The sequence below is a fragment of the Nocardiopsis sp. NPDC006832 genome, assembly GCF_040635885.1.
Classification (GTDB): Bacteria; Actinomycetota; Actinomycetes; order Streptosporangiales; family Streptosporangiaceae; genus Nocardiopsis.
The window spans coordinates 1-57,671 of record NZ_JBEYLC010000010.1 but is presented as its reverse complement, the minus strand read 5'-3'; the positions used below and the strand labels follow the sequence as shown (position 1 = coordinate 57,671).

The following is a 57,671-nucleotide window of genomic DNA, read 5'->3' as shown; positions in this document are numbered from 1 at the left end:
GCGACGGCGGGCACCACGGATGGCCCCGAGCATGTCCTCGAACAGGTCGGCGCCATAGGTGTAGACGGTGGTGGTGTTGCCCCCGAGCGGCAGGGACGTGGGTTCGGTACGGGGGAAGTTCACCCGGTGCGGGCGCACCTTCTTTCGCCAGTGGTCGATCCCGACAAGGGTCGCCACCACGGCGATCTGAGTGGCGAGGAGCCCCAAGAGCCCTCGCCGAACCCAGGTCATGACGGTCGAACGTCTCAGCATACGGTCGCCTCCCCGGAACAGGCCGTCTGCCGTGGGTCGCCCTGGGGCGCGGCCCGGCACGGTTTGTGTCCCAACCGTATCCGGCCGTGCACGGTGGACCTCGGACGAACCGCCTCGCCGCGGGCCGGGTCAGTCCCGTTCGCGCCTGCGCAGCACGAGCAGTTCGGTGGTGGGTCCTTCCCATCGGCCACGGACCAGCCGACGGTCCACCCGGTAGAGGAGGGCGCCGGCCAGCCGACCGGTGAACGAGGTGACGGTGACCGCCCGCAGGAACCCGCCCCAGAGCTTGCGCCAGGGCAGTGCGGCGTCGACCTGGGCGTTCATCAGCACGAGCATGGGCACCCGCCGGACCACGTCGAACCCGGCCTTGTCGGCGAGTGAGGTGATGGTCTCCAGGGTGCGATTGACCTGGTGTTCCCCACGTTGTTCGGGCCGTTGCAGGCAGTTCTCGGAGATGACGAGCGCTCCGCCGGGACGTACCACCCGGCCCAGGCCCTCCAGGGCCGCCGCGTAGCGATCGTCGTCGGTGATGTGGAAGAGCACGTCCATGCACGAGGCGGCGTCGAAGCTCGCGTCCTCGAAGGCGTCCAGGGCGGACACGTCCTGGCGGACGAAACGGTGTTGGGGGAAGCGTCCGCGCAGACGTTCCACCGCTGCGTGGGCCATGTCGCAACCGGTGACCACGTCGGCCCCGAGTCGATCCCATAGGTCCACGTAGAAGCCGGTTCCGCTGCCCGCGTCGAGAACGCGCGCCCCGCGCGGCTCCAGTCGGCCCACCTCACGGAGGAAGACCTCCTCCCGCACCCGGTACATCCACCTGTTGAAGGGCCGCCCGAGCGCTCGGTATCCCACCCCGCTCTCGGTCCAGTCCTCTTCCAGGCGGTGCTCCCAGAAGTCCCGGAGTTCACTGTGAGTAGCCATTGCCCCACTCTCACACCGGCCCGTGGAGTTGTCCCGCCGCAGCGCCGCGCCCGGAGGCGGTTCGACCGGCCCCGGCCGCCATCACCGGGCCACGGCACAGCCTCGATCGTCTCCGGCCACTGCTAGAAATAGCGCATCCCCTGACAGCGGCTCCGGACCTGAGAAGAAGGCGAACCGATGAACAGCGAACACCTCACCGAGTACGCGGGACTGCCCGTGGTGGACTTCCTGTCGGAGGGCGCCGAGGATCAGCTGCTACGCCAAGCCGCCCGGCAGGCCCGCAGGAACGACGAGGAGGCGCCGACGTCCGTTCCGCAACGGGAGCGGATGGACAAGGCCATGACCGCCCCCGGCGACGTGGCCTGGCGACTGCGGGTCGCCGAGGACGGTGAGGAGCTCGCCGATTACCTGACCCGGTTCGTCCGCGACGTGGACACCACCCGGGTCGTCGCCCTGGTCATCGGTGACTGGGGCTTGTACGACGACCCCGAGGTCTCCTCCGCCGGGGTGCGGGACCTGCTCGTCGAACACGCCGCCGCCTTTCCGGCGTTGCGCTCGCTGTTCTTCGGTGACATCACGTTCGAGGAGACCGAGATCTCCTGGATCCAGCAGTCCGATCTGGCGCCGCTCCTGGCCGCCTACCCTCGCCTGGCGGAACTGACGGTCCGTGGCACGGGCGACGGCGGCGGTCTCCCGGACGCGAGCACGCTGGCCCTGCGGGTGGACGAGCACGCCGGGCTGCGCTCCCTGACCTTGCAGAGCGGCGGCCTTCCCGGCACCGTCGTACGCCAGGTCCTCTCCTGCGGACTACCGAACCTGGAGCACCTGGAGCTGTGGCTGGGCGTCGACCAGTACGGGGGTGACGCCATCCCCGAGGACCTGGCCCCGGTCCTGTCCGGCGACGCCCTCCCGAACCTGCGCCACCTGGGCCTGCGCAACGCCCAGGACACCGGCCTGTGGCTGCGCGCCCTGGTCGAGGCGCCCGTGCTCGCCCGGCTGACCTCCGTGGACCTCTCCGAGGGTTCGTTGCGCGGCCGGGACGTGGACCACCTGCTCGCCTCGGTGCCGGCGCTGGCCCACCTGGAGAGCCTGGACCTGCGTCACCACTACCTGTCGGAGGAGGACACGGAGCGGGTGCGCGCCGCCTTCGCGTCCGCGGGCCTGGAGGTGGATCTCTCCGAGCGGGAGGTTCCCGACAGCGACGACCCCGACGACGAGTACGCCTACTACCCCTCCGTCACCGAGTGAGCACTCCCCTGGCCGGGCGGCCACTGGTCGTGGTGTGCGTGCCCGGAAACCGGCGCCGCGCGCTGTTCGTGGCGGCCGCGCGGGAGGCGGGGTGGCCCGAGCCGATGGTGCTGCCCTGGCACGAGCTGGCCGACCCGACCGGGTCGCCGTCGCTGCCTCCCGGTGCGTTGGTACGGGTGGACTCACCCGGCGAGGACGTCACCACTGCCCGTCTGCTTCGCGGATGGGCGGCGGACCCCGACCCGTACCGGGCCGAGGGCACGGCCGACCAGCACCGTGGGTTCGTCCGCGCGTTGGACCGCCTGTCCGCCCTGGTGGCCGCGACCCCCGGCGCACACCTGGTGCAGGACCTCACCGACCTGGTCGACATGTGCGACAAACGCCGCGCTCACGCGCGTCTGGCGTCGGCCGGGGTCGCGGTGGCGGACGCTCTGCCCGGACCGATCACCGACTACGCGGCCCTGCGCGAACGCATGGACGAGCACCACGCGCGTCGGGTGTTCGTCAAACCCGCGCACGGTTCCTCGGCCTCCGGGGTGATCGCGCTGGCCACCGGTGGGGCGGGCAGGGTCAAGGCGGTCACCTCCGCCGACCTCACCCGGGCGCGGGACGGATCGGTGGCGCTGTTCAACTCGCTACGACTGCGCACCTACACCACCGAGGCGGAGGTGGCGGCCGTGGTGGACGCCCTGGCCCCGGACGGCCTGCACGTGGAACGTTGGCTGCCCAAGGCCGGCTTCGACGGCCGTGTGGTGGACCTGCGGGTCCTGGTGGTCGCCGGACGCGCCACCCACGTCGTGGTGCGCTCCTCACGCTCCCCGTTGACCAACCTGCACCTGGGCAACGCTCGTGGTGACGTGGACGCGCTCCGCGAGGCCATGGGACCGCACGCGTGGCGGGAAGCCATGGCCACCGCCGAGGCGGCCGCCGAGGTGTTCGATTCGACTCTGCACGTGGGAGTGGACCTGATGCTCTCCCCGGGATGGCACCGTTTCACGATCTGCGAGGTGAACGCCTTCGGCGACCTGCTCCCGCGGGTACTGCACGAGGGCCGCGGCACCCACGCCGAGCAGTTGCACGCGCTCACGACCGGCCGGTTCCCGGTGCCGCCCCTTCACCCCGACCCGTCATCCTCGACACCCACCTTGGAACACCGTTGAACACCAGTACCCCCGGGCCGCCCCTGCCGGGAGCCACCCCGGACATGAACACCGTGGTGGGCACGCACGACCTCCTGCTGCTCACCCTGGACACGCTGCGATACGACGTGGCGGTCGAACTCGCCGCAGCCGGGCGCACGCCCCACCTGGCCCGGTTGCTGCCCGCGGGCGGTTGGCAGGAGCGGCACGCGCCGGGGAGCTTCACCTACGCCTCCCACCTGGCGATGCTGTCCGGGTTCCTGCCCACCCCCGCCTCGCCCGGGCCCCATCCGCGCCTGTTCGCGGCGTCGTTCCCCGGCAGCGTGTCCACCGCCCCCGGCACCTGGACGTTCGAGACCGCCGATCTGGCCTCCGGGCTGGCGGCCGAGGGCTATCACACCGCTTGCGTGGGCGGCACGGGCTTCTTCAACCGTCGGTCGGCGCTGGGGTCGGTGCTGCCGGACCTGTTCGCCGAGAGCCACTGGGAGGAGTCGTTCGGGGTCGCCGACCCCCACTCCTTCGAGAACCAGGTCGAACGCGCCGTGCGGATCAGCGAGGACGTCCCCGCCGACCGCCCCCTGTTCCTGCTGTTGAACGTGGCCGCCCTGCACCAGCCCAACTGGTTCCACCTGCCCGGTGCGACCCGGGAGGCCGGGGACACCCGCGCCAGCCACGCGGCCGCGCTGGAGTACGTGGACCGGCACCTGCCACCGTTGTTGGCGGCCATGAGTGCCCGGCGCCCCTGCTTCGCGATCGTGTGCTCCGACCACGGCACCGCCTACGGCGAGGACGGCCATAACGGGCACCGGATCGGTCACGAGGTCGTGTGGACCGTTCCCTACACCCACGCGGTCCTGCCGCACGGCTACCGTTCCGAGGCCCCGGCACCCGACGAGAAGAAGGAGAAGGCGTGAGCCTCGTCCCCATGACCGAACCCGTGCGCGCGGACTCCCCGTACCGCTCGTACGTGTACGCCTACCCGCACAAGACCGCCTACCGCCCCTTCGACGACCGGCCCCACCTGGCCGACCTGTGGCGGGGCGAGGACGTGAGCGCGCTGTCGCTGTACGCGCACATCCCGTTCTGCGAGATGCGGTGCGGGTTCTGCAACCTGTTCACCCGCTCCACTCCCCCGGCCGAGCAGGTGACCGCCTTCCTCGACGCCCTTGAGCGGCAGGCCGACGTGGTCGCCTCCTGTCTGCCCGAGGACGCGTCGTTCGCCCGCGCGGCCCTGGGCGGAGGCACCCCCACCTACCTGACCGCCACGGAACTGGTCCGCGTCTACGACCTGCTCGAACGCACCCTGGGCGTGGATCTGACCGCGATCCCCACCTCGGTGGAGACCTCGCCCGCCACCGCGACCCCGGATCGGCTGGCGGTGTTGGCCGAGCGCGGCGCCACCCGGATCAGCATGGGGGTGCAGAGCTTCATCGACAGTGAGGCGCACGCCGCCGGACGGCCGCAAAAACGCGCGGAGGTGGACCGCGCCCTGGCCGACATCCGGGCGTGCACCGACGCCGACCTCAACGTCGACCTTATCTACGGCATCGAGCGGCAGACCCCGGACACCTGGCGGTACTCGTTGGACACGGCGCTGTCCTGGTCGCCGGAGGAGGTCTACCTGTACCCGCTGTACGTGCGGCCGCTGACCGGGTTGGGCCGTCGTGCCCGAGAGTGGGACGACCACCGGCTGTCCCTGTATCGGCGGGGCCGCGACCACCTGCGCGAGCACGGCTACGAGCAGGTGTCTATGCGCATGTTCCGACGGGCCGACGCCGCCGAGACGACCGCCCCCGACCACTGCTGCCAGACCGACGGCATGGTGGGGCTGGGCTGCGGGGCGCGCTCCTACACCTCGGGCACCCATTACTCGTTCGACTACGCGGTGGGCGTGGGCAAGGTGCGGTCGATCATCGAGGACTACGTGGGGCGCGACGCCGGGGACTTCGCCCGTGCCGAGGTGGGATTCCACCTGGACGAGGAGGAACGTCGGCGCCGCCACGTCCTGCAGTCGCTGTTGCGGGTGGAGGGCCTGGACGCGCGGGCCTACGCCGAACGGTTCGGCGGCCACCCGGTGGCGGATCTCGCCGAGGAATTCGGCGCGCTGGCCGCGCGCGGGTGGCTGGTCGCCGGGGAGGACTCCGTCGACGCCGCGACGATCCGGCTCACCGAGGAGGGGCTGGCCCACTCCGACTCGATCGGACCGGACCTGTTCTCGGCACGGGTGAACCGGCTCATGGCCGAGTACGAGGCGGGGTGAGGCCGGTGCCGTCCGACTCCGCCGTGCCGCTCCCGGACCCGACCATGGGTCCCCCCGCGCGCGCCGCCCTGCCCGCTCACCTGACCCTGCTCTACCGGGGCCCGCTGGCCAGCTGCGACTACGACTGCCCGTACTGCCCGTTCGCCAAGCGTCGGGACTCCCCCGACACCCTGCGAGTGGACCGGGCGGCGCTGGAGCGTTTCACCGACTGGGTGGCCGAACGCGCCGAGCACGATCCCGGGACCCGGATCTCGGTGCTGTTCACCCCGTGGGGCGAGGGTCTGGTCCGGTCCTGGTACCGGCGGGCGATCGTCCGGCTCAGCCGACTGCCGCACGTGGACCGGGTCGCGATCCAGACCAACCTGGGCGGACGCCTGGGCTGGCTCGCCGACTGCGACCTCGACTCGGCGGCGCTGTGGACCACCTACCACCCCGGTGAGGTCGCCCACGAGCGGTTCCTGGCCAAGGCTCGCGAGCTCATCGACCTCGGGGTGCGGTTCAGCGTCGGCGTGGTGGGGCTGCCCGAGCACGTGGAGGCGGCCACTCGGATGCGCGCCGCCCTGCCCGACGAGGTGTACCTGTGGGTGAACGCGGCCGAGGGACGTTCCTACACCGACGCCGAAGCCGCGACCTGGCAGCGGATCGACCCGCACTTCCACTACAGTCGGCTGCCCCATCCCAGCCGTGACCTTCCCTGTCGCACCGGTGAGAGTGTGCTGTCCGTTGACGGGGACGGAAACGTGCGGCGCTGTCACTTCGTGGACCTCCCCCTGGGCAACCTCTACGACGGGTCCTTCCGCGAACGACTCGGGCCCTCGGGTTGCCCGCTGACCACCTGCGACTGCCACATCGGCTACGTCCACCTGGAGTCCCTGGACCTGTACGACGTGTTCCGGGGCGGGGTGGTCGAGCGGATCCCGGCGATCCGCGGCTCCTGACACATCCACGTGAGAAGTACCGACGCCCCCTTCGAAACCGTCACCGGGGACGACCATAATTCGTCCCATGGTCCTTCCCCGTGTCATCGCCACCGACCTCGACGGCACCCTCCTGGGCCGATCAGGTGAGGTCTCCGAACGCAACCTCAGGGCTCTGAACGACGCCGTCGACGCCGGAATCCGGGTGGTCATCGTGACCGCCCGACCACCCCGCGACACCGCCGCCATCGCCGAACTGTTCGAGTGCGCCGCGGTGGTCTGCGGCAATGGTGCCCACGCCCAGGTGCCCGGCCGCGAACCACTGGTCAGGGCGATCGACCGCGACACCTCCGGAACCCTCGTGGACAAGCTCCGGGGCGCTCTGCCCGAGGTCGGGTTCGCGGTGGAGACCGGCGTCGGCTTCTACCACGACGCCGACTACACGCTGGAGTCCTGGATGCCCCGGGACTGGGTGACCGAGGTGTTGGAGGACACCGACGCCCTGCTGGCGGCCGCGAACCCCGTCACCAAACTCCTCGCCCGGTCCACCGCCATGCCCGTGCACCTGATGCTCGACGCCGCCTCCGAGTCCATCGGCCCCCTGGCGGAGGTGACCTACTCCGGTTCGTCCGGGTTGGTCGAGGTGAGCGCGACCGGGGTGAACAAGGGCAGCACTTTGGCACTGCTCTGCGAGGAATGGGGGGTCTCCCGCGAGGAGGTCGTGGCCTTCGGCGACATGCCCAACGACCGGTCCTCGCTCACCTGGGCCGGCGCCGGCTACGCGATGCGCAGCGGCCACCCCGAACTGCTCGACCCGGAACTGGGGCTGCTGGTGGCCCCGCCCAGCCACGAGGACGGCGTGGGACGTGTGGTGGAGCAACTGTTGCGAGAGTGAGGAACCACCGGCCGAAACGACCGTGGCCCCGGCGGAGCGTCCGCCGGGGCCACGTCGGTTCGACGGCCGTGCGCACGGGGATCCTGCGGGGTGAGGGGGCCGATCATCCCGGAAGACGAGTCCCAACGACCCTGGACACGACCACCCGGCGACCGTTCGTCGTGGATGGCGACCGTTCACCGCACGGTGGGCGACCGCTCGACGCTTCGCACCCGCGTTCGGCGCGCGCCCGGGCGCGCCCCCTGCTCAATGTGGGGTGTCGCTCCTTACAGTGCCGAGTAACGCAGGTCACACCTTTGAGATGTGTCCTGACCAGCGTCACCGTCCCGCCCATCCCCCCGGAGGTACCGACACCATGGCAACCGACAGGCCCGCGCAGGACCCGGCTCCCCCACCCGAGAACGGGGGTGGAGACGAGCCCATCAAGGATTCCGCCTACGTGACCATGCACGCGGATCCACGGTTCATCGACCTGAAGCACCGGCTGTACCGCTTCATCTTCCCGATGAGTATCGCCTTCATGGCCTGGTACCTGCTCTACGTGCTGATGTCCGCCTTCGGCCGCGGCGTGATGGGCATCGAACTGTTCGGCGGCGTCAACGTCGCACTGGTCTTCGGGATCCTCCAGTTCGTCTCGACCTTCGGCATCGCGATCCTCTACACGAGGTACGCGAACCGGAACTTCGACACGCGCGCCACCGAGCTGCGCACCGAGCTTCAGAACGGCGCCAACGGCGGCAACGACCAGGAGGCGGGCCGATGATCCTCGCACAGGAAGCGGCCATGAGTGACAGCAGCCGTCTGGTCACCCTGGTCCTCTTCGGCCTGATGGTGGCGGCCACGATCGGCATCACGATCTGGGCCAGCCGCAACACCCGTTCGGCCACCGACTTCCACTCCGGCGGTCGCGGTTTCTCTCCGTTGCAGAACGGCCTCGCGATCGGCAGTGACTACATGTCCGCCGCGTCGTTCCTGGGCATCGCCGGCATGATCGCCCTGTTCGGCTACGACGGTTTCCTCTACTCCATCGGTTTCCTCGTCGCCTGGCTGGTGGCCCTGCTGCTGGTCGCCGAGCTGCTGCGCAACTCCGGCCGCTACACCATGGGCGACGTTCTCTCCTACCGCATGCAGCAGCGCCCCGTGCGGACGGCCGCCGCGATCTCGACCGTCGTCGTGTCGATCTTCTACCTTCTCGCGCAGATGGTCGGCGCGGGCGCCCTGATCGCCCTGCTCCTGGGCATCCAGGAGGGTCAGACCTTCCTCGGCATGGACGCGCCGACCGCGAAGATCGTCGGCATCGTCGTCATCGGTCTGTTGATGACCATCTACGTGGCCTTCGGCGGCATGAAGGGCACCACCTGGGTGCAGATCGTCAAGGCCGTCATCCTGATGGCCGGCGCCGCGCTGCTCACGCTTTTGACCCTCTCGCTGTACGGCTTCAACCTCGGCGCCCTGATGACCGACGCCGCCAACTCCAGCCAGGCGGCGGCGGACGGTAACGCGGCCGGGTTCCTGGAGCCCGGCCTGCGCTACGGGGTCGAGGTCGCCGGCGACCCGATCCAGACCCTGTGGAACAAGCTGGACCTGATCAGCCTCGGACTGGCGTTGGTCCTGGGCACCGCGGGTCTGCCGCACATCCTCATCCGCTTCTACACCGTTCCCGACTCGCAGAGCGCCCGCAAGTCCGTCAACTGGGGCATCGGCCTCATCGGCACCTTCTACGTCATGACCCTGGTGCTGGGCTTCGGCGCCGCCGCCCTGGTCGGACACGAGGCCATCACGGCCCAGGACGCGGCCGGTAACACGGCGGCACCTCAGTTGGCCACCGTCGTGGGTGAGCGCATCGGCGGCGAGATGGCCGGTGCGATCCTGCTGGCGGTCATCGCGTCGGCCGCGTTCGCGGCGATCCTGTCGACCGTCGCGGGTCTGGTCATCGCCTCGTCGTCCTCGCTGGCACACGACTTCTACAACTCGGTCCTGCGCAAGGGCAAGGCCACCGGCGCCGAAGAGGTCAGGGTCGCCCGCTTCGCCGCCATCGGCGTCGGCGTGGTGGCGATCGTTCTGGCGATCTTCGCGCAGAACCTCAACGTGGCCTTCCTGGTCTCGCTGGCGTTCGCGATGGCGGCCTCGGCCAACCTGCCGACCCTGCTGCTGAGCCTGTTCTGGAAGCGCTTCAACACCTCCGGCGCCCTGGCCGGTATCTACGGTGGTCTGATCAGCGCCGTCGGTCTGGTGTTCTTCTCCCCGGTGGTGTCCGGTTCGGAGACCGCGCTCATGCCGAACGTGGACTTCGCCTGGTTCCCGCTGCCCAACCCGGCCCTGGTGTCGGTGCCGATCAGCCTCCTGTGCGCCATCGTCGGCACGTACATGTCCAAGGAGCAGGACTTCGACAAGTTCGCGATGCTCCAGGTTCGTGCCCTCACCGGTGCGGGCTCCGAGAAGGCCGTCGACCACTAGTAGGCCTCTCCCCTGGTCCCCGATCAGCCGCTTACGGGGGCCACGCACGGAACGTGGCCATCTCCCGACCGCGTACCGTGCGTTCCGGCCCGTCACCCCTCCTCCCGGGGGTGGCGGGCCATTCCACGTGAATTCGGAAAGGCGCCCCTTCAACGTGACCGTTGACACACTATGCGGGGATAAGATCGGTGCGTGTCGTATCGGTGGCTGTCGTGGCTTTCCCCCTCCCGGCGCCCCTCCTCTTCGGATCGTCGGGCGAGCGTCGAGTTGATGCGCCAGGTCCACGCCCTGGGAGTCGACCTCCAGGACGGGTTGCATGGTCGCAGCGTGGGCGCGGCCGCAAGAAGGCTGCGTCGGATCCTCTCCGTGGAGGGTGTCCTGCTGGCCGACCTGGACGGGCCGGTCACCGCGAGCGGGGTCCGTCCCGGGCCCGAGGAGATCGAGGCCGTCCTGGCCCAGGTCTTCGAGTACGGCGGCAGTGCCCGTACCCGCCTGGCGGACGGCACCTCGGTCTGCGCGGTCCCGCTGCACGTGGCCGACGAACTCGCCGGCGCGTTGGTGGCCATCGGCGAACCGGTGGAGTCGGACGTCGAGGCGGCCGCGGCGCTGGTCTCGGACAGCCTGGACCACGCGGCGCTGCGCCGGGCCCGGGCCCGGATCGCCGCCGCCGATCTGCGTACCCTGCGCGCCCAGATCTCCCCGCACTTCATGCACAACTCCCTCGCCGTGATCGCGGCGTTGGTACGCACCGACCCCGACCGGTCCCGCCAACTGCTGTCGGACTTCGCCGACTACCTGCGGTACGGGTTCTCCGACAAGGGCGACTACGCCACGGTCTCCGACGAGTTGGAGGCCACGCAGACCTACCTCGAACTACAGCGCGCCCGTTTCCACGACCGGTTGGACATCACCGTGCGGATGGCGCCCGAGGTGTTGCCGATCGCCATCCCGTTCCTGGTGGTGCAACCGATCGTGGAGAACGCGATCCGGCACGGACTGGAACGCAAGGAGGGACGTGGTCACATCAGCGTGTCCGGTTTCGGTGAGGGTCCGCTCTGCGTCATCGAGATCGAGGACGACGGGGTGGGCATGCACCCGGAACTGGCACGCGCCCTCCTCGCGGGCACCGGGCCCGAGGCCCGTAGCGTCGGTCTGGCCAACGTGGACCAGCGGCTGCGAGCGGTCTACGGACCGGAGTACGGTCTGATGATCGAAACCGCACTGGGGGAGGGAACGAAGGTGACCGTGCGCGTACCGAGGTTCGCACCCGGGGTGGTCGTGCGATGAACCCCGAACTCCGTGTGCTGGTGGTGGAGGACGAGGCGTCCACCCGCCAGGAGATGGCCTCGCTCCTGGGCGACATGACCGAGGTGTCGGAGGTCCTGGTGGCCTCGAACGGGGCCTCGGCGGTGCGGCTGTTGGGTACGACCAACATCGACGCCGCCTTCCTCGACATCCTCATGCCCGGGTTGGACGGTATGGACGTGGCCCGGGTGCTGAGCGTGATGTCGGAGCCGCCGTCGATCGTGTTCGTGACCGCGTCGGAGGCGCACGCCGTGGAGGCGTTCGGGATCGGCGCGGTGGACTACCTGCTCAAACCGATCCGTCCCGAGCGCCTGGCCGAGGCCGTGGGCCGGATCGCGCAACTGCGCGACTCCAACGCCACCTCCTCCCCGGCGGAGGATCTGCACGTGGTGCAGATCGACACCGGCCGGCGCACCGTGTTCGTCAAGCGCGACGACGTGCAGTTCGTGGAGGCCCAAGGTGACTACGTGCGGTTGCACACCGCCGAGGGCACCCACCTGATCCGGCTGTCGCTGTCGTACCTGGAGGAGGTGTGGGCCTCGGCCGGGTTCGTCCGGGTGCACCGGGGCTTCCTCATCGCCATCCCCTGGGTCCGGGACCTTCGGGTGACCTCCTCCTCCGGTCTGGTGGCCGGGACCCCGGCCGGGGACGTGCCCGTGAGTCGCCGCCACGGACGCCATCTGCGCGCCCAACTCTTGGAGGCGGCCAAGCGCGACCAGCTCGGCCGTTCGGCGACCGGGCGCCCGGGGACGGCCAAGGAGCAGTAGTTGAGTCCACGCCGTGAGAAGCTCACCAGCCCGCAGACGAGGATCGCGTTGGCCAGGGGCAACCGGCCGGTGCAGCACCTGCAGCCGGTACCCGAACCAGTGGACACCGAGGCCGCCCGAGCGCTGTTCCGCGCGCAGCGACGCAAGGCCGTGCGCACCGTGACGTTGCTGGGGCTGGTGCTGTTCGGGCTGAGCGGCGCCTTCTCCCTGTTCCCCTCGCTCGGAGACCTCCGGGTGATGGAGGTACCGATCTCCTGGCTGCTGCTGACCGTGGCGATCTACCCGTCGTTGTTCGGCCTGGCGCTGTGGCACGTGCGGTCGGCCGAACGTCTGGAGGACCGGGCCGAGGCCGTCGCTCGGGACGGGGCCGTCGACCGGTCGCCCCGTGACGACGAACCGCCCCCTCTCGATGACGGGACCTCATGACCTCCGCCGTCCTGGCCATCGGCCTGGTGCTCGTCGCGAGCCTGGTCATCGGGATCTACGGGGTGCGGGCCGCGCGGTCCACCTCCGACTTCCTGGTCGCCTCACGGCGGGTGTCGCCGAACTGGAACGCCCTGGCGATCGCCGGTGAGTACCTGTCCGCCGCCTCCGTGCTCGGCCTGGCCGGACTGCTGCTCAAGAACGGGTTGGGCACCATGTGGTACGCGGCGGGGTTCACCGCCGGGTACGTGGCCGTGGTCGCGCTGGTGGCCGGACCGATGCGACGTTCGGGCGCCTTCACCGTGCCGGACTTCGCCGAGTACCGGCTGGGCGCGCCCCGTCTGCGGAAGCTGTGCGGCTGCGTGGTGCTGATCATCATGCTGCTGTACCTGGTCCCCCAGTTCAAGGGGGCCGGGGTGGTGTTGAGCCTGGTCAGCGGAACCCCCTACTGGGTCGGGGTGCTGCTGGCCGGGTTGGTGGTGAGTGGTTCCATCGCGGCGGGCGGCATGCGTTCGGCCACCTACGTGCAGGCCTTCCACTACATCATCAAGTTGACGTTCCTGGCGGTGCCGGCGATCTACCTGGTGGTGCACGCCGGTGCCGACACCCGCTCCGAGGCGCTGCACCCCGAATGGGGTACGCACTTCCCACAGGCCACGCCGGTGGAGTTCACCATCGGTACCGAGTTCACGTTGGACGAACCGGTCACCGTGGTCACCGCCGACGGCGAGGAGTTGGAGCTCGCCGCGGGAGGGCACTCCGTGGAGCAGGGCACGGAGTACGTGTTCCCGGAGGGCGCCACCATCCCGCACCCCGAGGGTCTGCCGGAGCTGGGCGGTGAACGGTGGAGCACGCCCCTGCTGGACGTGGGCGGCTACCCACTGTTCGAGACCTGGTCGACGCTGCTCGCCATCACCCTGGGTTGTATGGGTCTGCCGCACGTGATCATGCGTTTCCACACCAGTCCTACCGCGCGGATCGCCCGCCGGGTGGCCGTGGGCGTGATCGCGCTGCTGGGGCTGTTCTACCTGTTCCCCACCGTGTACGGGCTGTTGGGCCGCGTGCTCACCCCACAGCTGGTGATGTTGCAGGGCACCGACACCGTGACGGTCGTGCTGCCGGCACAGGCGGTCCCGGGCTCGGTGGGGACCCTCCTGACGGCGATGGTCGCCGCGGGTGCCTTCGGCGCCTTCCTGTCCACTTCCTCCGGGCTGTTACTGGCCCTGGCCGGCGGGCTGTCGCACGACCTCTTCCAAGGCAGTGTGCCCCGCCTGCGGCTGGCCGTGGTGATCGGCGCCTGCGTGTCCGTCCTGTTGGCGCTGCCCGCGCAGATGATCGACATCAACGCACTGGTGGTGTGGGCGTTCACCGTCGCCGCGTCCACCTTCTGTCCCCTGCTGGTGTTGGGGATCTGGTGGCGCCGGCTGACCCTGCCGGGCGCCGCCGCCGGACTGATCGTGGGCGGGGCCACCGCCACCGGGGCGGTGGGGTGGTCGATCCTGCTGCCCACGCTCCCGGGGTGGGGGACCGTGTTGTTGGCCCAACCGGCGGCTTGGACCATCCCCTTGGCGTTCCTGACGATGATGGTCGTCTCACGTTTCACCCGGCCCCCGGAATGGGCCGAACACGCGGTCCTGCGCCTGCACTCCCCCTGACCACCCCGTTCGCGGGACGGGAGGGGACCCGGCGGAGTACGATTACCCCGTGTCCATAATCAGCAACGAGGAGTAGCGTGCCTCGCCCGCCGCGTGCGTTTCCCTTCCTGTTCGCCGCCGGAGTCGTGCTGTGCTCCTGCGCGGCGGCCCAGGCCGACGAGTCCGGGTACGCCCCGCCCCCCGACACGAGTGTCACGGCCGGGCCCCAGGACGTCCGTGTGGACACCCCCGACACCTATGTGGAGTCCGGCCCGGACCGGGTGATCGTGTGCGCGGGTGAGGTGACGGTCGTGATCGGTCCGGGCGACTGCCCGCTGTCACCGCCGGCCTTCCTGCCCGAGCCCGTGCCCGAACCGGGCCGGCTCGTCCCCGAGGTTCCCGTCCCCGAAACCACGACCGCGCCGACACCGACGCCGGCCACCGCGGAACCGGCCGCACCGCGATCGCCCGAGCCCGAGAGTCCCGCCCCCGAGACACCACCGGCGCCCGAACCCGCCGAACCCGCGGAGCCCCGCACACCGGCGGAGGCGGCCCGAGTGGTCGAGACCGCCCATCAGGAACCCCTCGTCGCCGCCGACCGAACCACCGCCGACGCCGCGTCCGGGGTCTTCACACCGATGCGCACCATGGTCCTCATCGCCGTGGTGGGCGCCGTCGCCGCCGCCGGTGCCGGCCGCGCCGGCGCCACCCGGCAAAGGTAAGGAGGTCAGGGCGTGACGATCGTCGAGTCGACGCGTTCGAAGGTGGCCAGCACCGCCGTCAACCCCTCGGCGTCGGCCTTCAACGCCGACGCGTAGGGATCACCGATGTAGAAGAGCAGCGCGATGGTGGCGAACACGAACAGCAGGTTGACGGCGGCCCACAGGTAGGCCACCCGGGCACCGCGCTTGATCATCGCGAACGGCATCACCGCGACCACCGCGCCGGACGCGGCGGTCAGCACCAGCAACAGCGTCGGAATGTCGTCCCCGGCGGTGTCGGACCTGGCCACGCGCGCGTCGCTGAGGTTGCCGAGTTCCTGGCGCGCGGTCAATCGGTCGAGACCGTCACCGGAGTCGGACGCCGAGAGCGTGCGCACCGACGTGGTCAGTTCGGCCATCGCCTCGTCCCCCTCGGTGCTGAGTTCCCCCTCGGCCACCATGCGCGGCCAATCGTCCTCGACCACGGTCGTCAGGTAGGCGCGAAGGTTCTCGCGAACCACGGTGGCCTCGTCCTCGGGCAGGGCGGTGGTGCTCCAGTACAAGGATTGCGCCGCGCCGGCCTCGGCGACGATCCCGTCCTCCGCGGTGGTGAAGTTCTCCCAGGCGATCACCGCGCCCATGGCGGCGGCCACGAGGTAGAGGGCGAGCACGCAGGGAGCGATGGTGGCGCCCAGGGCACCGCCGGAGAACTCATCGTCGACCTGGAGGCGTCGGGAGATCAGTACGGCGCCGGCGACCATGACGATCAAGAGGGCGGCAAGCAGCAGCAGGGTGGACAATCGGGGCTCCCAGCAGGAGAAACGGGTATCGACTGGTCATCGTTAACACGCCCCGACCGGCCCCGCCCCCGGAACGGATGAACGCCCGCATTTGTCCCCCGCCCCGTCCGCCGAGACCTCGCCCCTTGGACCCCGACGTACCGGTTGGTACGTTCTCAGCGCCGCTCTCCCCACTCCAGCGTCCTCGGAAGGACCACCCGTGCCCACCCTCCTCTCCCCCCGTGGACCCTTGTCCCGACTCACCGCGCTCGCCGCCGTGACCACCGCCTCGGTCCTCCTCGCCCCTTCCGCCGCGGTCGCCGAGGACGATCGCGCGCAGCGCTCCTCCGTGGAGGTCATCATCACCGACGATGGCTTCTACGAGGTCGGTGATGATGTGGAGAGCCTGGAGACCTTCCTGGCCGAGAACCCCGAGTACGCCGACACCGTGGAGAATCCCGACGAGGTCGGCACCCTGGCCGCCGACTCGGCCGCGCTCACCCACGGGACCCTCACCATCCGGACCACCGACTGCACCACCGCGAGGGTGAGCTACTCCAAGGCCTCCGGAAGCCGGATCACCGTGGAGCTGCGCGTCGGCCAGATCGGTCGGCTGGAACGCAAGGGCGGGCCCCAGGTGATCTCCGCGGGCCGGTCCGCGTCCTTCACCACCGGCATCGCCTCGATCGGCAACGTCCAGGGACGGATGCACGTCTCTGAGCAGGACACGACGTTCCGCACCGGCCACGTCTCCTGTCGCTGACCCACGACGAGGGGGCGCGGGCACCGTCGTGCCCGCGCCCCCTCGCAGTCGGTCGACCCCCGATGCGCGGAAAGGGAGGGGACGACCTGGATGGTCACCCTTCCAGGCGGTTCACCAGCGCGTGGTACTCGTCCCAGAGCTCGTTGGGGAGGTTGTCACCGAAGGTCTTGAAGAACTCGGGGACCAGCGCGGCCTCCTGCTTCCAGACGTCGGTGTCGACGTCGAGGACGAACCTCATGTCCTCGTCGGAGATGTCCAGCCCCTCGGTGTCGATGCCGTCGGCGGTCGGCACCAGACCGATCGGGGTCTCCACGGCCTCGGCCTCGCCTTCGAGCCGGTCGACGATCCACTTGATGACGCGGCTGTTCTCACCGAAGCCCGGCCAGACGATCTTGCCGTCGGCGTCCTTCTTGAACCAGTTGACGTAGAAGATCTTGGGCAGCGCGGCCTGGTCGGCGCCGGCACCGATCTTCAGCCAGTGGGCGAAGTAGTCGCCCATGTTGTAGCCGCAGAACGGCAGCATCGCGAACGGGTCGCGACGCAGCTCACCGACGGAGCCCTCCTGGGCGGCGGTCTTCTCGGAGGAGACGTTGGCGCCGAGGTAGACGCCGTGCTGCCAGCTGAGGGACTCGCTCACCAGCGGCACCGCGGTGGCGCGACGGCCACCGAACAGGATGGCCGAGATCGGCACACCCGCGGGGTCCTCCCACTCGTCGGCGATCGTCGGGGCCTGCCCGGCCGGGGTGGTGAAGCGGGAGTTGGGGTGGGCGGCGGGCTCACCGGACTCGGGGGTCCAGGGACGACCCTTCCAGTCGGTCAGGCCGGCCGGGGGCTCCTCGGTGAGGCCCTCCCACCACACGTCGCCGTCCTCGGTGAGGGCGACGTTGGTGAAGATGCTGTTGCCCCACAGTGTCTCGACCGCGTTGGCGTTGGTCTTGGCGCCGGTGCCGGGCGCGACGCCGAAGAAGCCGGCCTCGGGGTTGATGGCGCGCAGCCGTCCGTCGGCGCCGAAGCGCATCCAGGCGATGTCGTCACCGACGGTCTCGACCTTCCAGCCGGGGATGGTCGGCTGGAGCATGGCGAGGTTGGTCTTGCCGCAGGCGCTCGGGAAGGCGGCGGCGACGTAGTGGGACTCGCCCCGCGGCGAGGTCACCTTGAGGATCAGCATGTGCTCGGCGAGCCAGCCCTGGTCACGGGCCATGACCGAGGCGATGCGCAGCGCGTAGCACTTCTTGCCGAGCAGGGCGTTGCCGCCGTAGCCGGAGCCGTAGGACCAGATCTCACGGGTCTCGGGGAAGTGCGAGATGTACTTGGTGGTGTTGCAGGGCCAGGCGACGTCCTGCTGTCCGAGCTCCAGCGGGGCGCCGACGGAGTGGATGGCCTTGACGAACTCGCCGCGCTCCTCGATGAGGCGCAGGGCGGCGGTGCCCATGCGGGCCATGATGCGCATGGAGACGACGACGTAGGGGGAGTCGGTGATCTCGACGCCGAGCTGGGAGATGTCACCGCCGAGGGGACCCATGCAGAAGGGCACCACGTACATGGTGCGGCCGCGCATGGCGCCCTTGAAGACCTCGCCGAAGGTGTCGCGCATCTCGTCCGGGGCGATCCAGTTGTTGGTGGGGCCCGCGTCCTCTTCGCGCTCGGAGCAGATGAAGGTGCGGTCCTCCACTCGGGCGACGTCGCTCGGGTCGGACTTGCAGTAGAAGCTGTTGGGCCGTTTCTCGGAGTTGAGGCGGGTGAACGTGCCCTGCTCGACCAGTAGGTCGGTGAGGCGGGTCCATTCCTCCTCGGAGCCGTCACACCACACGACCTCGTCCGGCCTGGTCAGCTCCGCGACGTCACGAACCCAGGAGATGAGTTCTTCGTTGTCGGTCAGGGCGGTGCCCACGTCAATACCCACGTCAGCAGTCACAACGGCTCCTCTTCGAATGACGAGATCTCTCGAATGATGAACGACGAGGAGCAGAACTGACCAATTGGTCTAGGCCAGTGGTCTAATAATGGCCGCGCGAGATATCGGATTCCGCTGCATGGCAAGGGATTCGGGCACTCGACCACGGTGCGCCCACACGCGCTCGACGGGCTCGCCCCGGCACGACTCGGGGCCGCTTTTCCCTGCACTGCGGGCCGGAGGCGTATCCACGACGACACACCGTGCTGTTCGTCACACGGGGGTCGCCGACCCTGGGCCGAAGCGCCGGCGGAGGCCCGAAAAAACACCGCCTAGACCACTGTCGGGTCTTCGCAGATCAACGAAGTATGGCCACCGGGCCCCGGGCGCCGTGCAGGACCGAGTGGCTCACCGAGCCCAGCAGCAGGCCGCGGAACCCGCCGCGGCCGCGCGAGCCCACCACGATCAGGTCGGCGGGGGTGGCCTCTTCGAGAAGGGCCACCACCGGGTGCGCGCGGACCACCCGTGTGCGCACCCGGACGTTGGACCGCGCCAACCGCAGGTCCATCAGTTCCTCGTCCAGGGCCTGCCTGGCGGCCTCCGCGGCCGTCGCGTCGTCGAACAGTTCCGGCGGGATGGGTCCGGTCGCGGCGGCGAACGCCACCAACGGCTGCCAGGCGCTGACCGCCACCAGGTCGGCGTCGGCGAACTCCGCCTGGTCGAAGGCGAACTTCAACGCCCGACGGCTTGGCTCGGAACCGTCCACCCCCACGATGACCCGGCTGCGCACCCCGTGCGCGGCGGCGTGGTCCCGGGGCAGCACTATGACCGGCACAGGTGAACGAGCGGCCAGTTCGATGCCCACCGACCCCACGAACGCCGCGGCGATCCCGCTCAGTCCGCGCGAGCCCACCACGACCGCCGCCACCCCCGGTTCGTGGGACTCCGTGATCAGGGCCTGGGCGGGCCGGTCGAACGACATCCGGGTACGCACGGACAGTTCGGGGAACAGCCGTGACACCCAGTCCTGCGCGTGGTCGAGCAGAGTTCGTGCCCCCGAGCCCTCCGTCGCCCGAGCCTGTTCCTCGACGCTCGACCACACGTCGAAACCGTCCGTGGCCAGCGGGCGCGCGGCGGCGACGATCAACACGCCCAGACCACGAAGCATGGCCTGGTGCGCCGACCATTCCAACGCGTGCCTGCTGGAGTCGCTGCCGTCCACCCCCACGACGATCCATCGTGTCGTGGTAGCGCCGTTCATCTGCGTGCGCCCTTTCCGTAGGTATCGGCGGCCATGGGAACTTCGTCCCCCGCCGGTGTTTCCATGCTCTTCCCGATGATGACGCCTGAACACGCACCCGCGGATAACAGTGCCGCCGCGAGTTGGGTGACGTAAGGTCCCAGGACGACCAGTGTCCCCGCAGGAACGGAACGCGCGGACGTCAGGTCGCGTCCGAGAGACATAAGCGAGTCATCGGCGGATGGGGAACGCGATGTCCCACTCGAACACCGGACACCTGCACTGGGACCACCGTGACGGCCGTGTGGCCGCGGTGGTGGCCGCCGTGGTCTACAGCATGTGGGCACTGGAGGTCGTCTTTCCTGTCGGGCTCGGCTCCGACACCGGCGCGTTGGCCGACCCCGACTCCACATTCGGGCGGATGTTGGACAGCGCCCATCGGACCGCCGCGATCCTGGTCGTGCTCGCAGCCGGCCTCGGGCTGGCACTGGGCGCCGAGCGACCGCGCCGGTGGCTGACGATCTCGTGGTGGTCCATGGTCGTGTTCGGCGTCACGTCCCTGATCTCGTCCCTGCTGCCCGGGCGGTGTGTGCTGTCCACCGACGCGGCGTGCGCGGTGGAGTCCGTGGTGGAGGGGATGGGCGGCGTGAGCGTCCTCCAACCGCCGCTGGCCGTGGTAGCGACCCTCGCGGCGTTGGTGGCCTCGGCCGCGCTCACCAGGGACCGGCACGTGGCGGGCGAACGCTCCTGGATCGTGTTGGCGCTGATCACCGCCGCGCAGGCGGTGGCCGCCGTGGTCGTCCTGGTGCTCGCCGCCGGCGTGTACCTCTCGTCCGGGGACGGCTCCCCGGGGGTCGCGTTGGGGATGGCGGAACGCCTCCACCTGGTGACGGTCGCCCTGTGGCTGCTGGCCGTGGGGTTGGTCCCCGGCCATTGGAAGCGACGTGGCGACCGGGTCCGCGCGCCCGAGCGGCTGAGCTGACCCGCCGTCACGCCTGCCGCCCGACACCCTCCGGAACCTCGGGGGTGTCGGGGCCTTCCAGGCCGCTCTCCCGACCTACGACGTGCCCCAGCCACTCGGTGTAGGCCTCCAACGCGGCCCGGGTGCCGGGGGCGTCGGTCCCCAGGTTCTCCACGCACCGCCGGTAAAGCTCGCCCAACTCGGACAGGGACGTGACCTCGTCCTCCTCCAGGGTGATGAGCAGCGCCCGGAACATGACGGTCAGCCCGTGGGTCGGTCCCAACGCCGTGCGGAACTCCTCGAACAGGGCGGTGAGCGCGCGCCGCTCGACCTCCTCGGACAGGTCGCCCTCGGTGGCCAGCCGGAGCCGGACGAGCAGGGTGTTGGGGTGGGTGGGGCCCAGGGCTCGCTCCCACTCGGCACGCAGTTCCCCGTAGACATCGAGTGCGGCCGGGTCGCCGCGTCCCTCCAGGACATGCGCCCGAGCGAACAGGGTCGTGTGGTGGCGCGGACCGTACCGGTCGCGTAGCCGCGGCAGAAGCGCCTCGGCCTCGATGAGCGCCTCCTCCGATTCGCCCGTGGTGACCATGGAGGCAGCCAGCAGGAACCACGCGTCCAGTACGTCCTCGTGGTCCTCCCCCAACACCCGCCGCAGGCCGGGGAGGGTCTGGGCCAGTTCGGTCCTGGTCAGGTCGGTCTCGCCCAACAGGAACAGCAGGCGGGCACGGCCGAACCGGGCCAGCAGGGTGATGCGGTGGTCCGACGGCAGGGAGGATTCCAGGTCCGGAAGGAGCTCCTCGTAGTCGTGTTCGGCCCGCAGCAGGTCCCCGGCCTCGACCCGGTGATGGGCGAGCATCCGACGGGTGTTGAGGACCTCACGGTCTCGGAGCGGCTTCGTCGTCAGCCGGGCACGGAGTAGCGCGGCGCAGGCCCGCGCCGCGCCGGCCGGATCCCCGGCCTCCGAGTGCAGTCGCGTCGACTGGAGGAGGGCGGCGAGGGTGTCGGGGTGGGAGAGGCCTTGGACGCGCTCTCGGGCGGCGACCTGGTCCGCGCAGACCCGTGCCGCCCTCGCCCGGTCGCCGGCGGCGGAGTACCAGCGCACCAGTTCCCCACGGCTCTCCAGGACGTCGGCGTGGTTGGGGCCCAGAGCGCGGCGCTGTCGGTCCAGCAGGTCGGCGTAGGCGAGCGCGGCCTTTTCCGGTTGTCCGGTCTTCCCGGTCCACCAGGCCTGCCGTTCCCGGGCGGCGAGGGAGTCGGGGTCGTCGACGCCACGGGCCTGTTCGAGCAGGTCCACGAGGCGGCCATAGCCATCGGCCGCCAGGTCGACGAGGTCGGATTCTCCCCACAGCCGGGCGATCTCGGCCTGCAGGGCGAGCATGTGGGGATGCAGGGGGCCGACGCTCACGGACAGTTCTCCCCATAGTCCGCTGAGGTCGACGGCGGCCCCCACCGGGTCGCCCCTCCGTTCCAGGCACAGCGCCGCGTGGACCCGAACGGACAGGGTGTCGGGATGGTCGGCGCCCAGCCGCTCGCCGAGTTCCCGGTGCAGTTCGCGCAGATCCTCGCCGGCGCGTTCCGGTTCATCGGCCCCGGCCTGTTCCAACGCCCGCCACAGCCGTCGGTCCAGGGCCGGGTCCCCCGTCCCCTCCGGATACCTGAGATCGTCGAGGACGACTCCCCGCATCACCGCTCCCCCTTCACACGTGTCCTCGCCCCTGTCGGACGTGGAAAGTGGCGGCGAGGTTTCGCCCGGGCCGACCATTTCCGGTCGAAGGTCCCCTCGCGGCCGGACGCGTGTCCGAATTCAGGTGAGTTCGGGTGGCAGGGCACGGCCGTGGACCACGTGCAGCGAACTCACCGCTCGGGTCAGGACCACGTACAGGCGGTTGGCTCCCCGTTCCTCGGCCTCGACGATCGCGGCGGGCTCGACCACCACCACGGCGTCGAACTCCAGGCCCTTGGCCAGGCTCGCCGGAACCGCGATCAGTCGCGCGTCGTCCAGACCGGCCTCGCCCAACAAGGGCGCCTCCACCCCTTCGGCGGCCAGGGCCGACCTCAGTTCGGCGATCTGGTGGTCGGCGGCGATCAGGCCCACCGACCCCTCACCCTTGAGCGCGGCGCGGCAGGCCTTCGCCACCGTGGGGGCCGGGTCGCCCACGGCCGGGGAGAGACGCAGCGCCCCCGGCGACCGGCGCACCGCGGACGGAACCCCCAGCCCCGGGGCGATGGTGGGCAGCAGTCGGGCGGCGAAGTCGATGATCTGCGCGGGCACCCGGTAGCCACGGTCCAGCACGTGCAGGTGGCCGGTGGGCTTTCCCAGGTGTTCCAGGAGCGTCGACCAGTTTCGCGCGGCCGAGGGGCTCGTGCCCTGGGCGATGTCCCCGAGGACCGTGAGCGACCCGGAACCACTGCGTCGCGCGATCGCCCGGCACTGCATCGGGCTCAGGTCCTGGGCCTCGTCCACCACGACGTGCCCCATCCCGGAAGGGCGTTCGATCAGCGCCGCCGCCTCGTCCACCAGCGCCAGGTCCTCTTCCGACCACTTCGCGGACTTGGGGCCGCGCGGGTTGCCCGGCAGCCGCAGCAGGGCCTGTTCCTCGGCGGTGAGCAGGCCCTCCGCCGCGCGGGCCAGGCGTTCGGGGTCGGTGAACAGCCCCAGCACCATCTTCAGTGGGTCGACCTTGGGCCACAGCGCGGTGACCGCCGTACGGATCGCCGGGTCCCTGCGTACCCGTGTGTGGGTGCGGTCGTCACAGGTCCGGCCCTCGGCCTCCATTCGGGTGAGGATCACGTGCGCCATGCGGTGCGAGAGCAGTTCACGCCCCGAACCGTAGGCCACCCCGCGTTCGGCCAGTTCGGTGACGAGCGGGCGCACGTCCTCCGGGTACAGCCGCCACCGGCGCGAGCCCTCGCGCACCATCACCGTCTCCTCCGGTTCGCGCAGGTTCGCCCACAGGTCGCGCCGGAGCACCTCGGCCATGACCGCGGAACCCTTGACCCGCGCGGCATCCGGGGTCTCCATCCGGCGGATCCATCCCTGGGCGTGCCTGGCCCGTTCGGGCAGGTCCCGGGTGAGCAGGTCGACGACGGTGGTCTGGTGGACGTCCACCTCGCCGAGGGCGGGCAGGACGTCGCGGATGTAGGACAGGAAGGAGCGGTTGGGCCCGATGATCGCCACCCCGGTGCGGGAGAGCCGTGCGCGCTCGGTGTAGAGCAGGTAGGCGATGCGGTGCAGGCCCACGACGGTCTTGCCGGTGCCGGGAGCGCCCTGGACGCACAGGGTGGTCTCCAGCGGTGCTCGGACCAGATCGTCCTGCTCGGGCTGGATGGTGGCGACGATGTCGCGCATGGGTCCGGTGCGCGGCCGTTCGATCTCCGTGGTGAGGAGCTCACTGGCGGGGGCCGGTGCGTCCGGGTCGGCCAGGAGGTCCTCGTCCTCGAAGGCGGTGAGGAGCGTCCGGGGCTCACCGTCGGCGTCGGGCGTGGTGGTGAACCCGTAGCGGCGCCGGATGCGCACCAGCATCCGGTCCGCGGGCGAGGCCCGGTAGTAGGCGATGCTGATGGGCGCGCGCCAGTCCAGGACCATGGGGCGGCCGTCGGCGTCGTACACGTGGCGTCGGCCGATGTGGATCCGGTCGGGCTCGTCGGCGGCCCGGGGTCCGGACCCGCCCTCTTCGTCCTCCTCCAGGAAGACGGTGCCGTGGTCGAAGTCCAGGCGTCCGAAGTACAGGGGCGCGTCGGGGATGTCGGTCAGCTCCGCGAGTCGACGCTCACGGCCGCGGCGCAGGGCGGCGTCGGTGACCTTGTCCTTGACCACGTCACCGAAGAGCAGCTCGGTGGCGTCGACGTGCTCGCGCATGCGGTTCAGGGCGGCGCGGGCCGCCGCGAGATGACGGCGTTCGGATGCGAGTTCGGGATCGGGTTCGGACTCGGGAGGCATGGTCGTGGGATCGGCTGTGGTCATGGGCGGACCTCTGGTCGGCGGGACAGGACGCGGCTTCGCGCGTGCGCGGGGTCCCGCCCCGGTCACCGATGAGGTCCGGTTCGTTCCGATCCATTGAGCGCGCACAGACGACCCCGTGGGGTCGCGAGACCGAACGATCCAATCTACCCGAACGGGCGAACCCCGCCCTTTTGTGCAGCCTTTGGCCGGTTTCGTCCCTCAGGTCTTACGCAGGCGGACCCGGCTGACGCGGTGATCCTCGCCTTTGAACAGCACGAGCGTGGCGCGGCCACGGGTCGGGCGGATGTTCTCCAGGAGGTTGACCTCGTTGACGGTGCGCCAGGTGTTGGCCGCGAAATCCACGGCCTCGTCCTCGCCGATGGTGGTGGCCATGTGGTGGAAGTAGGAACGCGGGTCGGAGAAGGCGGTCCGGCGCAGTTCCCGGAACCGGTCCAGGTACCAGTTGCGGACGTTCTCCACCTTGGCGTCGACGTAGATGGAGTAGTCGAAGAAGTCGGCGACGGCCAGGCGTCCGGCGGTGGCGGGCTGCAGGACGTTGATGCCCTCCACGATGAGGATGTCGGGCCGGTGAACCGTCTGGCGTTCGTCGGGCACCACGTCGTAGTGCAGGTGGGAGTACACCGGAATGTCGAGGCGCTCGGCACCGGCCTTCATCTCCGAGACGAACCTGACCAGGGCGCGCCGGTCGTAGCTCTCCGGGAACCCCTTGCGCCGCATGAGTCCGCGGGACTGAAGGACGGCGTTGGGGTACAGGAAGTTGTCGGTGCTGACCAGTTCGACGTCGGGATGGTTGGGCCACTGGGCGAGCAGGGAGCGCAAGAGCCGCGCGGTGGTGGACTTGCCCACGGCGACGCTGCCGGCGACCCCGATGATGAACGGGGCCGGGCGATCGGACTCGCCGAGGAACGCGCGCACCGCCGCGTGCCGCTGCTGGGTGGCGCCGACGTACAGGTTGAGCAACCTGGACAGGGGCAGGTAGATGTCGCGCACCTCCTCAAGGGAGGTGGGGTCGTTGGTCCCGCGAAGCTCGTTGAGGTCGGCTTCGGTCAGGGACAGGGGCGTGGAGGCGCGGAGCGCGGCCCAGGCCGGGCGGTCCAACTCCACGTACGGTGAGGAGAAGCCGTTCTTCGTCACGTGAGACACGGTTGACCACCCTAGAGCAGCCGCTCCGCCGTCCCGGGCGGCCGGCCCCCTCATTGGCCGACCTGGTGCGCGATCGTTCCCGAAACCACACGTTCACCACGCCGACTCCGAAGGTTTTTTGTCCTGATCCGGACGGAGTGGAACCGGTTCCACTCGTGGACCAGACCAGTCCCCCCACCTGCGCGATCCACTCCGCATACACCAAATGGTCTATACCGAGACCTGCGAAAACAGTGAGTGGTATGGACCTCTCACTGGTCGAACCAGCCCACCTTTTCACTTACGCTGGCGGCCATGTGCGGAATCGTTGGCTACGTCGGGCCGCAACCGGCGCTTGAGGTCGTTGTGAACGGCCTCGCGAGGTTGGAGTACCGCGGATATGACTCCGCGGGTGTCGCCGTGCTGGGCGAGGGCGCCCTGCACACGGACAAGCGAGCCGGTAAGCTCGCCAACCTGCGTCAGGCCCTTGAAGAGCGACCCATCTCCGGGGACGGCGCCGGGATCGGGCACACCCGTTGGGCCACCCATGGTGCCCCCAACGACGTGAACGCCCACCCCCACGTCGACAACGACAACCGGGTCGCGATCGTCCACAACGGCATCATCGAGAACTTCGCCACCCTCCGGCTGGAGCTGGAGGAGCAGGGCTGCAAGTTCCTGTCCGAGACCGACACCGAGGTCGCCTCCCACCTGCTCAGCACCACGCTGGCGAGCCGGGGCGACGGTGACCTGGCCGGCGCCATGCGCGACGTCTGCAAGCGTCTGGAGGGCGCCTTCACCCTGGTCGCGGTCTCCACCGACGACCCCGACCTGGTCGTCGCGGCCCGCCGCAACTCCCCGCTGGTCGTCGGCCGTGGCGAGGGCGAGAACTTCCTGGCCAGCGACGTGGCGGCGTTCATCGCCCACACCCGCGAGGCCGTGGAACTGGGCCAGGACCAGGTCGTGGAACTGCGCGCCGACTCCGTGGTCGTCACCGACTACGACGGCGTCCCCGTGGACGTCAACGAGTACCACGTGGACTGGGACGCCTCCGCCGCCGAGAAGGACGGCTACGACTACTTCATGCTCAAGGAGATCGTCGAGCAGCCGCGCGCGGTGGCCGACACCCTCCTGGGCCGGGTGACCGTCGACGGCCAGCTCACTCTGGACGAGATGCGTCTGAGCCCCGCCGACCTGCGCGGCGTCGAGAAGATCGTCATCATCGCCTGCGGTACCTCCTACCACGCGGGTCTGATCGCCAAGTACGCCGTCGAGCACTGGTGCCGGATCCCCTGCGAGGTGGAGGTCGCCAGCGAGTTCCGCTACCGCGACCCGATCCTGGACCAGCAGACCCTGGTCATCGCCATCTCCCAGTCCGGCGAGAGCATGGACACCCTGATGGCGGTCCGTTACGCCCGGGAGCAGCGCGCCAAGGTCCTGGCGATCTGCAACGTCAACGGGTCCACCATCCCGCGCGAATCCGACGGTGTGCTGTACACACACGCCGGTCCGGAGGTCGGGGTGGCCGCCACCAAGACCTTCCTCACCCAGCTGGCCGCCTGCTACCTGGTCGGTCTCTACCTGGCGCAGGTCCGCGGGATGAAGTTCGGCGACGAGATCAACGCCGTCATCGCCCAGCTCGCCACGATGCCCGAGCAGATCGAGAAGGTCCTGGACACGATCCAGCCGGTCCGTGAGCTGGCCCACTCGCTGGCGGACGCGGACACGGTCCTGTTCCTGGGCCGCCACGTGGGCTACCCCGTGGCGATGGAGGGTGCTCTCAAGCTCAAGGAATTGGCGTACATGCACGCCGAGGCGTTCGCCGCCGGTGAGCTCAAGCACGGCCCGATCGCGTTGATCGAGGAGGGCCTGCCGGTCGTCGTGGTGGTCCCCTCCCCCAAGGGCCGCAGCGTGCTGCACGACAAGATCGTGTCGAACATCCAGGAGGTGCGCGCCCGTGGCGCCCGCACCATCGTGATCGCCGAGGAGGGCGACGAGTCGGTCCGACCGTACTCGGACGTGCTCATCGAGATCCCCGCGGTGCCGACCCTGCTGCAGCCGATCGTCTCGACGATCCCCATGCAGGTGTTCGCCTGTGAGCTGGCCCTGGCCAAGGGCAACGACGTCGACCAGCCGCGCAATCTCGCCAAGAGCGTGACCGTGGAGTAGGAACGTCCCTCGCGGGGCGTGTCGAACGGGGGTGTTCCCCCGGGCGGCACGCCCCGTCCCTTTCGGGTACCGCTCAGTGGGCCGCCCATGCGGCGTGGGTGGCGCGGGCCGCCAGGGTATCCGGGTGGGTCGGCAGCACGGAGCGCAGTTCGAGTACGTCGAGGATCCGATGGAGCTGCCGGGGGGCGCCCGCGATCAGCAGGTGCCGCTGACGGCCGGAGGCCAGTCGGGCCGCTCCGATGAGGACGTTGACCCCGGAGGCGTCGATGAAGCCGACGTCGGACAGGTCGACGATCGCGCACGCCTCCAGGACGGCGGCGCTCAACCGGGAGTAGGCCTCCTCGGCGGTGGCGATGTCGATCTCGCCATCCAAGCGCACGATGGTCGTGCCATCGCAGGGGAAGTGCTCACGGTCGGGGTCCAGTACGGCCACGCCTCACTCCCACGGTTCGGGGTCTGTGGGGTTGTTCGTCTATCGCTGCCGGTCGAATACCGACATGCGTTGACAGCCTACTCGCCCAGAGGAGTCGTAACCGCTCTCCCGCGTTCCCTTCCGCTTTTTCCGTTCCGGAGTGGGCCAGGGAGATGCCCGATGATGCCTTTCGAGGTCAGAAGGGGTCCGGGCCGCACTCCGCCCAGACGACCTTTCCGTGTCCGGTGATGGGATTCCATCCCCATTCACGCGCGAAAGCGGCGACGAGGCCGAGGCCCCGGCCGGATTCGGCGAATTGGTGCGCGGAGACCCGCATCGGCCCTCGCGCCTCGGGGTCGGCGACCATGCAGACCACGGCGTCGACGGAGGGCAGTGGTCGGAGTTGGAGGAGGACACGGGTGTCCTCGGGGACGCGTCCGGAGACGGCGTGGCGACAGGAGTTGCCGACGAGTTCGGAGACGATCAGGCAGAGGTTCTCGGTGACCTCGGACATCCCCCACTCGTTCAGGCACTTGACGGCGAATCGTCGGGCCGCGCCGACCGAGGTGGGCACCGCGGCGTAGGCGTGCGCGGCCGCGCCCAGCCCGAGCGTGCCCTGTCCGATCCTCAGGTCGCCGAGCCCGACGTCCCACCGACCCCGCGGTAGTGCCGGGTGGCCCCAGGATGCCCTGGTCTGCAGCTCCGAGGGCATCAGCTCTGCGTTCATCACTGTCCTCACGGGTGATGTCGGTTCGCGAGTCCGCTTCCGCAGTGTCCTGTATGTCGCTTACAGACGTAAGACACAGATGCACGTGCAGATCAACGTTCGGCAACCCTATAGGAAGCTTCGGCCTTATTGGTAGGGGCCTGGCGAAGAATTCACCCTCATCGCCGTTGATTCGTAGAACGGGACCTTGGTCCCACTCCGAATCCACGTCGAGACCTGTCGAGGCGAGAACAGCATCGGTATACTGAGCGGTCGCTCGCGCCAATACCACTCCTAGGGAGGCGAAGTGGTAGCCGATCCCGTCGAGAACCACCAGGCCACACAGGATTTCCTGGCCAATTCCAGTGGTGGGCCCACAGTGCTGCGCATTCTGTTGGGCACCCAGCTCAGACGGCTGCGCCAGGAGAAGGACATTTCCCGGCACGACGCCGGATACGCCATCCGCGCGTCCCACGCCAAGATCAGCCGAATGGAGCTCGGTCAGGTCAGTTTCAAGCGTCGTGACGTCGACGACCTGCTGAAGCTCTACGGAGTGGACGAGCGTGAGCAGCGCGAGGCCCTCCTGGGGCTGATCTCCAGCGCCAACGCCCAGGGGTGGTGGCACAAGTACGGTGACGTGCTGCCCCACTGGTTCGGGGTCTACGTCGGTTTGGAGGAGGCCGCGTCGGTGATCCGTACCTTCGAGGTGCAGTTCGTCCCCGGACTGCTGCAGACCGAGGGGTACGCGCGCTCCGTCATCCGCCTCTCCCGCACGGCCACCTCCGACGACGACGTGAACAGTCGCGTGAAGATGCGCATGCATCGGCAGCGTCGTCTGTCCGACGGACCCGACGCGGAGATCCCCGCCCCGCGGCTGTGGGCGGTGATCGACGAGGCGGTCCTGCACCGGCCCTACGGCGACTCGAAGGTGATGCGCGAGCAGATCGAACACCTCATCGAGATGGCCCGGCGACCCAACATCACCATCCAGATCGCCACGTTCGACATGGGCGGTCACCCCGCGGCGGGCGGCCCGTTCAGCATCATGCGCTTCCCCACGCCGCAACTGCCCGACGTGGTGTATCTGGAACAGTTGAACAGCGCGCTGTACTTCGACAAGTACGACGACACGAGCGGCTACGCCCAGACCATGGACCACCTCGCCACCCAGGCCCCGCTGCCGGCGCAGACCGAGGGCATCCTCAAAGGCTTCCTGGAGCGCTACGGCGACTGACCACCACCTTCCCCCCGTTTCCCCACCCGCCCCGGTCGTCTCACGCCCGGGGCTTCGTCCTTTCCCCGCGTGTCCTACTTCGGCCACGAGTGAAGAACGATCCGAAAACGGCGAACCATCGGCGCCCGTCACGCGTTAGGCCTGACATGCGGTTCCTCCACCGGGGTTCTACGCGCGGACCCATGAGTGCTTGCCGATGCAATCACGGATGCACGTGCATGCACTACGCTTTGGCCTCGCAAGGGGACATCAGGACCATCCGGTGGCGCGGCCGACCCGATCGGCGGGACCGTGGCGGCCCGATCCGATGAGTGCGGCGCGCTGGAGCCGCCTGTGGACCACCCGCGAGTCCCCCGAAGTTCCAGGAGGTTGAGGATGTATCCGATCTACAACGGCGTTCCCGCGGACCGGCTACGGGTCGATTGGACCAAGAGCAGCTGGAGCAACCCGGACGGGAACTGCGTAGAGGTCGCCACCCTCCCCGACGGCGACATCGCCGTACGGAACTCCCGAGATCCCGAGGGTCCCGCCCTCGTCTACACCCCCGAGGAGATCAAGGCCTTCGTTCGAGGCGCCAAGACCGGTGACTTCGACGCCCTCTTGAGCTGACCCTCGCCCCACCCCGGGCACCCCACCCCCCCACGAAGAGCCAGCCCGGGAACGTGTGTACGTCGAGGTCCGCGTGGTCCACTCCCGTGCCACGCGGACCGACATCCGTCCACGACGTACACACGAGCGGAGCCCGGCCCCAAACCAGGTGCCGGGCTCCGTCTGTTCATCGGAGGTCGTTCCGGTGCGTGGCACGTTCGGCGGTAAGGGACCGCCGACCTCGCCCGGTCCCGCCCGCCCCAAGGGATGGGCCGACGGGACCGCTTGAACCTCACGCGTCCGACGCTCCGTGTCAGATGCGAGTGGGGTCGACCAGACCGTTGGCGCCGACCGGGGCCTGTTCCCACGGCAGGTGGGTGGCGCCCAGGGCGGGCTTGAGGTCGAACAACCAGGCCGCGTTCTCGTCGTACTGGGCGAAGAACGGCTTGCCGACCAGCTCCGGGTCGCGCGCCTGGATGAAGTGGAGGACGAAGACCTTCTCTCCCGCGATCTCCGTCACCCCGTCCACGCACACCTTGCCCGGGGTCGCCGACATGGACGGTCCACGGACCGTCCGGGCCAGACCCGAGACCTTCTGGTAGGCACCACGGAAGATGTCGTAGGCCTCGGCCAGCGGCACCGCGAAGTAGTCCTGCGGGCCGGTGTCACGCTCCACGAACATGTAATAGGGCACCATGCCGTGCCGCACGTGCGTCCGCCACATGCTCTCCCAGGTGGCGGAGTCGTCGTTGATCGTGCGGATCAGCGGAGCCTGCGTGCGGATGACGGCGCCGGTCGCGCGGATGCGGCGCACGGCCTCCTGCACGAGCTCCGGACGCATCTCGTTCGGGTGCGAGAAGTGCGCCATGAACGCGAGGTTCTTGCCCGAGGCGACGACCTTCTCGAACAGGCGCAGCGTGTCGTCGGCGTCCGGGTCGGTGGTGAAGCGCTGCGGCCAGTAGGCCAGGGCCTTCGTACCGATCCGGATCGCTTCGAGGTGCTCGATCTCCAGCAGCGGCTCGATGTAGCGGGAGATGACCCCCTCGCCCATGATCATCGGGTCGCCACCGGTGAACAGGACGCTGGTGACCTCGGGGTGCGAACGCACGTACTCGACCATCTGGTCGATCTCGCCCGACGCGAACTTCAGGTCGGCGTCACCGACGAACTGTGCCCAACGGAAGCAGTAGGTGCAGTACGCGTGGCACGTCTGCCCCTGCTTCGGGAAGAAGAGCACCGTCTCCTTGTACTTGTGCTGAATGCCGGGGATGGGCTCCTCGTTGCCCATGGTGGGCACGTTGAGGTCCATCTGTCCGGCGGGGTGCGGGTTGAGCTTGGCGCGGACCTGGTTGGCGGCCTCGTTGAGCTCCTTTCGCCCGGCACCGGCGCTCAGCAGGTCGGCGATGCGGGCGACGTCCTCTTTCGGAAGCATGTCCGACTGGGGGAAGACCAGTCGGTAGATCGGATCGTCTGGAGCGGCGTCCCAATCGATGAGCTCGTCGATGACGTAGCTGTTGACGCGGAACGGCAGCACGTGTGCCACCGCCTTGACCGCGAGCCGCTCATCGGTCGAGAGACCGGCTCGCGCCGTGAACTCGTCGAGGTGTTTCGTCGTGTAGGCACGAAACCGACGTCCGGCGGACGGGGACTGTGCCGCGTCAGGCGTAACGCTCACGCCTCTCCTCTCCTGCGGTAGGCAGGGTGCCCGGAAGGCAGCCCTGAGCGGGTGGCTCCGGCATTACGGGTACCGGTGGACCACCTCTGGATGAAAATTCGGTTGTCTCCCGTGCACGGAGTGTTCCGAGCAGGGGAGCCGGCGAGCGGATATACCCCCGCAGGGGGTCTTGTACCCACCCCACGTTAAATCCAGCCCTGACCTGGACATTCTGGAAGTATCCTCGCATGAGTGTACGAACGCGCCCGATAAAGGCGTGACGAGGGTGACGCGGTAGCATCCCCGGACTGTGAGGAACCAACCGACGATGAGTGGCACACCCGACGCGGAATCCCCCGCTCCGCGAACGTCACCGCCGATCATCGCGGTGGACGCCATGGGTGGCGACAACGCACCCCGAGAGATCGTGCGCGGGGCCGTGACGGCCGTCCGCGACCTGGGCCTTCGCGTGCTTCTGGTGGGCCGACGCACCGAGATCGCGGCGATGCTCGCCGAGGAGGGCGCCCTGCGCGACATCCCGGTCGTACACGCCGAGGACAGCATCGCGATGGACGAGGGCGCCCTGGCCAGCTGGCGGCGCCCCCGGTCCAGCGCCGCCGTCGCCTGCCGACTCATCCGACGCGGCGACGCCGACGCCCTGGTCTCGGCGGGTTCCACCGGAGGGATCGTGGCCACCTCCACCGTCCGCCTGCGCACCCGACCGGGGGTCCTACGACCCGCGCTGGCGGTGACCCTTCCCACCCTGCCCACGCCCACGATCCTGGTGGACGCCGGCGCCAACGCCGACGCCAAGCCGGAGATGCTCGTGCAGTTCGCGCACCTGGGTTGCGCGTACGCGCAGACGGCGTTCGGCGTCGAGAACCCGCGGGTGGGCATGCTGACCATCGGTTCCGAACCGGGGAAGGGCAACAAGCTGGTCCGCCGCACGGTGGAGCTGCTGGCCGAGGTTCCGGACCTGGATTTCCAGGGCAACGTCGAGGGCCACGACCTGCTCACCGGGAAGGTGGACGTGGTGGTCACCGACGGGCACACCGGCAACGTGGCGCTCAAGACCGTCGAGGGGACCGCCGGGTTCACCCTCAACGCCATGAAGGAGGCGATCACCTCCTCCACCATCGCCAAGGCCGGGGCCGTGCTGCAACGAGGCGCGTTGCGCCGACTGCGCGAGCGCTTCGACAGCGAGACCTACGGGGGCGCCGCCCTGCTCGGCCTGAACGGCACGGTGGTGATCGCCCACGGCGACAGCAACCGCACGAGCGTGGCCCACGCCTGTCGGCTCGCCAACGACCTGGCGGGCGGGCGGATGGACGAGCGGATACGCCGACGGGTGCACCACCGTTCACCGGTCTGGCTCCACCGGCGCCCACAGGACGAACGCTGATCGGCCCCCCGCCGAGGGCGCAGAACTACACGGCGAGGCCGCGGACGTACTCCTCCTGTTCGGTGGTCTCCACGGCGAGCGTCGAGTAGTGCTCGCGCACGTAACCCACCGCGTCCTTCGCGGGCACGCCGTCGAGGACCGTCAGACAGGCCAGCGCCGTCCCCGTACGTCCCCGGCCGCCGAGACAGGCCAGTTCCACCCGCTGCTCCCCCGAACGCTCCAGCGCCTCCCGCAGGCGCTCCAGGGTGTCCGTGTCGTCCGTGGGTAGCCCGAAGTCCTCCCAGCGCACCCACCTGGCCACCCACTGGACCGTGGGCGGTTCATGGTCGAGCAGGTACACCGCGAACTCCGGGCGCGGGCCGGCCGGCAGCGGCAGGGCGAGTCCGCGACCGCGCACCAGGCGTCCGGAGGGCAGTCGCATGACTCCGGGGGAGGCCGGATCCCACAGTTGGTTCCTGTCTCTCATGTCTTCAAGCCTAGGGAGGGGTCGGGGTTCCGCACAGCCCCCGAAAGTCCTGGATGTGGCCTGGGCCATAACAGTAGGGACGGGTGTGGCCGGTCGGTAGGCTTGGAGCCATGGCCGACCCGCAGGAAGTACTCTCGCGACGGGTCCAGTCCGCCCTCGGCGCCGCCTTCGGTCCCGAGTTCGCCGACACCGACCCCGTCATCCGCCCGTCCCAGTTCGCTGACTACCAGGCGAACGCCGCACTCGCGCTCGCAAAGCGTCTGGGCCGAAAGCCCCGCGAGGTCTCCGCGGCGATCATGGAGCACCTGGACGTCTCCGACGTCTGCCGTGACGTCGAGGTCAGCGGCCCGGGCTTCATCAACCTCACGCTTCGCGAGGACTGGATCGCCGACCAGGCGCGCCTGCTCCTCGACGACGACCGCGTCGGCGTGCCCCTTCAGGAGCGGAAGAACATCCCGCTCGACTACTCCGCGCCCAACGTGGCCAAGGAGATGCACGTCGGGCACCTGCGCACCACGGTCGTGGGCGACTCCTTGGCCCGCACCCTGGAGTTCCTGGGTCACAACGTCATCCGGCAGAACCACATCGGCGACTGGGGCACCCCCTTCGGCATGCTCATCGAGCACCTGCTGGAGGTCGGGGAGGACTCCCCCGAGTCCGACCTGCTCACCACCGACCCCAACGCCTTCTACCAGGCGGCCCGCACCAAGTTCGACTCCTCCGGCGAGGACCACGGCGACTTCGCCGCGCGCGCCCGCCGTCGGGTGGTCGCCCTCCAGGGCGGCGACGAGGAGACGCTGCGGTTGTGGCGCAAGCTGGTGGGCCTCTCCAAGGTCTACTTCAACAAGGTGTACGCCCGGCTCGGCGTGACCCTCACCGACGACGATCTGGCCGGTGAGAGCAGCTACAACGACATGCTCGCCGACGTGTGCGCGGAGCTGGAGTCCAAGGGCATCGCCGAGGTCAGCGACGGCGCCCTGTGCGTGTTCCTGGACGGCTTCACCGGCCGCGAGGACAAGCCGGTGCCCCTGATCATCCGCAAGAGCGACGGCGGCTACGGCTACGCCACCACGGACCTGGCGACCATCCGTTACCGGGTGGACGACCTCAAGGCCGACCGCGTCCTGTACGTGGTGGGCGCTCCGCAGGCCATGCACTTCAAGATGGTGTGGTCCACCGCCCGCAAGGCCGGGTGGCTGCCGGAGGACGTGGAGACCACGCACGTGCAGATCGGCAACGTGCTGGGGGCGGACGGCAAGATCCTGCGTACCCGCAGCGGCCAACCGGTCCGGCTCATGCAACTGCTGGACGAGGCGGTCGACCGGGCCGCAGCCGTGGTCGCCGAGACCCGCCCCGACCTGGACGAGGAGAGCCGGGCCGAGATCGCCCGCAAGGTCGGCATCGGCGCGGTGAAGTACGCGGACCTGTCGGTCTCGCACGACACCGAGTACGTGTTCGACTTCGACCGGATGCTGGCGCTGACCGGCAACACCGGCCCGTACCTGCAGTACGCGCAGGCGCGGATCCGTTCGATCTTCCGTAAGGGCGAGGTGGACCCGGCCGGGATCGAGGGTCGGATCACCGTGTCCGAGAGCGCCGAGCGCGATCTGGCACTGAAGCTGCTGGGCTTCGGCCCTGTGGTGGAACAGACCGGCGACCTGCTACAGCCGCACCGTCTGTCCTCGTACCTGTTCGAGCTGGCTCAGACGCTCACGGCGTTCTATGAGCACTGCCCGGTGCTGACCGCCGCGACCGACGCCGAGCGCGAGTCGCGACTGGCCCTGGTCGCGGTGGCGCTGCGGGTGCTGGTGCGTGGCCTGGACCTGCTCGGTGTGGAGTCCCCCGAGTACATGTAGTCGCGAGTGGACGAAGGGCCGGGGTGAACGCCCCGGCCCTTTCTCGTTCTCCGACCCCTCCCGTCCCGCGGTGGCCGGAACCGGGCGGGGCCGCCCTGGACCGACCGTCCGAGAGCCCCTCCCAGGGGGTTCGATGTCGCTGGTCATGGTCGCTTTCGGGGACTTCCCGGACAGAGCGAGTCGAATCTCTCGTGGTGACTCGAACCGGAACCCCACGTTGCGGTGGAACATCACACTTACAGTATGTGGACAAAAGCCCCATACCAGACAAGCGGGAGATATCGTCTATGACAGCCGCCGCGGGCTTCGGCCCCGGTCCGGGTACCTGGTACCTGGATCCACTGCACTCGAGCCTGATCTTCGTCGCCCACTACCTGCGCTTCGGTCGGGTTCAGGGAACCTTCGGCGACGCGTACGGTCAGCTGCACGTGACCGATAACCCCACCCTCTCCTCCGTCGAGGTGGAGATCGCCACTGCCAGCGTCAACACCGGGGTGCGGGCCCGGGACGACCACCTGCGCTCGGCCGACTTCCTGGACGTCACGAACCACCCGAAGCTGCGCTTCACCTCGACCTCCTTGGAGCCCAGCCGCCGGCAGAACTCCTTCCGGGTCCACGGAGACCTGGAACTGCACGGCCGCTCACGTCCCGTCAGCCTGGCCGCGGAATGGGTCGGTGAGGCACCCGACTACGTGTCCCCGAACGACACCTACGGACACTTCTTCTCCGCCACCACCCAGCTGCACCTGTCCGAGTTCGGCGTGGGAGACGGCGGCCCGCTCCCCTGGGGCGGCCGGATGGTCGGCGACCTGGTCGACGTCGTGCTGGAGGTCCGCGTCCAGAACCAGGACCCCGCGCCCTTCCTCAAGCAGATCGGGCACACGCCCTGAACCGTCCGGGTGCCGTACCCACCCGGGCCCTCAAGTCGTGCGCCCGACAGAGCGACGCTCGCGTCCTCGGTTCAGCCCTTGAGCAGGGCCTCCACCTCATCGCGCGTGGCCATCGATGAGCTCGCTCCGTGCCGTCCCACGGAGATCGCGGCCGCGGTCGCGGCGAACTCCATCGCCTCTCGCGGAGAACGCCCCTCGGCCCGGGCCACCGCGAAGGACCCGCAGAAGGTGTCACCCGCGGCGGTGGTGTCCACCGCCTTCACCCGCCGCGCCGGGACCGCCACCGGCTCCTCACCGCGACGCCCGTACAGCGACCCGGCCGAACCCAGGGTCAGCAACACCTCCGGAACACGCTCCAGCAGCGCGGCCAGCGCGGCGACCGGTTCGTCGTGTCCGGTGATCGCCGCCGCCTCGTGCTGGTTGGGGACCAGCACGTCCACGTCGGCCAGGAGCTCGTCGGGGAGCTCACGCGCGGGCGCGGGGGTCAGGTAGACCGGCACACCCGTCTCACGACCCATCCGCGCCCCGGCCACCACGGCCTCCATGGGCAACTCCAACTGGAGCAGCAGCGCGTCGACGCCCTCCAGCAGCCCGCGGTCGGACTCCGGTACCCCGGAGACCTCACCGTTGGCACCGGGGACCACGATGATGCGGTTGCCGCCGTCCCCCTCCACCACGATGTGGGCGATGCCGGAGACGCCCGGCACGGTGCGCAGTCCCTTGACGTCGATCCCCTCCGCCTCCAGGTTGGCGCGCAACTCCGACCCGAAGGTGTCCTCACCGACGGCGCCGAGGAAGGCCACCCGAGCACCCGCCCGCGCCGCGGCCACGGCCTGGTTGGCGCCCTTGCCACCGGGAACCTGACGGAAGTCGGTCCCGGTGACGGTCTCGCCACCGCCCGGCATCCGTCCCACGTAGGCGACCAGGTCCATGTTGACGCTGCCGAAGACCGCCAGGCGGGGCACTCTGGAATTCACGTCGTCGCTCACTTCTTCTCCCGGTCGACGGGCCGACTGTCGGCCCCGTCCAACGCCACGATGACGGGCGCGTGGTCCGAGGCGCCCTTGCCCTTGCGTTCCTCGCGGTCGATGCTCGCGCCGGTCACCCGGGCCTTGAGCGCCGGCGAGGCGAGCACGAAGTCGATGCGCATGCCCCTGCGCTTGGGGAACGCCAGCCCCTTGTAGTCCCAGTAGGTGTACACGCCCGGGCCCGGCGTGTACTCGCGCACGACCTCCTCGAATCCGCCCTCGACCAGCCCGGTGAAGGCGGCGCGCTCGGGTTCGGTGACGTGGGTGAGCCCCTCGAAGGCGGCGATGTCCCACACGTCGTCGTCCTGGGGGGCGATGTTGAAGTCGCCCACGTAGGCGATCTGCGCCTGGGGGTCCTCGGCCAGGCGGGCGGTGCCGGCCTGACGCAGGGCCTCCAACCAGCGCAGCTTGTAGTCGTAGTGGGGGTGGCCGATCTCGCGCCCGTTGGGCACGTACAGGCTCCACACCTGGACGCCACTGCAGGTGGCGGCGATGGCGCGGGCCTCGCGTTCCTCGGGGTCGCCGAAGCCGGGCTGGCCGGGGAAGCCGATCCGGACGTCGTCGAGACCCACCCGCGAGGCGATCGCGACCCCGTTCCACTGGGAGAGGCCGTGATGGGCGACCTCGTAGCCGCGGTCGGTGAAGACCGACGCCGGGAACTGGTCATCGCGGGCCTTGGTCTCCTGGATGGCGACGACGTCGACGTCGCTGCGGTCCAACCAGTCACCGATCCGCTCGGCCCTGGCCCGGGCACTGTTCACATTCCATGTCGCGATACGCACAGCAGAAGGCTAAGTCATCCCGCCGACGTCCCGGCCCCGGGCAGGCCCCTGACATGAGGAAACCCCGGTGCGGCCGTCCTCCGCACCGGGGTCGTGCGACTCCCGGCACATGCTCGGTTGTTTTCCGTCGCGCTTCCTTGGACGGCCGAGTCTTCCCTACGGTTCGCATTGTGCGCAAGGTTTTTTCGTCGATCGGTCGGAAAGCCCTCCGAAACCGAGAAGACCTCGGATCGTCGGTGCCGGAGGTTAGGTTGGGTCGCATGGTCGAACCGCACCCCCGTCGCGACGCCGAGTTCTCCCCACCCCAGGCCCGCCGCATAGCCTTGGCCGCCCAGGGTTTCGCCGATCCACGTCCCAAGGGCGAACCCACCCTCGCCCACCTGGCACGGGTGCTGCGCCGGATCGGGATCCTACAGATCGACAGCGTGAACGTGCTCGCCCGCAGCCAGTACCTGCCGGTCTTCGCCCGCCTGGGCGCCTACGACCCCGCCCTGCTGGACCGGGCGACCACCACCGCCGTCGGGTCCGGCCCGGCCCGGCTGGTCGAGTGCTGGGCCCACGAGGCCAGTCTGGTGCCACCCGGAACCCACCGGCTCATGCGGCACCGGATGGAACGCAACCGCGCCCAGGAACGCGTCGGCTGGTTGAACGGCATCCGCGAGGAGAAGCCGCACCTGGTCAAGGCCGTCTACGAAGAGGTGGCCCGGGTCGGTCCGGCCACCGCCCGCGAGGTCGAGGGCTCACTGGCCCAGGACGCGCCTCGCACCAAGGAGCACTGGGGGTGGAACTGGTCCGAGGTCAAGAAGTGCCTGGAATACCTGTTCTGGATCGGCGACCTCACCACCAACGGACGCAACGTCCAGTTCGAACGCCGCTACGACCTGCCCGAACGCGTGCTGCCCTCCGCGGTGCACGGTCTCGCCCACCCCACCCCGCAGGAGGCGCACCGGGAGCTGGTGGCCATCGCCGCCCGGGCCCACGGCATCGCCACCGAACCCGATCTGCGCGACTACTTCCGGCTCAAGGGCGCCGAGACCCGCGCCGCCATCGGCGACCTGGTGGAGGCCGGTGAACTGGTCCCGGTGTCCGTACGCGGCCGGGAGCGCACCGCCTACCTGCACAAGGACGCCCGAATCCCCCGCAAGGTCGAGGCCCGTGCCCTGCTGAGCCCCTTCGACTCCCTGGTGTGGACACGCGACCGGGCCGAGGAGCTGTTCGGGTTCCGCTACCGACTGGAGATCTACGTGCCCGCCGCCAAGCGCGTGCACGGCTACTACGTGCTGCCGTTCCTGCTGGGAGAGGACCTGGTCGCCCGGGTCGACCTCAAGGCCGACCGCGCGTCGGGAACCCTCCTGGCCCGCCGGATCACCCTGGAGGAGGACGCCCCGGCCGACACCATGCCGGCGCTCATGGAACAGCTGGCCGAGATGGCCGACTGGCTCGGCCTGGACAACGGCGTGGGCGGCGAGGCGCTCCCCACCCCACGCCGGCCGGGACGCCCGACCTGAGGGGGCTCTTCGGACGCCGGTGTGAACCGCTCCAGAGCACGAACCGCACGATTTCCGTGCTCGTCCGCGTAGAGCTTGGTCATCGCGGACGTGTCGGCGAATACGCTCACTCGCGGCCTTCCGTCACCAGACCCTCCAAAGGGGTTCCCCCTCCAGCGGCACGGCGAGCCCTCTCGACGGCCTCCCGACTCGGCCGAGAGCGCGGGGTACCCGATTCATCCAGGAGGCCTGCCCGCGCGAGTTTGACTCGGACCGTCCGAGCCTCGTCATCCTCCAGGCCCGGGTCGGTGACCGCGCGCATCATCCGGGTGGGGTGCTCGCTCTGACTCATACCTGAATCGTGACCGCCTGCATGCCTGCTATCAAGCGGCTTCCTGGATCCGATACGAGAACGGGCCGCGCACCGTGGGTGCGCGGCCCGTTCGGGGGCGCGGGTCAGACGCGTTCGATGATGGTGACGTTGGCCTGGCCACCGCCCTCGCACATGGTCTGCAGGCCGTAGCGACCGCCGGTGCGGTGCAGTTCGTTGACCAGTTTGGTCATCAGGACCGAACCGGTGGCGCCCAGCGGGTGGCCCAGGGCGATGGCGCCACCGTTGGGGTTGACCTTGGCCGGGTCGGCGCCCAGTTCGTCGATCCACGACATCGGCACCGGCGCGAACGCCTCGTTGATCTCGGTGACGTCGATGTCGTCGATGCTCAGACCGGCCTTCTCCAAGGCGATCTTGGTCGCGGGGATGGGCGCGGTGAGCATGTAGACCGGGTCGTCGCCGATCAGCGACAGCTGGACGATGCGGGCGAGCGGGGTCAGGCCGTGCTGCTTCACCGCGCGTTCGGAGGCGATGAGCAGGGCGCCGGCGCCGACGGAGATCTGGCTGGCGATCGCGGCGGTGAGCTCCCAACCCTCGCGCAGCGGCTTGAGTCCGGCCATCTTCTCCATGGTGGTGTCGGGGCGCACGCCCTCGTCCTGGGAGACGCCGGCGATCGGCGCGATCTGGGAGTCGAAGTGGCCCGCCTCCAGAGCGGCGGCGGCGCGACGGTGGCTTTCCAGGGCGAACCGCTCCAGCTGCTCGCGCTTGTAGCCCCACTTCTCACACATGAGCTGGGCGCCGCGGAACTGGGAGATCTCCTGGGTCCCGTAACGCTCGATCCAGCCCTCGCCGTACAGCGAGATGCCGTTCTCGATGGCGTGCTGGACGTTGGAGCCCATCGGCACCATGCCCATGTTCTCCACACCGGACGCCACGACGAGGTCCTGGGTCCCGGACATGACGCCCTGGGCGGCGAAGTGGATGGACTGCTGGGAGGAGCCGCACTGGCGGTCGATGGTGACACCGGCGACGGTCTCGGGTAGTCCCGCGGAGAGCCACGCGGTGCGGGCCAGGTCCAGGGCCTGCGGTCCGGCCTGGCTGACCACGCCCATGATGACGTCCTCGACGGCGGAGGGGTCGACCCCGGTGCGCTCGATGAGTTCCTTGAGGACGTGCGCCCCCAGGTCCGCCGGGTGCACCGCGGCGAGCGCGCCCTTCTTGGTGCCGACGGGGGTACGAACTGCGCCGACGATGTATGCCTCGGCCACGGGGTCCTCCAAGGGGCTGGGATGTGACGTCCTATTGAACCGAACTGTATTCGGTTTCACCTCCCTGGCAAGCCCCCGCCCCCGACTTCCCGCCCTCGGCCCAGCTCAGCCGCGCTCTCGATCCGGGCCCCCGTCGGCGTCACCCAGGCGGCCCGCGTCGCGTTGATCGCCCAGGGTGTCCCCGGTGACCTTCTCCAGGACCTCGAACACGTCGGGATGCTCGTCCGGGTCGAAGTCCGAGAGCAGGGAGCGCAACGCGGTGCGCTGCGCCTCGTAGAGTCTGCGGACGGCGTCCTCACCGCGCCAGTTCAACTCCCACGGCTCGCTGTCGGAGACCAGGTAGCCGTTCTCCAAGAGTTCTTGGTGCACGTTCCTCCACCGGGACACCGCCAGGCCGGAGAACCGATGCAGTTGGTCCACCGAGAGCGGACCCTTGACGCCCAGGTGGCTGAGCGCCCAGCAGCCCTCGATGGACACGTCCAGACCGGCGGCCTCCCGCAACCTTCCGTACATCGTCTCGGCGCCCTCGGCCCCGGTGGCCTGGTAGATCTCGTGCTCGACCTGAGCGATCGTGGTCCGGCTCGGCGCCGCCACCGGGGAGAAGGTCTCGTCCAGGTCCGGGGTGGTGATGGTGGTGCGCAACGGGATCTGCTTCAGGAACACCGCCAGCACGAACCCGATGATCGCCACGGGAACGGCCGTCAGGAAGACGACGTCGATGGCGTCGGCGTAGGCCTCCAGGAAGCCCGCCTGTTCGCCGGGCGACAGTTGATCCAGCGCCCTGGGGTCGGACTCCAGATCCATGGGTTTCACCCCGGGCGGCAGACGGATCTCCTCCGCGCGCTCGGCCAGGTTCGAGGCGAGTTGTCCGGCGAAGACCGCGCCGAACACGGCCGTGCCGAACGAACCCCCGATCGACCGGAAGAAGGTGGCCGTCGACGTGGCCACGCCCAGGTCCTCGTAGGCCACGGCGTTCTGCACCACCACGACCACCACCTGCATCACCAGGCCCAGGCCGACGCCCAGGACGAAGAAGTACAGGCTCATCTCCAGCAGCGAACTGTCCGGCCCCATCCCCGACATCAGGAACAGGCCGGTCGCGGTGAGCGCCATTCCCGCGATCGGATAGGGCTTGTACCTTCCGGTGTGCGTCACCAGGCGACCGCTCGTGACGGAGGTGATCAGCATGCCCACGACCATCGGCAGCAGATGCAGACCGGACGCCGTCGGAGACAGTCCGTGCACGATCTGGAGGAACAACGGCAGGAACGCCATCGACCCCATCATCGCGAAGCCCACGCAGAAGCCGATGGCCATGGCCACCACGGCGGTGGAATCACGGAACAGACCCAGCGGTATGACCGGGTCGGTGGCCCGACGGGCGGTGAGCCACCAGCCCAGGCCGAGGACCACCGCGCCCGCCGACAAGCCGATGATCTGCCAGGACAGCCAGCCGTACACGCTCCCGCCCCAGGAGGCGACCAGGGTGAGGCACACGGCGGTGGCGGCGAGCAGGACGATGCCCGCGTAGTCGATGTTCTGCCGTCCGTAGGGCGAACGGCCGGGCAGGAAGCGCAGGACCGTCACGAACGCCAGCAGCCCCAGTGGGAGGTTCACGTAGAACACCCACCGCCACGACAGGTGGTCCACGAACAACCCGCCCAGGAGAGGGCCCGCGACACTGGATACGCCGAAGACCGCTCCGAAGAGCCCTTGGTACTTGCCGCGCTCGCGTGGTGAGACCACGTCGCCGATGAGGGCCGAGGCCAACACCATGAGACCGCCGCCACCGATCCCCTGGAAGCCGCGGGAGAGGATCAGTTGGAGCATGTTCTGGGCGATCCCGCACAGCATCGAGCCCACGAGGAACACGGCGATGCAGGTGAGGAACAGCTTCTTGCGGCCGAACTGGTCGCCGAGCTTGCCCCACAGCGGGGTGCTGGCGGTGACGGCCAGGAGGTAGGCGGTGATCACCCAGGACAGGTGGTTGAGCCCGCCCAGGTCGGCGACGATCGTCGGCAGCGCGGTCGACACGATCGTTTGGTCGAGCGCGGACAACAGGACCGTGAGCATCAGGGCGGTCATGATCAACGCGATCCGCGCACCTTGGTGCTCGCGCCGATCCTCCGCGCCCTGGTCGGCGCCGCCGCCACGGGCCATCGAATCGCCTCCCCGATCGTGGCAGGCGACGCTCACCGTCCGGCGCCCCCGCTGCGGCCACACTAGGAAGCCCCTTCCTCCTCGGGTCGGGGAACCGCCAGGGGGAACGGGAACTTTGCCCCCACTTGCCTCCCGACCTTCATAACCGAACGTGATTCGGTTACCGTGTGGGAACACAGTGATCCCCGACACCCTCGGAGCAGCACATGAAGCGGGAACTCTTCGACGCCGACCAGGAACTCTTCCGCGAATCGGTCGCGGAGTTCCTCAAGCGGGAGGTCCAGCCCTTCCACGGCCAGTGGGAGAAGGACGGCGTCGTCCCCCGTCAGGTGTGGGTCGGGGCGGGCCGGGTCGGGCTGCTCGGTCACGGCGTGCCCGAGGAGTACGGGGGTACCGGCGTCCACGACTACCGCTACAACCAGATCGTCAACGAGGAGATCTGCCGTGCCCACGCCACAGGCCTCGGCGTCACCCTCCAGAACGACGTCATGGCCCCCTACCTGGTGGGCCTGACCAACGACGAGCAGAAGAAGCGCTGGCTGCCGGGCTTCGCCTCCGGTGAGCTGATCACCGCCATCGCCATGACCGAGCCCGGGACCGGCAGCGACCTCCAAGGGATCAAGACCTCCGCGGTACGCGACGGCGACGAGTTCGTGCTCAACGGCGCCAAGACCTTCATCACCAACGGCATCAACGCCGACCTGGTGGTCGTGGTCGCCCAGACCGACCCCGAGGCGGGTGCGCAGGGCTTCTCCCTGATCTGCGTCGAACGCGATACGCCCGGCTTCGACCGTGGCCGCAACCTCGACAAGGTCGGCATGAAGGCGCAGGACACCGCCGAACTGTTCTTCGACGACGTGCGCGTGCCCGCGGCCAACCTCATCGGCACCGAGGGCCAGGGCTTCATCCACCTGATGCGGAACCTGCCGCAGGAGCGATTGTCCATCGCCACCTGCGCGGTGGCCTCGGCCGACTTCATGCTCCAGCACACCATCGAGTACTGCCGTGACCGCACCGCCTTCGGTCGACCTATCGGACGCTTCCAGAACACCCGTTTCGTCCTGGCCGAGTCGGCCACCGAGGTGGACCTGGGCCGCACCTACGTGGACCGGGCGGTCCAGCTGCTCAACCGGGGTGAGCTCACCGTCGAGGACGCCGCGAAGGCCAAGTGGTGGACCACCGAGATGTGCAACCGGGTCATGGACCGTTGCCTCCAGCTTCACGGTGGGTACGGGTACATGATGGAATACCCCGTGGCACGGGCTTGGCAGGACTCACGCGTCCAGACGATCTTCGGTGGCACCACCGAGATCATGAAGGAGATCGTGGGCCGGGGCCTGGGTCTGTAGGGCGTATTCCGTGGATGCTGCCCGTCGCGAGCGGCGCATCCAGTGGTGCCGGCACAAGGCCGAAGAAGGAGTGCCCCTACTGTGCACGGCCTCGCAAGCTCGGCAGTGTCGCACAGCGGGGGCCCGCCCGGGTTTGGCTGTCGACTGATGAGAACGCAGTGACGGTGCCGCTGGGGCGCCGCGCAGCAGGGTATGTATTCGCGGAACATGCCCTAAACCCCCGTTCGGAAGGGTCCCGGTCATGAGCGGAGCGTGGGACGGCCTCATCGTGATGGGGCTGTTGGTCATCCTGTTGGTCCTCGGCGTCCGCAAGCTCCGTCCGAAGGTCCACATTCCGTGGAAGACCGGTGCCATCGTCCTGGTCTTCATCTTCGTCTGCATGCTGCTGTGGGCCTGGTCCTGGCGCTAACCGACGTCGAACACACCAAGGGCCCGCCTCACGAGGCGGGCCCTTCGGCGTCCGGAGAATCGGCGAGGCACGAACGAACGATCCCATAGGCGGGTGGGGACCGGCCGCCCGAGCCTCGGCCTCGATGGTTCAGGCGTACGGGTCGAAGTCGATCCCGTCGGGAACGGCCTTGGCGAGCGAGTCACCGAACCGCTCGTCCTTGAGGTCGAGCTGCGCGGAGCCGTAGTCGGCCCTCACGAGGATGTCCCTGATCCCCTCGGGGTAGCCGTCCCAGCCCACCAGGTCCGGGTACTGCCAGACCCCGTAGTGGTTCTCGGGTGGGTCGTCGTGGTCGGCGGCGAACCGGAAGGCGTGGGTGGAGGCGCCGTCCTTGTGGTAGACGATCTTGGGGTGCGTGCCCTCCCAGAGGAGGTCCTCCGCCGCCCGGGTGTCGTAGTCTCCGTGCGCCGAGGCCGACACGTGGCGCGCCTCGTCGTCGAGGACCCACACCACGACGTGTTCCAGGTCGTGCCGGTGCCCACAGCATCCGGGCAGGACCTGGTCCTTTTCGAAGTAGAGGGCGTACATGTAGGCGCACCAACCACTGTCATCACACTTGGCGCGAGAATAAGAATTGGTGTTGTCCAGGTCGGACTGGTCGCGACAGTTTCCGTTCAGTGCCCCCGAGGTGTTCAACCCTTCGGCGACACTGCCATCGGGTCCGATCGCGGGCGTCGAATAACAACCGTCCGTGTCGTAGTCGAAGGCCGGTTGCCATTTCGCTTCGGCCTCGGAGGAATTCGCGGGCAGGGAGGTCGGGGGCTCGGCGAACGCCGGAGCCGCGAGGGCAAGCACGATCGCGAAGGCCCCGAGGAGGGACACACCACCCCTCTTGGCGAACACCCAGGGTCGCCGAAGGGGGCCGGCGATCCCATCGGGGCTTTCTCCCCCGAAATCACCGGTGGAACTCAGGACCAGTTTTCCCGCCCCGGACGACAATGCACACACCACCATTTCCGCAGCGGGATGTCCGTTTACCACTGGATAAAGTAACCATCCGACTACAGCAAGGCAAGGTGTTCTGACGGCCTTTTTTCAGCGACCCGGAACAGGTTTAACGGGGCACGTTACCCCACCTGGGAAAAGAGGGTGAATCATCGAATCGGCACTTCGAGATCCCCGTGGCCGATGGTGGTGGTCGCAGACCGGAAGGACCGGGTCGGTCGGGGCGGCGGTGTGCGGCGGTGACCCGCCCGGCACACCGCCGCACGCCGGCTCAGACGTCCTCGTCGACCTTCTCCGCCTCGTCGGCCGCCACGTCCTCGGCCTCTTCGGGGGCGTGCATCGGCATCTCGAACCACACGGCCTTGCCGTCCGGTGTGGGACGCGAACCCCACCGGCTGGCGAGCTGCTCCACCAGGTACAGGCCACGTCCGCCCTCGTCGTCGGCGGCGGCGCTGCGGATCCGGGGAAGTCGCAGGTCGTGGTCGAAGACCTCCACCCACACGGCGTTGGCGCCACGGCGCAACCGGAGCAGGAACTCCTTGTCGCCGGAGTCGTCGCTGGACTCGTCCTCCTCCGCGACGGCCTCCAAGAGGTCGCTCCAGTCCTCGTCGAACTCGTCGGGCGCTCCGCCGCCCTCCAGCGGGGTCTCCGAGTCCAGCACCCCGCCGCCGGTGAACTCACGGTGCACGGGGCGAGGGGTGGCGTGGATGACCACGTTGGTGACGATCTCCGAGACAAGGAGGCAGGCCAGTTCGGCCTGGTCCCGATCGACGCCCCACTCCTTGAAGGTGTCCGCGGCCAGGTGTCGGGCCTCGCCCACGGTGGAGGCCTCGGACGGGAACCAGCCCTCGCGCAGCGCCAACTCCTCGGAGTGCGTGCGCACGACCAACAGCGCGGTGTCGTCGTCCAGCTCGCCCGGCACGCTGTACACGGCCGCCTCGGCGATCTGTTCGACGTCCTTGTCCGCGACCTCGGCGACGCGTTCGGTCAGCTGCGCCAGGGCACGTTCGGGGTCGGACTTGCCGCCCACGGGTTTGCGATCCACCAGACCGTCGGTGTACATCACCAGGGTCGCGCCGGTGGGCAGGCGCAGGTCGGCCTGGTGGTAGACGATGTCCTCCCCCGACCCGCCCTTGGCGCGAACGCCGAGCATGCGGTCGGTGACCTCCAGGTCCAGGGTCTCCACGGTGTCGGAGTTGATGAGGAGGGGCGACGCGTGCCCGGCGTTGGCGTAGGACAACTCCCGGGACCAGGCGTCGTAGACCATGTACAGGCAACTGACGCTGGGGATCCAGACCCCGCCCTTGTCGTCGGGGGTGCCCAGCTGGCGCACCCACTCGTCCAGCTCGCGCAGGATGTCGGCGGGTTCGCGGTCGGCCTGGGCGAAGGCGCGCAGGGCGGCGCGCAGCTGGCCCATGACGGCGGCGGCGTGCGGGCCGCGGCCCTCCACGTCACCGATGACCAGGCCCACCCGTCCGGCGGACAGGGGGATGGCGTCGTAGAAGTCTCCGCCCACCTGGGTCTGCACCCCGTGGCCGTGCGCCTCCAGCGGACCGGCCGGCAGGTACTGCTTGGCGACCGTCAGCCCGTCCAGGGGAGGGAAGTCACCGGGCAACAGGCTGTTCTGGAAGGCCAGCGCCGTGGAGCGTTCCTGCTCGAACAGACGGGCGTTGTCGATGGCCAGGGCGACCCGGGAGGCGATGGCGCCGACCAGGTCGCGGTCGAAGCCGCCGTAGCTGCTCTTCTGTCGAGGGGAGAGGCCGGACAGGGCCAGGGTGAGCACGCCCAGCACCTCACCACGGGCACGGAGCGGCGCGGCGATCGCGGAGGTGACGCCGACCTGGCGGGAGACCCGGTCGGAGCGGTCGTTGGGCGAGTTCTCGTACAGGTAGTCGCTGCTGACCACGGTTTCGAGTCGACGCAGCGCCTGGGTGACGAAGTGGCGTTCGGGGTAGCGGACCTCGTCCCCGACGTCGAACCAGGTGCGGGGCGGGGGCGTCCAGCCCTCGGCGTGCACGGAGACCTGCCGGACCAACCGTTCGTGGTCGTAGAGGTCGATGAAGCAGTGGTCGGCGAACTGGGGGACGAGGATCCCGGCCACGCCCTTGACGGTGGAGTCGAACTCCAGGGAGCCGGCCAGGCGGCTGCCGATCCGTTCGAGCAGCCCGTACTGTTCCTCGACCCGACCACTGCGCAGGGCCTCGCGGGCGATGAGGGTTATGCCGTCGATCTCGCCCGAGTCGTCGCGCATGGGCACGGCCTGCGCTCGCACGTGGATCCAGGTGGAGTCGCCCTTGAGCACCGCGAAGGTGCCCTCCCACGGTTCGCCGCGAAGGACGCGGCGGGCCAGTTGGGAGGCGTGTTCGCGGTCGGACTCGTGGATGCCGATGTCCAGTAGGGACAGGCCGATGTGGTCACGACCGCCCATGAACCCGAACAGCTCGCGAGCGTAGGGGTTCCAGTACCGAAGGAGGCTGAACCGGTCGATGACGACGATGGCGATCTCGGCCTGATCCACGACCTCTGCCGTGGCGAGCGCGTCACTCTCCCGGAAGGGCTCACCCCACCGTGTCATCTAGCCGCCACCTCGCCGTCATGAGCTGCATACATGCCCGCTCCGGGTACCCCGAACGACCGCACCTTGGGGCGAGCGTAGCAACACCGTCAACGTTCCCGCAGCGCAATGAGACAATCCCGATGAACAACCAATCAACGTGTACGGACGTTTCACGGCTTGGCGACGAAGATGTGCCCGGCAACATCCGCGGGGAGGTCGCTGTGACCGTCCTCGCCGATGATCCGCACTCCGCCGTCCGAAGCCCGAAGGACCACTTCCTGTCCGGGTTGTACCCCGGATTCGCGCAAGGTGAGCATGATGTCGGCGTCCGGCTGGAGCTGTTCACTGATGCGACGCACGGTGACGGTGGTGTCCGTGTTCGAGGCCGCGTCCACCATCGGCACGATGGAGTCGTCGGTGAACGGTTCGGGGGCGTACCCCTCCAGGCCCAGCTCGTCGAGGCCGGGGATCGGGTTGCCGTGCGGGCACACCGAGGGGGCGTTGAGCAGCGTCACCAGGCGCTTCTCGACCTCCTCGGAGATGACGTGCTCCCAGCGACAGGCCTCGATGTGGACGTCCTCCCAGGGCAGCCCGATGACGTCGACCAGAAGGCGCTCGGCGAGCCGGTGCTTGCGCATGACGTGGGTGGCCAGCCTGCGCCCCTCCTCGGTCATCACCAGGTGACGGTCGTTCTCGACCCGCAGCAGTCCGTCGCGCTCCATACGGGCGACCGTCTGGCTCACCGTTGGTCCGCTCTGGTGCAGGCGCTCGGCGATACGCGCTCGAAGCGGGACGATGCCCTCTTCCTCGAGCTCGAAGACCGTACGGAGATACATCTCCGTGGTGTCGATCAGCCCGTGTGCGGTCAAGACTCCCCTCCCAAGGCTCTGTGCTCGTCGCGCGGTCACGACAAGCACGGCAGGTCTCTCTCAACACAGGCCGGGACCACGTGATTCCCTGGGGCCGGGTGGGACCGGGACGTCCGAGGTACCGCTGGAGCGACCACCGATGCACCAAGCATATCCTGGCGCGCCGAGCCTGATTTTCCCCTTCGTCTCACGATGCGGACACGAACGACCCGTGAGACTCATGTGACGCAAGGGACCGAGGTCACAGGTGTGCAGGCCATTCGGTTGAAAAATGAACTACTTAAGACCCCTGCCCACGTCCCGAATCGTGACTCGACGACTCCCGAACTCATGTACGAAGCGACCAACATCACCCCGTAGCGGCCCGGCCACCCGGTTCCCTTAGGGAGCGAGGCGGTCGATCGTCCATTCCCCGTCCGCGCCGAGCAGGTAGCGGAACCGGTCGTGCATGCGGTCCGGACCACCCTGCCAGAATTCCACCTCCTGCGGGATCAGCCGATACCCGCCCCAGTACTCGGGCCGCGGGATGGCCTCGTCCTCGCCCCACACCGAGTCGAACTCGTGGAACAGGTGATCCAACTCCTCGCGATCGGCGACCGGCCGCGATTGCCGTTCACTCGCCCAGGCGCCCAGCTGGGAGCCGCGTGGTCGGGACGCGAAGTAGCGGTCGTTCTCCTCGTCGTCGAGGCGTTCCACCACACCCGCGAACAGCACCTGGCGGCGGATCGCGTGCCAGGGGAACACCACCGACGCCCGCGGATCGGCGGCCAGGGCACGACCCTTGCGCGAGGTGTAGTTGGTGAAGAAGCGCAGTCCCGAGCCGTCATAGCCCTTCATGAGCACCGTGCGCGACCGGGGAAGGCCCGACGGTTCCACCGACGACAGCACCATGGCGTTGGGTTCGGCCAGACCCGCCTCGCAGGCCTGGTCGAACCACAGGTGGAACTGGGCCATCGGCGATTCCGCCAGATCCGATCGACGCAAGGGCTCACCCATGTACGGTTTCCGCAGCTCGGCGGGGTTCTGGTGGTCCACACCCGGCATGATCTCGCGTCGGGGCCGGGCGGCGCCGGCCGCCCCCCGCCTCCCGCGTGTCCACGGGTCCTCCCCCGCCGCCCGTCATCACCCCACGTCCACCGGCAGGCACTGCGGGCCCGGCTCGACGGTGGTGGAATTGCGCGTACCGCAGCGTTGGAGGACGTGCTGACGTTGCACGTCGCCGGTCTGGTCGGTGACCCTGGGGCCGACGAGCACCAGTTGGACCATGCGCCCGCCGAGCCAGTTGCCGTCGTTGTCGTTGTCGAAGTTGATGTACCCGGAGACCCCGGTTAGCCCTTCGAACTCCTCGACCTGGCCGTACAGTTCGTCCCGCTTCTCCTCGTAGTCGTCATCGGTGCGCAGAAAGGGCTGCTGGTCGAGACCGAGCCGCTGCCGCAACCCGTCGTTCGCCGGTTCCCCCTTGGTCGGTCCGGTGGGAGGCAGGGCGTCGGCGATAACCAGGAGGGCGTCGTTGCCGATGGCCGCGTGGGCAATGGAGGGCAACCAGTCCGCGGGCAGCAGATTCTTATCCCACAACTCCTTATCGGCGCAGTCCTGCTGGGACCCTCTCCCGTAGTGCTCGCACACGAGTCGACTCATAGCGGAGTAGAAGCCCTGGCCGCTACCGCTGAGACCTTCCTCTTCCTCTTCGGTTCCCCAGGGGCCGCTGGGTGCCAGCGGCGTGTAGAAGACCGGATGGGTTTCGGCAGAATCCTCGATGGTCTGCTCCTCGTCGGAGAGGTGCTTGGATATGTCGTCACCACCGAGGATGGTCACTTCACCGCTGCTGCACTTCGCTCCCTTGGAATGAATGAGTGCGTTGTAGAACCCGGAGAAGTCCTCCGAGCGACCGGCGTAGTAGATCAGGTCGGGCGGGTCATCCGAGCAGATTCCCCTCAGTTGTTCGCGGAGGGTCGTTTTGTCCTGGTAAAGCAGAACCCCCTGGCTGTCGTACTCGTCGGAGTCGAGGACCTCCGAGCTGCGCCAGGCCTCTCCATTTATCTCACCGTCTTTTGTCTCACTGCCCTTGACGAAGGCCTCCATGAACTCCTGCGCCAAGTGCCGACCGTACTGTTCGTGCTCATTATTTTTGGCGTCGGTCTCGGCGTCAGCGAGCGCCACGGCCGTCTTATGCTCGGGTAGGCCGTGTTCCGCCCCCTCGGGGTCGGTCCAAGAGACACCCTCTAAGGCCCATTGGGCGGCCTGCGCCGCGATGCGACTGTTGGACGGCGCCACCGGAAAGAAGAAGCGATTGTGCCCTCCGGCCCCGGAACGAGCGACGTCGTCGAAGGTGGCGGTGGTCCCCATCATCGTCAGGGACGCTTTGCCGACCTCCCTGATGGCCAAGCTGTTGTTGACCACGCTGTGCCCGAAGCCGATGGCGGCGATCGGTCGATCCATGGCGAGGCTCTCATCCTTCGCCATATCGACGATCTCCTTGGCCGTCTCCTTGGAGTACGTCCAGTCCTCCCCCACGTTGCCGAGGAGGATTTTGATGTTGGGCCGATCCTTTCCCCGTTCATCGTTTTGTAGTTCCTGCTGGTAGGCGAGACCAAGCAGTTCGCCCTGGACCCCTGCCAGCTCGGAGCCGTCGTTTTCGACCGGAGAGGAGTCCTCGGAGTCCTTGGTGTCCTTCTTGAAGGCCTTAACGTCCTCGACGTACTTAGCGTCCTTGGAATCCGCAGCGCTCAGTTCCCCGACATAGGCGATCGTCACGTAGGGCTTCCCCGAGTCGTCCACCGCGTCGTTCTGGTCCCCGATCAGCTCGGTGACCTCCCGCAGCCGTTCGTCGAATACGAAGTCGCCGAAGGTCACCCCATAGCATTCCTTCCGATCCTTGCCCTTGACCCTGGTAATGCCCTGGGGCACCCAGGACCCCTCATCGATACACGGATGGAGCGCCTGTGCTTGCTCCGGGATCAGGACCAGACCGGCCAGTACGAGGAAGCCGGTCACCGCGACCGCGCCCGTGCTCACCGCAGCGGCCTTGACGGGGCGGGTCATCACCCACGTGGGTTCGGTCCGCCAGCTCCTCTCCCGCGACTCCGGTGGCCGCCCGGCGACGTGCAGGGTAAGGGTGCGTCGGGCGCCGAGCGCGCCGGACAGGTGGCGTTCACGGTGCCAGCCACGGATCTCCTTGGGGACCGAGTCGGTCCCGTCGAACTCCGGCAGATTCTTGTACCTGGCGACGGCGATCTCACCGCCGATCAGCGGCTTCTCCCCGTCACGATCCCGGATCTGCACCAGCAGCAGGGGGTCGGGCAGAGCGCGCCGCAGCCGTTCGTCCTCGATCAATCGGATGAGGTAGCGGCCCACGCGGCCCAGGCCCCGCTGGTCGTAGACGAGGACGGGGCGGGAGGCACGGGCCCGCCCGCGACTTCGGTTCGCGCCGTAGACCTGGTGGAGGTCGTCGAGTAGCGCGTTCACCGCGATGCGATGGGTGCCGGGTGGGTGGGCCCCCTTCCGCGGATCGGCGCCGCCGATCCGCCCCTTGTTGCGTTGGGGGTGGTGGAGCTCGTTGAGCAGGTGCACACCGCGTGCGCGGTGCCGCCCGACCCTTCCCTGGCCCTCGGGCGCGGGTTCCTGTGCTTGCCGGGAGTCGTCCTCGACCGGGTCCATGACGTACCGGTGGTGGTTGAGCCACCGGTAGGGGCGCCACGGCAGGAAGAAGAAGAAAACGGTGAGCAGGTACACGACCGCCAGGAACACGCCGGTCAGCAGTGACACGATCTCACCGAGCTGCTGGGCGGCCAGACCCACGAAGGCGAAGGGGGTGGCGGTGACGACGAGCGAGACGATGAAGGCCAGCGGGGTGAGGATCTTCTCGTCCGCCAGCCCGAAGGTGGCCTTGCCCGAGATCCGTGTGACCCAACGTGAGGTGACGGCGGCGACCCGCGCGAGTCTGCGCCAGTGGACGAGCGCGGTGGCGCTGAAGATCTCGCCACGCGAGGGTGGTTCTTCCTCGCTCGAACCGTGTCCGGCCTGTTCGACGCGGTCCAGGAGGTCCGCCCGATACTGGATCGCGTAGTTCAGGCGAGCCTCGCGCAACCCGTTGATGACCGCGGTCTGCCCCTGGCTGGTGTTCTCCAGACGGCCGTGTTCGGGGGTCTTCTCGGATCGGTCACCGCTCGCCCTGCTCCTGATCTCGATGAGATCGCAGCGGCGCAGCCACAGCAGGGAGTTCAGACGCGGCAGACGTGGCGGAGGTGGAGGTCTGCGACCCCTCTTCGGTTTCGGTGGGGAGTCCTTCCAGGCGAACCCGTCGTTCACCAGGTGTTCGATGTAGTCGTAGAGCTCGTCGGTGGTGACGTCGGTGTCGGAGTCGAGTGCCTCGTAGCGCCCCCGGGGCAGGCCGCGCGGCACGGTGTCGGCCAGTTCGGGGCGGGCCTGGGGACCCAGGGGACGCGTTCCTTGATCCTTGAACCATTCACGCGGATCGTGGGCGGGGTCGGCCATTCGCGCCTTTCCCGGCTCCCTGGTCTCCTCCGGCTTCTCGGTGGACCGAGGTGGGAGAAGCCAAACGGGATCTACGGCGCACTGTTGGACGAGCATGCGCCGGACCTCGGCGTGATCGGTGGCGTCGTCCAGCACCAGGTCGAGCACGGGCGGGGGTTCGGCCAGATCGCCGCGTTGGACCTTGCCCTTGCCGGCGGGGCGCCGATGGGCGACGCGGGCCTCCATACGACGCAGCCTTCGATGCAGGCCCCATCGCGGACGTGACCTCAACGCCTCGAAGACCTGAAGGAAACCGGGCAGGTCACCGGCCCTCCGGGGCGTGCCATCCGATCGATCGCTGCCGTTCCGGTCCGTCACGAAGCGCCTCCCTTCCACCGTTCGTATCGCTCATCACCCCTGGGAAGCGCCCCATTAGACAACAAGGTGAACGGTTTTTCACCGGGCGAAGCGAAATCGTCGCTGTCCAATACCGGACACCGAACAATCGTGTGAAGGCACCTACCGACGTTCACGTGATTTCACGCGACCAATCGCCGCCCTGACCGGCGGCGTCACCGGGTCCACCACTACGCTGTGCGGTGTGACCGAGATTCAGATTCCCGCGAACCTGCTGCCCGCCGACGGTCGTTTCGGGAGCGGCCCGTCCAAAGTCCGAGCCGCGCAACTCGACGCCCTCGCCGCCTCCGGTTCCCATTACATGGGCACCTCCCACCGCAAGAAGCCGGTGAAGTCCCTCGTGGGTCGGGTCCGTGCCGGGGTGCGCGGCCTGTTCTCCCTGCCCGACGGCTACGAGGTGGTCCTGGGCAACGGCGGCACCACCGCCTTCTGGGACATCGCCGCGCACGGACTGCTGCGCTCCAAGTCGCAGCACCTGTCCTTCGGTGAGTTCTCGAGCAAGTTCGCCAAGGTCGCCCAGGGCGCTCCGTGGTTGGCGGAGCCCACGATCATCAGCACCGCCCCCGGCACCCACGGCGAGGCCGTCGCCGAGGCCGGCGTGGACGTGTACGCCCTCACCCACAACGAGACCTCGACCGGTGTGGCCGCGCCGATCAAGCGTGTGGCCGGCGCCGACGAGGACGCCCTCGTGCTCGTGGACGCCACCAGTGGCGCGGGTGGTCTGCCGGTGGACATCGCCGAGACCGACGTCTACTACTTCGCCCCACAGAAGAGCTTCGCCGCCGACGGTGGGCTGTGGATCGCGATCATGTCGCCCAAGGCCCTGGCCCGGGTCGAGGAGATCGCCGCGAGCGGACGCTACGTCCCCGAGTTCTTCTCCCTGCCCACCGCGATCTCCAACTCCGCCAAGGACCAGACCTACAACACCCCGGCCGTGGCCACCCTGCTGCTCCTGGCCGAGCAGCTGGAGTGGATGAACGAGCAGGGTGGGCTGAAGTGGACCGTGGCGCGCACCCACGAGTCCTCCTCGATCCTCTACAACTGGGCGGACCGCACCTCGGTCACCTCGCCCTTCGTGGCGGACCCGGCCCAGCGTTCCCAGGTGGTCGGCACCATCGACTTCTCCGAGGACGTCGACGCCGCCAGGATCGCCGAGGTGCTGCGCGCCAACGGCGTCGTGGACACCGAGCCCTACCGCAAGCTCGGCCGTAACCAGCTGCGTGTGGCGATGTTCCCGGCCGTGGAGCCCAGCGACGTCAACGCACTCACCGAGTGCATCGACCACGTGCTGACCAAGCTGTCCTGACCCGGTCCGACGACCTTGGAGAATGGAAGCCGACCCGCCGTGCGTGGGTCGGCCTCCTCCTCTTACTACCGCTCATCGTTTCTCAGGACGGTTCGACTGTGCGCAGGAACAAGCAAGAAATCCCCATCAAGATCATTTCGCACCGGGGAGCCTCGGGTCACCGGCCCGAGCACACCCTGGCCTCCTATGAGCTGGCGGCCAGGCACGGCGGCGACTTCATCGAGATGGACCTGGTCGCCACCAAGGACGGCCACCTGATCTGCCGGCACGAACAGGAGATCGGCGAGACCACGGACGTGGCCGGCCGTCCCGAGTTCGCCGATCGGAGGGTCACCCGGACCATCGACGGGCGCACGGTGGAGGGGTTCTTCGCCCAGGACTTCACCCTGGCCGAGATCAAGACCCTGCGCGCGATCGAGCGTATGGCGAAGGTGCGGCCGGACAACGCGGTGATGGACGGCACCTACGAGATCCCCACGCTCCAGGAGGTCATCGAGCTGGCCCTGACCCTCACCCAGGAGCTGGGTCGCCCGGTCGGGATCTACCCCGAGACCAAGCACCCCGCCCACCACGTCGAGCAGGGTCTGGACCTGGAGCCGAAGCTGATCGCGGCGCTGCGTGAGGCGGAGTTGGTCGGCGAGGAGCCCCGGGTCCCGGTGTTCCTCCAGTCCTTCGAGGCCGAGAGCCTGCGCAAGCTCGCCGAGACCGGGCTGCCGCTGGTGTACCTGATGGGCACCGAGGAGCACTGGCTGCACTACACGACGCCGGAGGGGTTGGCCGAGGTGGCGACGTTCGCGCACGCCATCGGACCGCACAAGAGCCTGGTCATCACCACCAACGAGGACGGTTCGCTGGGTCAGCCCACCACCCTGGTCGACGACGCCCACGAGGCCGGGCTGCTGGTGCACCCGTTCACTTTCCGCAGCGAGAACCACTTCCTGCCCACCGACCTGCGTTCGGACGGTGACCCCAAGGACTACGGGGGTTTCGCCGCCGAGTACGAGGCGTTCTTCGAGGTCGGCGTGGACGGCGTGTTCAGTGATTTCTCTCGGCACGCCTTCTTGTGTCGAGAGCACTTCCTGGACCCCCAGCCGACCGACTAGACCGTCCCGGCACCGGGCCCTGATCCCCCGTGGTCTTGTACTTGTGGTCGACTCCGGCGTCCCAGCACCAGGTTCATGCCCGGGCCGGCGAACATGACGATCAGCCGCTTCCACGGGGAACGCTGGTAG

Annotated in this window: 48 protein-coding genes (1 of these 48 running past the window's edge); 26 read left to right on the top strand and 22 right to left on the bottom strand. The window is 69.0% G+C overall.

What is annotated here, in order from left to right; all coding sequences use genetic code 11:
• Positions 1-252, bottom strand: the start of a protein-coding gene (locus tag ABZ717_RS07440) for a phospholipase D-like domain-containing protein (RefSeq protein WP_358506932.1). 987 nt of this gene lie to the left of the window's left edge; 252 of the gene's 1,239 nt are visible here — the first part of the coding sequence; the start codon lies at positions 250-252; its stop codon lies off the left edge, out of view.
• 129 nt (positions 253-381) lie between these two features.
• Positions 382-1,173, bottom strand: coding sequence for a class I SAM-dependent methyltransferase (locus ABZ717_RS07435; protein WP_358506930.1), 792 nt, complete (start codon positions 1,171-1,173; stop codon positions 382-384).
• 177 nt (positions 1,174-1,350) lie between these two features.
• Here ABZ717_RS07435 and ABZ717_RS07430 point away from each other — a divergent pair, with 177 nt between their 5' ends.
• The 13 genes from ABZ717_RS07430 (at position 1,351) to ABZ717_RS07370 (ending at position 14,940) form a co-directional block, all read left to right on the top strand.
• Entirely contained in the window at positions 1,351-2,421 is a 1,071-nt protein-coding gene (locus tag ABZ717_RS07430; RefSeq protein WP_358506928.1) for an STM4015 family protein, read from the top strand.
• Positions 2,418-3,581, top strand: coding sequence for an STM4014 family protein (locus tag ABZ717_RS07425; RefSeq protein ID WP_358506927.1), 1,164 nt, complete (start codon positions 2,418-2,420; stop codon positions 3,579-3,581). Before ABZ717_RS07430 ends, ABZ717_RS07425 begins: the two co-directional genes overlap by 4 nt.
• Before the next feature lie 44 nt (positions 3,582-3,625).
• Entirely contained in the window at positions 3,626-4,474 is an 849-nt protein-coding gene (locus ABZ717_RS07420) for an STM4013/SEN3800 family hydrolase (RefSeq protein ID WP_358507062.1), read from the top strand.
• Positions 4,475-4,485: 11 nt separating this feature from the next.
• Positions 4,486-5,820: an STM4012 family radical SAM protein gene (locus ABZ717_RS07415; protein WP_358507060.1), complete on the top strand. Its 1,335-nt coding sequence runs from the start codon at positions 4,486-4,488 to the stop codon at positions 5,818-5,820.
• 44 nt (positions 5,821-5,864) lie between these two features.
• Positions 5,865-6,758 carry an STM4011 family radical SAM protein gene (locus tag ABZ717_RS07410; protein ID WP_358507058.1) on the top strand — a complete coding sequence of 298 codons (894 nt, stop codon included), beginning with the start codon at positions 5,865-5,867 and terminating at the stop codon, positions 6,756-6,758.
• 67 nt (positions 6,759-6,825) lie between these two features.
• Positions 6,826-7,632: an HAD family hydrolase gene (locus ABZ717_RS07405; RefSeq protein WP_358506925.1), complete on the top strand. Its 807-nt coding sequence runs from the start codon at positions 6,826-6,828 to the stop codon at positions 7,630-7,632.
• A gap of 355 nt (positions 7,633-7,987) precedes the next feature.
• Complete coding sequence (locus ABZ717_RS07400) at positions 7,988-8,395, top strand: DUF485 domain-containing protein (RefSeq protein ID WP_358506923.1); 408 nt, start codon at positions 7,988-7,990, stop codon at positions 8,393-8,395.
• Positions 8,392-10,089, top strand: a complete 1,698-nt coding sequence (locus tag ABZ717_RS07395; RefSeq protein WP_358506921.1) for a cation acetate symporter — start codon at positions 8,392-8,394, stop codon at positions 10,087-10,089. Before ABZ717_RS07400 ends, ABZ717_RS07395 begins: the two co-directional genes overlap by 4 nt.
• Positions 10,090-10,359: 270 nt before the next feature.
• A complete protein-coding gene (locus tag ABZ717_RS07390; protein ID WP_358506919.1) occupies positions 10,360-11,376 on the top strand; it encodes a histidine kinase in 1,017 nt (338 codons plus the stop codon).
• Positions 11,373-12,161: a LytTR family DNA-binding domain-containing protein gene (locus ABZ717_RS07385; protein WP_358506918.1), complete on the top strand. Its 789-nt coding sequence runs from the start codon at positions 11,373-11,375 to the stop codon at positions 12,159-12,161. The genes ABZ717_RS07390 and ABZ717_RS07385 overlap by 4 nt, the downstream gene beginning before the upstream one ends.
• Entirely contained in the window at positions 12,162-12,587 is a 426-nt protein-coding gene (locus ABZ717_RS07380) for a hypothetical protein (RefSeq protein WP_358506916.1), read from the top strand.
• Entirely contained in the window at positions 12,584-14,239 is a 1,656-nt protein-coding gene (locus tag ABZ717_RS07375; RefSeq protein ID WP_358506914.1) for a cation acetate symporter, read from the top strand. Before ABZ717_RS07380 ends, ABZ717_RS07375 begins: the two co-directional genes overlap by 4 nt.
• Positions 14,240-14,316: 77 nt before the next feature.
• Complete coding sequence (locus tag ABZ717_RS07370; RefSeq protein WP_358506913.1) at positions 14,317-14,940, top strand: hypothetical protein; 624 nt, start codon at positions 14,317-14,319, stop codon at positions 14,938-14,940.
• Between the two features lie 5 nt (positions 14,941-14,945).
• Here ABZ717_RS07370 and ABZ717_RS07365 read toward each other — a convergent pair whose 3' ends face one another.
• Positions 14,946-15,719: a hypothetical protein gene (locus ABZ717_RS07365; RefSeq protein WP_358506911.1), complete on the bottom strand. Its 774-nt coding sequence runs from the start codon at positions 15,717-15,719 to the stop codon at positions 14,946-14,948.
• A 199-nt stretch (positions 15,720-15,918) separates the two neighbouring features.
• Between ABZ717_RS07365 and ABZ717_RS07360 the strand changes: the two genes are divergently transcribed.
• Entirely contained in the window at positions 15,919-16,461 is a 543-nt protein-coding gene (locus ABZ717_RS07360) for a hypothetical protein (protein WP_358506909.1), read from the top strand.
• A 94-nt stretch (positions 16,462-16,555) separates the two neighbouring features.
• Here ABZ717_RS07360 and ABZ717_RS07355 read toward each other — a convergent pair whose 3' ends face one another.
• A complete protein-coding gene (locus tag ABZ717_RS07355) occupies positions 16,556-18,364 on the bottom strand; it encodes a phosphoenolpyruvate carboxykinase (GTP) (protein ID WP_358507056.1) in 1,809 nt (602 codons plus the stop codon).
• A 349-nt stretch (positions 18,365-18,713) separates the two neighbouring features.
• Positions 18,714-19,616, bottom strand: coding sequence for a universal stress protein (locus ABZ717_RS07350; RefSeq protein ID WP_358506907.1), 903 nt, complete (start codon positions 19,614-19,616; stop codon positions 18,714-18,716).
• Positions 19,617-19,848: 232 nt separating this feature from the next.
• Here ABZ717_RS07350 and ABZ717_RS07345 point away from each other — a divergent pair, with 232 nt between their 5' ends.
• Complete coding sequence (locus ABZ717_RS07345; protein WP_358506905.1) at positions 19,849-20,577, top strand: DUF998 domain-containing protein; 729 nt, start codon at positions 19,849-19,851, stop codon at positions 20,575-20,577.
• 7 nt (positions 20,578-20,584) lie between these two features.
• Here the strand turns inward: ABZ717_RS07345 and ABZ717_RS07340 are convergent, their stop codons facing one another.
• From ABZ717_RS07340 to coaA, 3 genes are all read right to left on the bottom strand, one after another.
• Positions 20,585-22,240, bottom strand: a complete 1,656-nt coding sequence (locus ABZ717_RS07340; protein ID WP_358507054.1) for a hypothetical protein — start codon at positions 22,238-22,240, stop codon at positions 20,585-20,587.
• 120 nt (positions 22,241-22,360) lie between these two features.
• Positions 22,361-24,520, bottom strand: coding sequence for an AAA family ATPase (locus tag ABZ717_RS07335; protein WP_358506904.1), 2,160 nt, complete (start codon positions 24,518-24,520; stop codon positions 22,361-22,363).
• Positions 24,521-24,718: 198 nt separating this feature from the next.
• Entirely contained in the window at positions 24,719-25,624 is a 906-nt protein-coding gene (gene coaA, locus ABZ717_RS07330) for a type I pantothenate kinase (protein WP_358507052.1), read from the bottom strand.
• Between the two features lie 333 nt (positions 25,625-25,957).
• Here coaA and glmS point away from each other — a divergent pair, with 333 nt between their 5' ends.
• A complete protein-coding gene (glmS, locus tag ABZ717_RS07325) occupies positions 25,958-27,811 on the top strand; it encodes a glutamine--fructose-6-phosphate transaminase (isomerizing) (RefSeq protein ID WP_358506902.1) in 1,854 nt (617 codons plus the stop codon).
• Between the two features lie 73 nt (positions 27,812-27,884).
• On the opposite strand, the gene ABZ717_RS07320 is transcribed toward glmS, so the two are convergent.
• The gene (locus tag ABZ717_RS07320) at positions 27,885-28,244 is read right to left on the bottom strand and encodes an STAS domain-containing protein (RefSeq protein ID WP_358506900.1); all 360 of its coding nucleotides are present in this window, start codon (positions 28,242-28,244) and stop codon (positions 27,885-27,887) included.
• Between the two features lie 175 nt (positions 28,245-28,419).
• A complete protein-coding gene (locus tag ABZ717_RS07315) occupies positions 28,420-28,950 on the bottom strand; it encodes an ATP-binding protein (protein WP_358506898.1) in 531 nt (176 codons plus the stop codon).
• A 286-nt stretch (positions 28,951-29,236) separates the two neighbouring features.
• On the opposite strand from ABZ717_RS07315, the gene ABZ717_RS07310 reads away from it, so the two are divergent.
• Both ABZ717_RS07310 and ABZ717_RS07305 read left to right on the top strand, forming a co-directional pair.
• A complete protein-coding gene (locus tag ABZ717_RS07310; RefSeq protein WP_358506897.1) occupies positions 29,237-30,163 on the top strand; it encodes a helix-turn-helix transcriptional regulator in 927 nt (308 codons plus the stop codon).
• A 375-nt stretch (positions 30,164-30,538) separates the two neighbouring features.
• Positions 30,539-30,772: a DUF397 domain-containing protein gene (locus ABZ717_RS07305; RefSeq protein ID WP_358506895.1), complete on the top strand. Its 234-nt coding sequence runs from the start codon at positions 30,539-30,541 to the stop codon at positions 30,770-30,772.
• A gap of 292 nt (positions 30,773-31,064) precedes the next feature.
• Here ABZ717_RS07305 and ABZ717_RS07300 read toward each other — a convergent pair whose 3' ends face one another.
• Complete coding sequence (locus tag ABZ717_RS07300; protein ID WP_358506893.1) at positions 31,065-32,426, bottom strand: lysine 2,3-aminomutase; 1,362 nt, start codon at positions 32,424-32,426, stop codon at positions 31,065-31,067.
• Between the two features lie 307 nt (positions 32,427-32,733).
• On the opposite strand from ABZ717_RS07300, the gene plsX reads away from it, so the two are divergent.
• A complete protein-coding gene (plsX, locus tag ABZ717_RS07295) occupies positions 32,734-33,807 on the top strand; it encodes a phosphate acyltransferase PlsX (RefSeq protein ID WP_358506891.1) in 1,074 nt (357 codons plus the stop codon).
• Positions 33,808-33,832: 25 nt separating this feature from the next.
• Here plsX and ABZ717_RS07290 read toward each other — a convergent pair whose 3' ends face one another.
• On the bottom strand, positions 33,833-34,273 hold the full coding sequence (locus ABZ717_RS07290; protein ID WP_358506889.1) for a protein-tyrosine phosphatase family protein: 441 nt from the start codon (positions 34,271-34,273) through the stop codon (positions 33,833-33,835).
• A gap of 110 nt (positions 34,274-34,383) precedes the next feature.
• Here ABZ717_RS07290 and argS point away from each other — a divergent pair, with 110 nt between their 5' ends.
• Complete coding sequence (gene argS, locus ABZ717_RS07285; protein ID WP_358506887.1) at positions 34,384-36,129, top strand: arginine--tRNA ligase; 1,746 nt, start codon at positions 34,384-34,386, stop codon at positions 36,127-36,129.
• Positions 36,130-36,416: 287 nt separating this feature from the next.
• On the top strand, positions 36,417-37,019 hold the full coding sequence (locus tag ABZ717_RS07280) for a YceI family protein (RefSeq protein WP_358506885.1): 603 nt from the start codon (positions 36,417-36,419) through the stop codon (positions 37,017-37,019).
• A gap of 71 nt (positions 37,020-37,090) precedes the next feature.
• Here ABZ717_RS07280 and ABZ717_RS07275 read toward each other — a convergent pair whose 3' ends face one another.
• Together ABZ717_RS07275 and ABZ717_RS07270 are read right to left on the bottom strand one after the other, a co-directional pair.
• Positions 37,091-37,996 (bottom strand): ribokinase, encoded by a 906-nt coding sequence (locus ABZ717_RS07275; protein ID WP_358506883.1) that lies wholly within the window; start codon positions 37,994-37,996, stop codon positions 37,091-37,093.
• A gap of 8 nt (positions 37,997-38,004) precedes the next feature.
• Positions 38,005-38,829: an exodeoxyribonuclease III gene (locus ABZ717_RS07270; protein WP_358506881.1), complete on the bottom strand. Its 825-nt coding sequence runs from the start codon at positions 38,827-38,829 to the stop codon at positions 38,005-38,007.
• A gap of 260 nt (positions 38,830-39,089) precedes the next feature.
• On the opposite strand from ABZ717_RS07270, the gene ABZ717_RS07265 reads away from it, so the two are divergent.
• A complete protein-coding gene (locus ABZ717_RS07265; protein WP_358506879.1) occupies positions 39,090-40,337 on the top strand; it encodes a crosslink repair DNA glycosylase YcaQ family protein in 1,248 nt (415 codons plus the stop codon).
• Between the two features lie 106 nt (positions 40,338-40,443).
• On the opposite strand, the gene ABZ717_RS07260 is transcribed toward ABZ717_RS07265, so the two are convergent.
• The 3 genes from ABZ717_RS07260 to ABZ717_RS07250 all read right to left on the bottom strand — a co-directional run bounded on the left by ABZ717_RS07260 (position 40,444) and on the right by ABZ717_RS07250 (position 44,075).
• Positions 40,444-40,668: a hypothetical protein gene (locus tag ABZ717_RS07260; protein ID WP_358506877.1), complete on the bottom strand. Its 225-nt coding sequence runs from the start codon at positions 40,666-40,668 to the stop codon at positions 40,444-40,446.
• Positions 40,669-40,772: 104 nt separating this feature from the next.
• Positions 40,773-41,915 carry an acetyl-CoA C-acetyltransferase gene (locus ABZ717_RS07255; protein ID WP_358506875.1) on the bottom strand — a complete coding sequence of 381 codons (1,143 nt, stop codon included), beginning with the start codon at positions 41,913-41,915 and terminating at the stop codon, positions 40,773-40,775.
• A gap of 105 nt (positions 41,916-42,020) precedes the next feature.
• Positions 42,021-44,075, bottom strand: a complete 2,055-nt coding sequence (locus tag ABZ717_RS07250; RefSeq protein ID WP_358506873.1) for an MDR family MFS transporter — start codon at positions 44,073-44,075, stop codon at positions 42,021-42,023.
• A 206-nt stretch (positions 44,076-44,281) separates the two neighbouring features.
• Between ABZ717_RS07250 and ABZ717_RS07245 the strand changes: the two genes are divergently transcribed.
• On the top strand, positions 44,282-45,424 hold the full coding sequence (locus tag ABZ717_RS07245) for an acyl-CoA dehydrogenase family protein (RefSeq protein ID WP_358506872.1): 1,143 nt from the start codon (positions 44,282-44,284) through the stop codon (positions 45,422-45,424).
• Between the two features lie 241 nt (positions 45,425-45,665).
• Complete coding sequence (locus tag ABZ717_RS07240) at positions 45,666-45,833, top strand: hypothetical protein (RefSeq protein WP_358506870.1); 168 nt, start codon at positions 45,666-45,668, stop codon at positions 45,831-45,833.
• 129 nt (positions 45,834-45,962) lie between these two features.
• Here ABZ717_RS07240 and ABZ717_RS07235 read toward each other — a convergent pair whose 3' ends face one another.
• From ABZ717_RS07235 to ABZ717_RS07215, 5 genes are all read right to left on the bottom strand, one after another.
• Positions 45,963-46,694 (bottom strand): NPP1 family protein, encoded by a 732-nt coding sequence (locus ABZ717_RS07235; protein ID WP_358506868.1) that lies wholly within the window; start codon positions 46,692-46,694, stop codon positions 45,963-45,965.
• Positions 46,695-47,088: 394 nt separating this feature from the next.
• Positions 47,089-49,392 (bottom strand): SpoIIE family protein phosphatase, encoded by a 2,304-nt coding sequence (locus tag ABZ717_RS07230; RefSeq protein ID WP_358506866.1) that lies wholly within the window; start codon positions 49,390-49,392, stop codon positions 47,089-47,091.
• A 152-nt stretch (positions 49,393-49,544) separates the two neighbouring features.
• Positions 49,545-50,243: an iron dependent repressor, metal binding and dimerization domain protein gene (locus ABZ717_RS07225; RefSeq protein WP_358506864.1), complete on the bottom strand. Its 699-nt coding sequence runs from the start codon at positions 50,241-50,243 to the stop codon at positions 49,545-49,547.
• A gap of 381 nt (positions 50,244-50,624) precedes the next feature.
• The gene (gene pdxH / locus ABZ717_RS07220; RefSeq protein ID WP_358506862.1) at positions 50,625-51,278 is read right to left on the bottom strand and encodes a pyridoxamine 5'-phosphate oxidase; all 654 of its coding nucleotides are present in this window, start codon (positions 51,276-51,278) and stop codon (positions 50,625-50,627) included.
• Positions 51,279-51,365: 87 nt separating this feature from the next.
• A complete protein-coding gene (locus ABZ717_RS07215; protein ID WP_358506860.1) occupies positions 51,366-55,094 on the bottom strand; it encodes an ABC transporter substrate-binding protein in 3,729 nt (1,242 codons plus the stop codon).
• Positions 55,095-55,317: 223 nt separating this feature from the next.
• Between ABZ717_RS07215 and serC the strand changes: the two genes are divergently transcribed.
• Both serC and ABZ717_RS07205 read left to right on the top strand, forming a co-directional pair.
• Positions 55,318-56,439: a phosphoserine transaminase gene (serC, locus tag ABZ717_RS07210; protein WP_358506858.1), complete on the top strand. Its 1,122-nt coding sequence runs from the start codon at positions 55,318-55,320 to the stop codon at positions 56,437-56,439.
• A 98-nt stretch (positions 56,440-56,537) separates the two neighbouring features.
• Positions 56,538-57,542, top strand: a complete 1,005-nt coding sequence (locus tag ABZ717_RS07205; protein ID WP_358506856.1) for a glycerophosphodiester phosphodiesterase family protein — start codon at positions 56,538-56,540, stop codon at positions 57,540-57,542.
• Positions 57,543-57,671: the final 129 nt, after the last annotated feature.

Coding starts and splice junctions, on each gene's coding strand:
- ABZ717_RS07260 (WP_358506877.1), bottom strand. CDS start 40,668: ATGAGTCAGAGCGAGCACCCCACCCGGATGATGCGCGCGGTCACCGAC.
- ABZ717_RS07350 (WP_358506907.1), bottom strand. CDS start 19,616: ATGAACGGCGCTACCACGACACGATGGATCGTCGTGGGGGTGGACGGC.
- ABZ717_RS07315 (WP_358506898.1), bottom strand. CDS start 28,950: ATGAACGCAGAGCTGATGCCCTCGGAGCTGCAGACCAGGGCATCCTGG.
- ABZ717_RS07405 (WP_358506925.1), top strand. CDS start 6,826: ATGGTCCTTCCCCGTGTCATCGCCACCGACCTCGACGGCACCCTCCTG.
- ABZ717_RS07335 (WP_358506904.1), bottom strand. CDS start 24,520: ATGACCACAGCCGATCCCACGACCATGCCTCCCGAGTCCGAACCCGAT.
- ABZ717_RS07375 (WP_358506914.1), top strand. CDS start 12,584: ATGACCTCCGCCGTCCTGGCCATCGGCCTGGTGCTCGTCGCGAGCCTG.
- ABZ717_RS07240 (WP_358506870.1), top strand. CDS start 45,666: ATGAGCGGAGCGTGGGACGGCCTCATCGTGATGGGGCTGTTGGTCATC.
- ABZ717_RS07340 (WP_358507054.1), bottom strand. CDS start 22,240: ATGCGGGGAGTCGTCCTCGACGATCTCAGGTATCCGGAGGGGACGGGG.
- ABZ717_RS07390 (WP_358506919.1), top strand. CDS start 10,360: ATGCGCCAGGTCCACGCCCTGGGAGTCGACCTCCAGGACGGGTTGCAT.
- ABZ717_RS07385 (WP_358506918.1), top strand. CDS start 11,373: ATGAACCCCGAACTCCGTGTGCTGGTGGTGGAGGACGAGGCGTCCACC.
- ABZ717_RS07435 (WP_358506930.1), bottom strand. CDS start 1,173: ATGGCTACTCACAGTGAACTCCGGGACTTCTGGGAGCACCGCCTGGAA.
- argS (WP_358506887.1), top strand. CDS start 34,384: ATGGCCGACCCGCAGGAAGTACTCTCGCGACGGGTCCAGTCCGCCCTC.
- ABZ717_RS07400 (WP_358506923.1), top strand. CDS start 7,988: ATGGCAACCGACAGGCCCGCGCAGGACCCGGCTCCCCCACCCGAGAAC.
- ABZ717_RS07245 (WP_358506872.1), top strand. CDS start 44,282: ATGAAGCGGGAACTCTTCGACGCCGACCAGGAACTCTTCCGCGAATCG.
- ABZ717_RS07250 (WP_358506873.1), bottom strand. CDS start 44,075: ATGGCCCGTGGCGGCGGCGCCGACCAGGGCGCGGAGGATCGGCGCGAG.
- ABZ717_RS07415 (WP_358507060.1), top strand. CDS start 4,486: ATGACCGAACCCGTGCGCGCGGACTCCCCGTACCGCTCGTACGTGTAC.
- ABZ717_RS07265 (WP_358506879.1), top strand. CDS start 39,090: ATGGTCGAACCGCACCCCCGTCGCGACGCCGAGTTCTCCCCACCCCAG.
- ABZ717_RS07290 (WP_358506889.1), bottom strand. CDS start 34,273: ATGAGAGACAGGAACCAACTGTGGGATCCGGCCTCCCCCGGAGTCATG.
- ABZ717_RS07395 (WP_358506921.1), top strand. CDS start 8,392: ATGATCCTCGCACAGGAAGCGGCCATGAGTGACAGCAGCCGTCTGGTC.
- ABZ717_RS07305 (WP_358506895.1), top strand. CDS start 30,539: ATGTATCCGATCTACAACGGCGTTCCCGCGGACCGGCTACGGGTCGAT.
- ABZ717_RS07345 (WP_358506905.1), top strand. CDS start 19,849: ATGTCCCACTCGAACACCGGACACCTGCACTGGGACCACCGTGACGGC.
- ABZ717_RS07230 (WP_358506866.1), bottom strand. CDS start 49,392: ATGACACGGTGGGGTGAGCCCTTCCGGGAGAGTGACGCGCTCGCCACG.
- ABZ717_RS07280 (WP_358506885.1), top strand. CDS start 36,417: ATGACAGCCGCCGCGGGCTTCGGCCCCGGTCCGGGTACCTGGTACCTG.
- plsX (WP_358506891.1), top strand. CDS start 32,734: ATGAGTGGCACACCCGACGCGGAATCCCCCGCTCCGCGAACGTCACCG.
- ABZ717_RS07420 (WP_358507062.1), top strand. CDS start 3,626: ATGAACACCGTGGTGGGCACGCACGACCTCCTGCTGCTCACCCTGGAC.
- ABZ717_RS07430 (WP_358506928.1), top strand. CDS start 1,351: ATGAACAGCGAACACCTCACCGAGTACGCGGGACTGCCCGTGGTGGAC.
- ABZ717_RS07410 (WP_358507058.1), top strand. CDS start 5,865: ATGGGTCCCCCCGCGCGCGCCGCCCTGCCCGCTCACCTGACCCTGCTC.
- glmS (WP_358506902.1), top strand. CDS start 25,958: ATGTGCGGAATCGTTGGCTACGTCGGGCCGCAACCGGCGCTTGAGGTC.